Origin of the sequence: Microbispora sp. CSR-4 (assembly GCF_008033685.1) — a bacterium.
GTDB lineage: Bacteria > Actinomycetota > Actinomycetes > Streptosporangiales > Streptosporangiaceae > Microbispora.
Genome location: NZ_VJVX01000039.1, coordinates 1 through 55,601 on the forward strand (window position 1 = coordinate 1; position 55,601 = coordinate 55,601).

Annotated in this window: 54 protein-coding genes (1 of these 54 running past the window's edge); 28 read left to right on the forward strand and 26 right to left on the reverse strand. The window is 71.9% G+C overall.

The window, feature by feature from the left end; all coding sequences use genetic code 11:
- Positions 1 to 179: 179 nt before the first annotated feature.
- Positions 180 to 806 carry a Uma2 family endonuclease gene (locus FLV34_RS25625; RefSeq protein WP_142648653.1) on the forward strand — a complete coding sequence of 209 codons (627 nt, stop codon included), beginning with the start codon at positions 180 to 182 and terminating at the stop codon, positions 804 to 806.
- Positions 807 to 824: 18 nt separating this feature from the next.
- Here FLV34_RS25625 and FLV34_RS25630 read toward each other — a convergent pair whose 3' ends face one another.
- On the reverse strand, positions 825 to 1,163 hold the full coding sequence (locus FLV34_RS25630) for a hypothetical protein (protein WP_147944299.1): 339 nt from the start codon (positions 1,161 to 1,163) through the stop codon (positions 825 to 827).
- Between the two features lie 9 nt (positions 1,164 to 1,172).
- Positions 1,173 to 1,616: a VOC family protein gene (locus FLV34_RS25635; protein WP_142648651.1), complete on the reverse strand. Its 444-nt coding sequence runs from the start codon at positions 1,614 to 1,616 to the stop codon at positions 1,173 to 1,175.
- Positions 1,617 to 1,702: 86 nt separating this feature from the next.
- On the opposite strand from FLV34_RS25635, the gene FLV34_RS25640 reads away from it, so the two are divergent.
- A complete protein-coding gene (locus FLV34_RS25640) occupies positions 1,703 to 2,152 on the forward strand; it encodes a helix-turn-helix domain-containing protein (RefSeq protein WP_142648650.1) in 450 nt (149 codons plus the stop codon).
- Positions 2,153 to 2,188: 36 nt separating this feature from the next.
- Here the strand turns inward: FLV34_RS25640 and FLV34_RS25645 are convergent, their stop codons facing one another.
- Positions 2,189 to 2,614 (reverse strand): cellulose binding domain-containing protein, encoded by a 426-nt coding sequence (locus FLV34_RS25645; protein WP_147944300.1) that lies wholly within the window; start codon positions 2,612 to 2,614, stop codon positions 2,189 to 2,191.
- A 153-nt stretch (positions 2,615 to 2,767) separates the two neighbouring features.
- Entirely contained in the window at positions 2,768 to 3,538 is a 771-nt protein-coding gene (locus FLV34_RS25650; protein ID WP_222709624.1) for a helix-turn-helix domain-containing protein, read from the reverse strand.
- 202 nt (positions 3,539 to 3,740) lie between these two features.
- Here FLV34_RS25650 and FLV34_RS25655 point away from each other — a divergent pair, with 202 nt between their 5' ends.
- Positions 3,741 to 4,433 (forward strand): alpha/beta fold hydrolase, encoded by a 693-nt coding sequence (locus FLV34_RS25655; protein WP_142648647.1) that lies wholly within the window; start codon positions 3,741 to 3,743, stop codon positions 4,431 to 4,433.
- A 119-nt stretch (positions 4,434 to 4,552) separates the two neighbouring features.
- Positions 4,553 to 5,704, forward strand: a complete 1,152-nt coding sequence (locus tag FLV34_RS25660) for a hypothetical protein (RefSeq protein WP_147944302.1) — start codon at positions 4,553 to 4,555, stop codon at positions 5,702 to 5,704.
- Between the two features lie 33 nt (positions 5,705 to 5,737).
- Here the strand turns inward: FLV34_RS25660 and FLV34_RS25665 are convergent, their stop codons facing one another.
- The 3 genes from FLV34_RS25665 to FLV34_RS25675 all read right to left on the reverse strand — a co-directional run bounded on the left by FLV34_RS25665 (position 5,738) and on the right by FLV34_RS25675 (position 9,787).
- Positions 5,738 to 6,121, reverse strand: coding sequence for a cellulose binding domain-containing protein (locus tag FLV34_RS25665; protein WP_187280733.1), 384 nt, complete (start codon positions 6,119 to 6,121; stop codon positions 5,738 to 5,740).
- A 382-nt stretch (positions 6,122 to 6,503) separates the two neighbouring features.
- Positions 6,504 to 8,621: an acetate--CoA ligase family protein gene (locus tag FLV34_RS25670; RefSeq protein ID WP_261985900.1), complete on the reverse strand. Its 2,118-nt coding sequence runs from the start codon at positions 8,619 to 8,621 to the stop codon at positions 6,504 to 6,506.
- Positions 8,618 to 9,787, reverse strand: coding sequence for an acyl-CoA dehydrogenase family protein (locus FLV34_RS25675; RefSeq protein ID WP_142648644.1), 1,170 nt, complete (start codon positions 9,785 to 9,787; stop codon positions 8,618 to 8,620). The genes FLV34_RS25670 and FLV34_RS25675 overlap by 4 nt, the downstream gene beginning before the upstream one ends.
- A 175-nt stretch (positions 9,788 to 9,962) precedes the next feature.
- On the opposite strand from FLV34_RS25675, the gene FLV34_RS25680 reads away from it, so the two are divergent.
- On the forward strand, positions 9,963 to 10,661 hold the full coding sequence (locus FLV34_RS25680; RefSeq protein WP_147944304.1) for a TetR/AcrR family transcriptional regulator: 699 nt from the start codon (positions 9,963 to 9,965) through the stop codon (positions 10,659 to 10,661).
- 196 nt (positions 10,662 to 10,857) lie between these two features.
- Here the strand turns inward: FLV34_RS25680 and FLV34_RS25685 are convergent, their stop codons facing one another.
- Entirely contained in the window at positions 10,858 to 11,697 is an 840-nt protein-coding gene (locus FLV34_RS25685; RefSeq protein ID WP_147944305.1) for a MaoC/PaaZ C-terminal domain-containing protein, read from the reverse strand.
- A gap of 1 nt (position 11,698) precedes the next feature.
- Positions 11,699 to 12,622: an SDR family oxidoreductase gene (locus tag FLV34_RS25690; protein ID WP_142648641.1), complete on the reverse strand. Its 924-nt coding sequence runs from the start codon at positions 12,620 to 12,622 to the stop codon at positions 11,699 to 11,701.
- Positions 12,623 to 12,740: 118 nt separating this feature from the next.
- Here FLV34_RS25690 and FLV34_RS25695 point away from each other — a divergent pair, with 118 nt between their 5' ends.
- Complete coding sequence (locus tag FLV34_RS25695; protein WP_260617327.1) at positions 12,741 to 14,204, forward strand: MFS transporter; 1,464 nt, start codon at positions 12,741 to 12,743, stop codon at positions 14,202 to 14,204.
- On the opposite strand, the gene FLV34_RS25700 is transcribed toward FLV34_RS25695, so the two are convergent.
- The 3 genes from FLV34_RS25700 to FLV34_RS25710 all read right to left on the reverse strand — a co-directional run bounded on the left by FLV34_RS25700 (position 14,197) and on the right by FLV34_RS25710 (position 16,391).
- Complete coding sequence (locus FLV34_RS25700) at positions 14,197 to 15,162, reverse strand: pirin family protein (RefSeq protein ID WP_260617326.1); 966 nt, start codon at positions 15,160 to 15,162, stop codon at positions 14,197 to 14,199. The genes FLV34_RS25695 and FLV34_RS25700 overlap by 8 nt on opposite strands.
- Positions 15,159 to 15,494, reverse strand: coding sequence for a GNAT family N-acetyltransferase (locus FLV34_RS25705; RefSeq protein ID WP_147944331.1), 336 nt, complete (start codon positions 15,492 to 15,494; stop codon positions 15,159 to 15,161). The genes FLV34_RS25700 and FLV34_RS25705 overlap by 4 nt, the downstream gene beginning before the upstream one ends.
- A gap of 126 nt (positions 15,495 to 15,620) precedes the next feature.
- Positions 15,621 to 16,391 (reverse strand): pirin-like bicupin family protein, encoded by a 771-nt coding sequence (locus FLV34_RS25710; RefSeq protein ID WP_142648639.1) that lies wholly within the window; start codon positions 16,389 to 16,391, stop codon positions 15,621 to 15,623.
- A gap of 97 nt (positions 16,392 to 16,488) precedes the next feature.
- Between FLV34_RS25710 and FLV34_RS25715 the strand changes: the two genes are divergently transcribed.
- Positions 16,489 to 16,941 (forward strand): MarR family winged helix-turn-helix transcriptional regulator, encoded by a 453-nt coding sequence (locus FLV34_RS25715; protein ID WP_142648638.1) that lies wholly within the window; start codon positions 16,489 to 16,491, stop codon positions 16,939 to 16,941.
- A gap of 277 nt (positions 16,942 to 17,218) precedes the next feature.
- Here the strand turns inward: FLV34_RS25715 and FLV34_RS25720 are convergent, their stop codons facing one another.
- The 3 genes from FLV34_RS25720 to FLV34_RS25730 form a co-directional block, all read right to left on the reverse strand.
- Positions 17,219 to 17,824, reverse strand: a complete 606-nt coding sequence (locus FLV34_RS25720; protein WP_142648637.1) for a CBS domain-containing protein — start codon at positions 17,822 to 17,824, stop codon at positions 17,219 to 17,221.
- Between the two features lie 12 nt (positions 17,825 to 17,836).
- On the reverse strand, positions 17,837 to 18,961 hold the full coding sequence (locus FLV34_RS25725) for a CapA family protein (RefSeq protein WP_147944306.1): 1,125 nt from the start codon (positions 18,959 to 18,961) through the stop codon (positions 17,837 to 17,839).
- Between the two features lie 172 nt (positions 18,962 to 19,133).
- Entirely contained in the window at positions 19,134 to 19,946 is an 813-nt protein-coding gene (locus FLV34_RS25730; protein WP_147944307.1) for a methyltransferase domain-containing protein, read from the reverse strand.
- A gap of 234 nt (positions 19,947 to 20,180) precedes the next feature.
- Here FLV34_RS25730 and ligD point away from each other — a divergent pair, with 234 nt between their 5' ends.
- The 7 genes from ligD to FLV34_RS25765 all read left to right on the forward strand — a co-directional run bounded on the left by ligD (position 20,181) and on the right by FLV34_RS25765 (position 27,134).
- Positions 20,181 to 21,128, forward strand: a complete 948-nt coding sequence (gene ligD / locus FLV34_RS25735; protein ID WP_142648634.1) for a non-homologous end-joining DNA ligase — start codon at positions 20,181 to 20,183, stop codon at positions 21,126 to 21,128.
- Between the two features lie 36 nt (positions 21,129 to 21,164).
- A complete protein-coding gene (locus FLV34_RS25740) occupies positions 21,165 to 22,781 on the forward strand; it encodes an MFS transporter (protein WP_142648633.1) in 1,617 nt (538 codons plus the stop codon).
- A 17-nt stretch (positions 22,782 to 22,798) separates the two neighbouring features.
- A complete protein-coding gene (locus FLV34_RS42650; protein WP_261985901.1) occupies positions 22,799 to 23,500 on the forward strand; it encodes a TetR/AcrR family transcriptional regulator in 702 nt (233 codons plus the stop codon).
- 349 nt (positions 23,501 to 23,849) lie between these two features.
- Positions 23,850 to 24,395: a toxin-antitoxin system HicB family antitoxin gene (locus tag FLV34_RS25750; protein ID WP_147944308.1), complete on the forward strand. Its 546-nt coding sequence runs from the start codon at positions 23,850 to 23,852 to the stop codon at positions 24,393 to 24,395.
- 89 nt (positions 24,396 to 24,484) lie between these two features.
- Positions 24,485 to 25,330, forward strand: coding sequence for a DUF4097 family beta strand repeat-containing protein (locus FLV34_RS25755; RefSeq protein ID WP_142648631.1), 846 nt, complete (start codon positions 24,485 to 24,487; stop codon positions 25,328 to 25,330).
- Positions 25,331 to 25,359: 29 nt separating this feature from the next.
- Positions 25,360 to 26,334 carry an ATP-binding cassette domain-containing protein gene (locus tag FLV34_RS25760; RefSeq protein WP_147944309.1) on the forward strand — a complete coding sequence of 325 codons (975 nt, stop codon included), beginning with the start codon at positions 25,360 to 25,362 and terminating at the stop codon, positions 26,332 to 26,334.
- Positions 26,331 to 27,134 (forward strand): ABC transporter permease, encoded by an 804-nt coding sequence (locus FLV34_RS25765; RefSeq protein ID WP_142648629.1) that lies wholly within the window; start codon positions 26,331 to 26,333, stop codon positions 27,132 to 27,134. The genes FLV34_RS25760 and FLV34_RS25765 overlap by 4 nt, the downstream gene beginning before the upstream one ends.
- A 314-nt stretch (positions 27,135 to 27,448) precedes the next feature.
- On the opposite strand, the gene FLV34_RS25770 is transcribed toward FLV34_RS25765, so the two are convergent.
- On the reverse strand, positions 27,449 to 28,273 hold the full coding sequence (locus FLV34_RS25770; protein ID WP_142648628.1) for an SAM-dependent methyltransferase: 825 nt from the start codon (positions 28,271 to 28,273) through the stop codon (positions 27,449 to 27,451).
- Between the two features lie 218 nt (positions 28,274 to 28,491).
- On the opposite strand from FLV34_RS25770, the gene FLV34_RS40710 reads away from it, so the two are divergent.
- A complete protein-coding gene (locus FLV34_RS40710; RefSeq protein ID WP_187280734.1) occupies positions 28,492 to 29,334 on the forward strand; it encodes a hypothetical protein in 843 nt (280 codons plus the stop codon).
- A 181-nt stretch (positions 29,335 to 29,515) separates the two neighbouring features.
- Here the strand turns inward: FLV34_RS40710 and FLV34_RS25785 are convergent, their stop codons facing one another.
- Complete coding sequence (locus FLV34_RS25785) at positions 29,516 to 30,379, reverse strand: aldo/keto reductase (RefSeq protein WP_142648625.1); 864 nt, start codon at positions 30,377 to 30,379, stop codon at positions 29,516 to 29,518.
- A gap of 116 nt (positions 30,380 to 30,495) precedes the next feature.
- On the opposite strand from FLV34_RS25785, the gene FLV34_RS25790 reads away from it, so the two are divergent.
- Both FLV34_RS25790 and FLV34_RS40715 read left to right on the forward strand, forming a co-directional pair.
- Positions 30,496 to 31,368, forward strand: coding sequence for a LysR family transcriptional regulator (locus tag FLV34_RS25790; RefSeq protein WP_147944310.1), 873 nt, complete (start codon positions 30,496 to 30,498; stop codon positions 31,366 to 31,368).
- Between the two features lie 106 nt (positions 31,369 to 31,474).
- A complete protein-coding gene (locus FLV34_RS40715) occupies positions 31,475 to 31,618 on the forward strand; it encodes a hypothetical protein (protein ID WP_168066047.1) in 144 nt (47 codons plus the stop codon).
- 14 nt (positions 31,619 to 31,632) lie between these two features.
- Here FLV34_RS40715 and FLV34_RS42655 read toward each other — a convergent pair whose 3' ends face one another.
- Positions 31,633 to 32,598, reverse strand: a complete 966-nt coding sequence (locus FLV34_RS42655) for an inositol monophosphatase family protein (protein ID WP_261985902.1) — start codon at positions 32,596 to 32,598, stop codon at positions 31,633 to 31,635.
- 321 nt (positions 32,599 to 32,919) lie between these two features.
- Between FLV34_RS42655 and FLV34_RS25800 the strand changes: the two genes are divergently transcribed.
- Positions 32,920 to 34,521, forward strand: coding sequence for a fatty acyl-CoA synthetase (locus FLV34_RS25800; protein ID WP_142648714.1), 1,602 nt, complete (start codon positions 32,920 to 32,922; stop codon positions 34,519 to 34,521).
- On the opposite strand, the gene FLV34_RS25805 is transcribed toward FLV34_RS25800, so the two are convergent.
- Together FLV34_RS25805 and FLV34_RS25810 are read right to left on the reverse strand one after the other, a co-directional pair.
- Positions 34,509 to 35,156: a protein-L-isoaspartate(D-aspartate) O-methyltransferase gene (locus FLV34_RS25805; protein ID WP_261985903.1), complete on the reverse strand. Its 648-nt coding sequence runs from the start codon at positions 35,154 to 35,156 to the stop codon at positions 34,509 to 34,511. The genes FLV34_RS25800 and FLV34_RS25805 overlap by 13 nt on opposite strands.
- A 226-nt stretch (positions 35,157 to 35,382) precedes the next feature.
- Positions 35,383 to 35,943 carry a cysteine hydrolase family protein gene (locus tag FLV34_RS25810; RefSeq protein ID WP_147944311.1) on the reverse strand — a complete coding sequence of 187 codons (561 nt, stop codon included), beginning with the start codon at positions 35,941 to 35,943 and terminating at the stop codon, positions 35,383 to 35,385.
- 121 nt (positions 35,944 to 36,064) lie between these two features.
- On the opposite strand from FLV34_RS25810, the gene FLV34_RS25815 reads away from it, so the two are divergent.
- Both FLV34_RS25815 and FLV34_RS25820 read left to right on the forward strand, forming a co-directional pair.
- Complete coding sequence (locus tag FLV34_RS25815) at positions 36,065 to 36,493, forward strand: Rrf2 family transcriptional regulator (RefSeq protein WP_142648622.1); 429 nt, start codon at positions 36,065 to 36,067, stop codon at positions 36,491 to 36,493.
- A 73-nt stretch (positions 36,494 to 36,566) separates the two neighbouring features.
- Entirely contained in the window at positions 36,567 to 37,751 is a 1,185-nt protein-coding gene (locus FLV34_RS25820) for a globin domain-containing protein (RefSeq protein WP_142648621.1), read from the forward strand.
- 59 nt (positions 37,752 to 37,810) lie between these two features.
- On the opposite strand, the gene FLV34_RS25825 is transcribed toward FLV34_RS25820, so the two are convergent.
- Both FLV34_RS25825 and FLV34_RS25830 read right to left on the reverse strand, forming a co-directional pair.
- Entirely contained in the window at positions 37,811 to 38,626 is an 816-nt protein-coding gene (locus FLV34_RS25825) for an SAM-dependent methyltransferase (RefSeq protein WP_205830428.1), read from the reverse strand.
- Between the two features lie 125 nt (positions 38,627 to 38,751).
- Complete coding sequence (locus FLV34_RS25830; protein WP_222709625.1) at positions 38,752 to 40,209, reverse strand: GH1 family beta-glucosidase; 1,458 nt, start codon at positions 40,207 to 40,209, stop codon at positions 38,752 to 38,754.
- A gap of 398 nt (positions 40,210 to 40,607) precedes the next feature.
- Here FLV34_RS25830 and FLV34_RS25835 point away from each other — a divergent pair, with 398 nt between their 5' ends.
- Positions 40,608 to 41,633, forward strand: coding sequence for a LacI family DNA-binding transcriptional regulator (locus FLV34_RS25835; protein WP_205830426.1), 1,026 nt, complete (start codon positions 40,608 to 40,610; stop codon positions 41,631 to 41,633).
- A gap of 15 nt (positions 41,634 to 41,648) precedes the next feature.
- Here FLV34_RS25835 and FLV34_RS25840 read toward each other — a convergent pair whose 3' ends face one another.
- A complete protein-coding gene (locus tag FLV34_RS25840) occupies positions 41,649 to 42,662 on the reverse strand; it encodes an aldo/keto reductase (RefSeq protein WP_147944312.1) in 1,014 nt (337 codons plus the stop codon).
- A 143-nt stretch (positions 42,663 to 42,805) separates the two neighbouring features.
- Here FLV34_RS25840 and FLV34_RS25845 point away from each other — a divergent pair, with 143 nt between their 5' ends.
- The 3 genes from FLV34_RS25845 to FLV34_RS25855 all read left to right on the forward strand — a co-directional run bounded on the left by FLV34_RS25845 (position 42,806) and on the right by FLV34_RS25855 (position 45,700).
- Positions 42,806 to 43,723: an AraC family transcriptional regulator gene (locus tag FLV34_RS25845; protein WP_142648618.1), complete on the forward strand. Its 918-nt coding sequence runs from the start codon at positions 42,806 to 42,808 to the stop codon at positions 43,721 to 43,723.
- Between the two features lie 195 nt (positions 43,724 to 43,918).
- A complete protein-coding gene (locus FLV34_RS25850) occupies positions 43,919 to 44,383 on the forward strand; it encodes a MarR family winged helix-turn-helix transcriptional regulator (protein ID WP_205830425.1) in 465 nt (154 codons plus the stop codon).
- 39 nt (positions 44,384 to 44,422) lie between these two features.
- A complete protein-coding gene (locus tag FLV34_RS25855; RefSeq protein WP_147944313.1) occupies positions 44,423 to 45,700 on the forward strand; it encodes an MFS transporter in 1,278 nt (425 codons plus the stop codon).
- A 96-nt stretch (positions 45,701 to 45,796) separates the two neighbouring features.
- On the opposite strand, the gene FLV34_RS25860 is transcribed toward FLV34_RS25855, so the two are convergent.
- The 3 genes from FLV34_RS25860 to FLV34_RS25870 form a co-directional block, all read right to left on the reverse strand.
- A complete protein-coding gene (locus tag FLV34_RS25860) occupies positions 45,797 to 46,954 on the reverse strand; it encodes a lactate 2-monooxygenase (protein WP_147944314.1) in 1,158 nt (385 codons plus the stop codon).
- A gap of 194 nt (positions 46,955 to 47,148) precedes the next feature.
- Complete coding sequence (locus FLV34_RS25865; RefSeq protein ID WP_185948992.1) at positions 47,149 to 47,892, reverse strand: SDR family oxidoreductase; 744 nt, start codon at positions 47,890 to 47,892, stop codon at positions 47,149 to 47,151.
- Positions 47,889 to 49,127 carry an acyl-CoA dehydrogenase family protein gene (locus FLV34_RS25870; protein WP_147944315.1) on the reverse strand — a complete coding sequence of 413 codons (1,239 nt, stop codon included), beginning with the start codon at positions 49,125 to 49,127 and terminating at the stop codon, positions 47,889 to 47,891. The genes FLV34_RS25865 and FLV34_RS25870 overlap by 4 nt, the downstream gene beginning before the upstream one ends.
- Before the next feature lie 112 nt (positions 49,128 to 49,239).
- Between FLV34_RS25870 and FLV34_RS25875 the strand changes: the two genes are divergently transcribed.
- From FLV34_RS25875 to FLV34_RS25890, 4 genes are all read left to right on the forward strand, one after another.
- A complete protein-coding gene (locus tag FLV34_RS25875) occupies positions 49,240 to 49,881 on the forward strand; it encodes a helix-turn-helix domain-containing protein (protein WP_147944316.1) in 642 nt (213 codons plus the stop codon).
- Between the two features lie 235 nt (positions 49,882 to 50,116).
- On the forward strand, positions 50,117 to 54,139 hold the full coding sequence (locus tag FLV34_RS25880) for a Pls/PosA family non-ribosomal peptide synthetase (RefSeq protein ID WP_147944317.1): 4,023 nt from the start codon (positions 50,117 to 50,119) through the stop codon (positions 54,137 to 54,139).
- Between the two features lie 12 nt (positions 54,140 to 54,151).
- Positions 54,152 to 54,880: a BPL-N domain-containing protein gene (locus FLV34_RS25885; protein WP_147944318.1), complete on the forward strand. Its 729-nt coding sequence runs from the start codon at positions 54,152 to 54,154 to the stop codon at positions 54,878 to 54,880.
- Between the two features lie 96 nt (positions 54,881 to 54,976).
- Positions 54,977 to 55,601 carry the start of a M1 family metallopeptidase gene (locus tag FLV34_RS25890; protein WP_147944319.1) on the forward strand. 764 nt of this gene lie beyond the right edge of the window, so only the first 625 of its 1,389 coding nucleotides appear in the window; the start codon lies at positions 54,977 to 54,979; its stop codon lies beyond the right edge, outside the window.

Genomic DNA, 55,601 nt, shown 5'->3' on the forward strand with positions numbered 1-55,601 from the left:
CCCAGCCGACGCGCCAACGTCGGCCTACTCAGTGACCTTCGAATCGATCACTCGGGAGGGTACGCCCCCGAGCCGATCCACAGGTTCTGAGCATTGCTCGACCGCTCCGTCGGCGGCGCTTCGGCACGTCAGACCGTAGGCTTGGCTCCGTCGAGTGGACAGTGACGAGGAGAAGCTGGATGACAGCTCTGCCGGATGACAGTTGGCTTCTCAGCATTCGCCCTCAACCCGCCCGCGTCACGGCGGAGGAGTACGACGCGCTCCCCGAGGAGATCGCCAAGGCCATCGAGATCGTCGACGGCTACGTGGTCTACTGCGCGGCTCCCACACCTGATCACCAGACCGCCGGCAGGCGACTGGCGAACCTGCTGGAGCGACATGCCCGTGCCGCCATGAGCAAGGGGCATGAGTGCCTCACTGTCAACAACGACGTGGATCTGCGCCTGAGGGACGTGCCGTTGCTCAACCGCAGGCCCGATGTCGCGCTCTACCGGTGCCTCGACCGAGAGCGGGGCGAGCGTCTGCGCGCCGAGCACGCGCTGCTTGTCGTGGAGATCGTGTCTCCGGGATCGGAGACCCAGGACACGACGGACAAGCTCGGTGAGTATGCCAAGGCCGGCATCCCGCACTACTGGATCGTCCGTATCGACGGCACCGGCATATCGGCGATCGAACGCTATCGGCTGGACCGGGCGGCGATGCTCTACAAGCACATCGGCACCCTCATGAAGGACGAGCCTGGGGAGGCTCCCGTCGTGAGCAACCCGATCCCCATCACCCTCGACTGGGCCGAGCTTCAGTTCTGAACCCGTTCGGCGGCAGGCTCATATGGGGAGGGCGTCTCCGGGGAAGCCGTGGCAGGGGTGGACCTCGCAGCGCATCATTCCCGCTTGGACACAGGGGTCCCCGGCCATGATCTCCGCGGCTTCCCCGGCCGGCACGGTCATGATCGCGACGCCCGCCACCGTGTCGGAGGCGACCGGGCACAGGACCGCGATCACCCCCTCGGCGCGCAGCGACACCATGCGCCGCTGGTGTTCGAGTTCGATGGCGTCCGCGCCGTCCATGGTCCGTTCCGGCCCCCACTGGAGGAGTGCCAGGCTGTAGGGCTTCGCGGTCGCGGCCAGAGCCCGGATCTGTTCGTCGGTCACGGTCGTGCTCATGATGTCTCCCTACTTCTCGATGCGCTCGGCCAGCGAGACGATGATTCCTTCGGGCCCGCGGACGTAGGCCATCCGCCACACGCCTTCGTATTCGCCGACGCCTCCCACCAGGCCGTATCCCGCGGCGGCGGCGTGCTCGACCGCGGCGTGGAGGTCGTGCACCTCGAAGGCGACGTTGCGCAGGCCCAGCTCGTTGGCCGGCGCGGCGGGCGAACCCTGGAGGTGGTCCGGCCGCGTGAAGCTGGACAGCTCCAGCGTCGTGCCTCCGCCGGGGGCGCGCAGCATGACGATCTCGGTGCGGGCGCCGGTCATGCCGATCACCGTGTCGAGGAACTCGCCTTCGACGGCCACCTTCGGATCGGCCTCCAGGCCGAGGCCGACGAAGAACGCCGTCACGGCATCGAGGTCGGCGACGGTGATGCCGACGTGGTCGAAGCGCCTGACGAAGGTCATGGGATTCCCTTTCAGGGTTTCTTGAAGAGACCCCAAAGGTAACACCTCAAGTTCCTTGAGGGAACCCCGGTCGATAGACTGCCGCCATGCAGCGAACGCAGTTCGGGGACATGGCGTGTTCCATCGCGCGCACCTTGGACGTGATCGGCGAACCCTGGTCACCACTGATCCTGCGCGACGTGTGGGCCGGGATACGCCGCTTCGACCACATCCAGGCGGACCTGGGAATCTCTCGCAAGGTGCTCACCGAGCGGCTCAACCACCTGGTCGAACAGGGCGTGCTCGAACGGCAGCCCTACGACGCCCGCCCCCGCTACGAGTATCACCTCACCGCCAAGGGCGCCGAGCTCGTCGAGATGCTCATGGTGATGGCCCGGTGGGGTGACCGCTGGCTCGCCGGCGAGGCGGGGCCGCCCGTCCTCTACCGTCACCATGCCTGCGGGCAGATCGCCCACGTCGACCCCCGCTGCAGTCACTGCGGAGAGCCGATGCACGCCGGCGACGTCGACCTCCTCCCCGGCCCTGGTGCGGCCTGACGGCCGAAGGTCGCTTGGGTGGGGGACGGCGCCGCCTCAGTAGGGCTCGAAGGTCACCGCGCAGGGAACGCCGTTGAGCGTGAAGCCGCTGGGGTGTTCGTCGGCCCCGTAGGCGTTGAAACCGATATAGAAGCTCGTGCCGGGATCTATGCTCGGCTGCCAGCTCGAAGCGGCCTGAACGCTCGGTGGAGTCTGGGAGAAAGTCGCGTTCCACCCCTGAATGAGCGTCTGGCTTCCGGGGAAGACGAACTGCAGGATCCAGGGGCTGAACGCCCGGGTCCCGGTATTGGTGATCGTCACACTGGTCGTGAACCCGGTGATCCATCCAAGGCTGGCGTAGGTCACCGCACAGTCGTACCCGGCCGGCACGTCCGCGGGCGCCGCCTGGGCGGGCCCCGTCAACACCGTGGCCAGGAGAAGCCCGGCGATACCGATCCCCGACGAAGCCCGCAGAAAACGCATCGATCCCCCTCAGGGCGGTGTTCCGTGACAACCCATTTCGATGTGATCGTGAGCCGCTCGAAATGCGCTGTCAAACAATTCCCGGGGCATATTCGCAACACCTTGGCCCTGCCATACGTACGTTCGCCGCTTCGGCCGGCCGCGCTGAAAGTTTCACGGCCGGCCTCGTGACGAAGGACATTGCTCGACGTCGCTGATCACGCTTTTCACGCGCGCCGGAATAGTGATCTGGTGAGCGGTTCGATAACGCCCCGGAGTCGTTCCGACGATGTCGGTGAACGCCGCGATGAAGCCGCTGGGGTTGGCCCATCCGCAGGCGTACGCGATCCGGGTGACGTCGTGGCCGTCGGCGAGGAGCACGAGCGCGTGATGGACGCGTAGCTGCGTGCGCCACTCGTAGAAGGTCATGCCGAGTTCGTTGCGGAACAGCCGGCTGAGGGTGCGCGTGCTCGCTCCGATCGTCTTCCCGAGCCGGGCCAGCGAGGCGTTGTCCGCCGGATTGTCCCGCAGCATCCGGGCGATGGCCCGCAGCCGGTCGTCCCGCGGCTCCGGCAGGTGCAGTGGCTGTTCGGGCGCCTCGCGGAGTTCGTCGACCAGGACGCGTTGGAGGCGAAGGCGCGCGGAGCGGCTGTAGGCAGGCGCGGTGTCGCCGTAGTTGCGGGGGCCGGTCAGCGCGAGCAGGACCTCGCGGGCGAGGCCGGAGGCCAGGAACACGGCGGGACGCTCCGGGATGAGCCGGGCGAGGGACGGCGCGAGAAAGACGATCCGCATGTCGGTGTCGCCGTGGGCACGGTGGTAGTGCGTGAACCCGGCCGGGGTCCAGGCGACCCGGTCGGCGGGAACGATCGACGTGCCGCGCTCGGTGTGGACCGCCAGGACGCCGCTCGCCGCGTACACCAGGTGTCCGCGCGCGTGCGACCGCACTGCGCTCGCCTCACCGGACGGCCACAGGTGACGCCCACCGGACGGCCAGATATGCGAGGTCGCACCGGTGGTCCGGGGAGGTTGGCGGCGAACGGGCATCGGTTGGCAGCGTATCGGTGGTCGGCCATGCCGTGACCTCGTGACACTTCCTCAAGACGATGCGGCGCGCCTCGATGCCGCGAAGCGAGAGAAGGAGAGACACATGGCGACGTTCGTCCTCGTGCCCGGCGGCTGGCACGGCGCCTGGTCGTATGAGGCGGTGGTTCCGCTGCTGGAGCGCGCCGGTCATGCCGTGCATGCCCTGACCCTGACCGGTCTGCGGCCGGACGACGACGCCGCGACGGTCGCGACCGCCAACCTCGACACGCACGCCGGTGACGTGCTGCGGCTCCTCGACCGCGCCCACATCACCGGCGCGACGCTGGTCGGCCACAGCTATGGCGGGATGGTGATCGCCGCCGCCGCCGATCGCGCCGGCGGCCGGGTCTCACGGCTGGTGCATCTCGACGCCTACGTGCCGCGCGACGGCGAGTCGTGCTGGTCGTCGACGACCGAGCGCTACCGGGAGGCGTTCGCCGCCGGAGCCGCGAGCACGGGCTACGCCGTCCGGCCGCCGGACGGCGGCGATCCCCGCCGCCGTCCCCATCCCCTCGCGTCGTTCCTGCAGACGATCCGGCTCACGGGCGCGCTCGCCCGGGTGCCCCGCCGGGAGTTCGTCTACTGCTCGGGCTGGGAGGACCGGACGCCGTTCGCCGGACTCCGCACCCGGCTCGACGCCGATCCCGAGTGGCAGGTCCACGACCTCCCGACCGGTCACAACGCGATGCGCGAGGCTCCGGAGGCGGTCGCCGCGCTGCTGCTCGGCGAACGCACCGCGGACCCATCGCCCCGATAATCCCTGGTTGCGAGCGCGTCGCGCGCCTCCACGTGGGAGCACCCCGCACGGACAGGTTCGAGCATGGCCGCTTCCTCGATTTTGGAGACATCTGACCGCATTGCCCCGATCATTGGGCGATGCGACCGGATATCCGTGCGATCGTACGGCTCACCGTGATCGGTGCGTTGAGCGCCGCGGCGTTCGGATGCTCGGATGGCGGCTCGGATGCACGTGACTCCCCCGCCTCCACGCCGGGCACACCGGCGGCGGCCACCCGGCCCGGGGTGATCCCGTCTCTGTCCGGCGGAACCTGGACGGAGACCATAACGGCCGAATCCGGCGCGGTGATGGGGAGCGTCGCCGTGACCGGGCACGACGATGCCTGGGCCGTGGGCGACCCCGGCGAGAACGAGAGCGGCCCGGTTCTGCGCTGGGACGGCCGCACCTGGCGGTCCGTGGCACTGCCGCCGGGCCTGCGCTATCCCCGAGTGGTGTCGGGGACGTCCCCCGGCAACGTCTGGATCTTCGACGACGACGCGAACGCATGGCAGTGGGACGGCCGGCGGTGGTCGGCCCGGGGACGACCACCCTGGAAGCTCCCGGTCCTCCTGGAGGACGCCGTGGTCACCGGGCCCGGGGAGGTGTGGGTCGCCGGAGGTCAGGACGAGGACGTCGCCGGAGATCCGCGCCGGCGGCCACTGCTCGCCCGCTGGTCCCCTTCCGGCTGGTCCATCGTGTCGTCGCCGGGCACCCGTCGCTTCGGAGTCAGCGCCTCCGGGGGCCTGTGGGCCCTGACCGGTGACGGGGACACCGGGCCCGCCCTGGAGCGCTGGGATGGACGCCGCTGGACGGTCGTGTCCGCACCCGCGTGGCCGGCAGGCGCCAAGGTCGACCTCAGCGATCTGGCGGCGGTGTCGGACCGGGAGGTCTGGGTCGCGGGGTCGATCCTGCCGCCCGGCGGCAGCCAGGCCGCGCTGTTGATGCGCTGGGACGGCGACCGGTGGAACCCGGCCCCCGCCCTGCCGGCCGGCGCGATCGCGTTCACCGCCGTCGCATCCGACGGCCACGGCGGCGTATGGCTGGGCGCCTCCAACTACTCCTACGACAACCATCGCATTCTGCTGCACTTCGACGGCCGGTCCTGGACGTACGAGAAAGCCCCGCGGGTCCACAACGATCCGGTGGTGTTCGGCCTGGCCACGAGTCCCGGGCAGGACCAGGTGTTCGCGGTCGGCGGCAACCCCTCGTACGACGAGGACAGCCAGGCGTGGATCTGGACGAGATCCTGAATCGCGGGCACAAGGATGCGCTCGCGCCGCTCGTCACTTCGCCGACGCGAAGGTCACGGTGCAGGGGACGCCGTTCAGTGTGAAGCCGGAGGGGTGCTCGTCGGCCCCGTTGGCGTTGAAACCGAGCTCGTAGCTCGTGCCGGGATCGATACTCGCGCGCCAAACCGGATTGGTGACCTGGACGCTCGGCGGAGTCGTGGACCACGTCCCGCTCCAGCCGGCGGAGAGGATCTGGTCGCCGGGGAAGATGAACTGCAGCATCCAGGGGCTGAACGTCCGGGTGCCGGTGTTGGCGATGTTCAGGATCGCGTAGAAGCCGGTGGCCCATGCCACGGTGCTGTAGGTCACCGTGCAGGCGTAACCGGCCGGCACGTCCGCGCGGGCCGCCTGGGTGGGAGCCGTCAACAGCGCCGTCAAGAGAATCCCCGTGATACCGATCCGCGATGAAGCCCGTGAAAGACGCATGGATCCCCCTTCGGAGCGGCGTTCCGTGAAACCGATTTCACAGTGATCGTGAGCCGCCAGGCATGCGCTGTCAAACAATCTCCTGGGCATATTTCCCGGTTTCTCGGTAGCGCCGTACAATTCGAGCGATGGGAGCTGGGGATTTCACCGTCGGCCACGGGCCGGTTACTTCGCCGAGGCCCGATAAACGCGCTGTCCGGCACCGCAAATAACACTTTTCAGACGCGCCGGAATCTCGCCGGATGCTTTTGCCGTCCGTCCGTCCGTCCGCGCCGTCCGTCCGCGCCGGGCGTCCGCGCCGGGCGGCGGTGCGCCGGGCGCGGACGGACGGATCTCACCCTCGCCAGGTGATGAGCGCGTCGAGCGCCTCCACGTGGGAGCCGCGCACGAGCAGGGGGTTGATCTCCAGCGACTCCAGGTCGTCGCCGAGGCTCTCGGCGAGGGCGGCGACGCGGGCCACGACGTCGGCGACGGCGTCGAGGTCGGCGGGCTCGGCGCCACGGGCGCCCCGCAGCAGCGCGGCGCCGCGCAGCTCGCCGAGCGCATGCCGCACCTCGGCCGCGTCCACCGGCAGGACGCGCAGCGCCGTGTCACGCAGCGCCTCGACCCAGATCCCACCCAGGCCGACGGCCAGGGTGAGCCCCCACGCCGGGTCCCGTACGACGCCGACCAGCAGTTCCACGCCGCCGCCGCGCTGCGGCTGGACGAGCGCGCCCACCCGGCCTGCGCCGGGGACCGCCGAGGCCGCGGCCACGACCTCGCGGTAGGCCCGCTCGACGTCCCGCGCGCCGGACAGGCCCAGCCGGACACCGCCGATGTCGCTCTTGTGCCCCAGCCCTTCGGCGGCGGCCTTGAGGACGACCGGGTAGCCGAACCCGACCGCCGCCGCCACCGCCGACTCCTCGTCGTGCACCAGCTCGCCGGGCACGACCGGGATCCCGGCGGACGCCAGCAGGGCGGCGGCCCGGTGCTCGGCCCACACCCCTGTCCCGCGCTCGACCGCCGGGGCTTCTACTACCGCCCGCGCCGGGGCGGCGTCGCCGGCCGCCACGGCGGCGTGGTAGGCCCGACCCCACCGGACGGCCGCGCCGATGGCGTGCATGCCGTGCTCGATGCCGCCCGCGACGTACGGGAACCCGGCCTGCCGCTGGACGTCGCGGCCGAACTCGGTGACGTCGGTCAGCACGTTGCTCACGACGACGACCGGCATCGGCGCCTCGGCGATGCGCTTGGCGCTGGCCGAGTAGGTGGCGTACACGGGCGCGGCGTCGGGCGGCGCGACGCGCGGGAGATCCGACAGCAGCATGACCGCGTCCACGCCGGGATCGGCGGTGACGGCCTCCAGGGCGCGGCCGAGCAGCGTGCGGTCGATGAGCACGTAGCCGGTGACGTCGAGGGGGTTCTGCACGGTGCCGAAGACGGGCACGATCTCCCGCAGCCGGGCGACGGTCTCCGGGGCGAACGCCGGCAGCTCCAGCCCCTCGTCCTCGGCCCGGTCGGCGATGATCTCCGACGCGCCGCCCGAGGGCGTGACGACGCCGATGCGCGGGCCCGGCAGCGGGCCCACCTCGGCGAGCAGGCCGGCGGTGATGATGAGGTCCTCAAGCGACCGCACGCGCACCACCCCGAGCTGCCGGAACGCCGCGTCGATGACGTTGTCGTCGCCCACGAGCGCGCCGGTGTGGGCCTGGGCGGTGCGGGAGGCGAGCCGGCTGCGGCCGATCTTCAGCGCGACGATCGGCTTGCCCGCGAGCAGCGCCCGGCGCGCCGCGCGGGAGAACGCCGCCGGGTCGCGGACCGATTCGAGGAACAGCGCGACGGCCTTGGTCGCCGGGTCGTCGACCAGATAGTCGATCACGTCGGTGACGGTGACGAGCGACTCGTTGCCCATCGAGGTGAGCAGGCTGATCCCGACGTTGCGGGCCTGGGCGAAGCCGAGCACCGAGCTGGCCAGCGCGCCACTCTGCAGCACCACCCCCACCGACCCGCGCAGCAGCGGCGACGGGATCGGCAGCCCGTACGGCGTGACGTCGGCGGCGGCGTTGATGAAGCCGTTGCCGTTGGGCCCGAGCACGGTGAGGTCGTTCTCCCGGGCGAAGTCGACGATCTCCGCCTCCAGGGCGGCGCCCTCCGGGCCGGTCTCGCCGAAGCCCGCCGTGAGGATCACGTAGTGGCGGATGCCGAGCTTGGCCCCCTCGCGCAGCACGGGCAGCACGGCCGTGGTCGGCACCATCACGTACGCGAGGTCGACCTGGCCTGGGATGCCGGACAGGCTGCGGTGGGCCTGCTCGCCGTGCACGACGCCGCCGCGCGGGTTGACCAGGTGGACGGGCCCGCGGAAGCCGTGCGTACGGAGGTTGGTCAGCGTGCTGATCGACCAGCCGGACTTGTCCGTCGCCCCGACCAGGGCGATCGACCGGGGGTTGAACAGCTCTCCTACCGGCATCCTCATTCCCCGATCGTGCCGAGGCGGGCGTGGCCCCTGAGCAGGTTGCGGGCGATCGTCCGGCGCTGGATCTCGTCGGTGCCCTCGAAGATCCGCAACAGGCGCAGCTCGCGATACCACCGCTCGATGGGCAGCTCCTTGGTGTAACCCATGCCCCCGTGGATCTGCAGCACGCGGTCGACGACCTGGTTGGCCATGACGGCGCCGTTGAGCTTGGCGATCGAGGAGGCGTGCCGGGCGTCCATGCCCTGCTGCACGCGCCAGGCGGCGTACAGCGTGAGCCACTTGGCCGCCTCGATCTCCACCTGCGAGTCGGCGATCATCCACTGGATCGCCTGGTATTCGGCGATCGGCTTGCCCATCGACACCCGGACCTTGGCGTAGTCGATCGCCATCTGGAGCATGCGCTCGGCCGAGCCGATCGCCCGTGCGGGGATCATGTAGCGGCCCTGGCCGATCCACTGCATCGCCAGCTCGAAGCCCCTGCCCAGCTCGCCGAGGATGTTCTCCTCCGGCACCCTGACGTCCTCGAACACCAGGGAGGCCGGGCCCCACTGCCCCATCGTCGGGATCGGCTCGGACTTCCAGCCCATGTCGCGGTCGGCCAGGAAGCAGGTGACGCCGCCGTTCGCGCCCTTGTCGGGGTCGGTCACCGCGAACACCATCACGAAATCGGCCTCGTTGCCGCCGGTGATGAAGGTCTTCTCGCCGTTGATGACCCAGTCGCCGCCGTCCTTGACGGCACGCGTACGGATGTTGCGGGCGTCCGAGCCCGCGCCCGGCTCGGTGATGGCGAAGCAGGAACGACGCTCGCCCTCGATGGTCGGGATGAGGTAGCGGCGCTTCTGCTCCTCGGTGCCGGCGTAGAGGATGTTGTCGGCCGACCCGCCGAAGCTGAACGGCACGAACGTGCGTCCCATCTCCATGGTGATGATCGCGGACATGACCGGGCCCAGGGCGGCTCCGCCGTACTCCTCGGGGGTGTTGATGCCCCAGAAGCCCATCCTCTTCGCCTTGAGCCGCAGGTCGCGCAGGACCGAGGGATCGAGCCCGGGGCCGCCGGCGCGCTCGTTGCGCAGCACCTCGGGTTCGAGCGGCATGATCTCCCGCTCCACGAACGTGCGGATGGTGTCACGGATCTGCAGTTCCTCTGGGCTCAGGGAGAAGTCCATCGACGCGACTCTTTTCTAGAATTGCTCTCTAGGAATCGGTTCCAGACTGGTTCTCCGCCGGAGGGGTGTCAAGAGGTCTGGAATCAGTTTCTAGAATTAGACCGGTTACGATGTCCTCGTCCCTGGAAAACGCGCCGACCGTGGACACGCCGTCCCCGGAAACAAGGAGCCCCAGATGGCACGCAAGCCCGGCGGCAAGAGCGGCTCATGGGAGTGGAGCCGCACCGCCCAGACGCGAAAGAGCATGCTTCAGGCCGCCCGTGAGGTCTTCTCCGAGCACGGCTTCGCCGACGCCAACGTCGCGGACGTCGTCGCGCGCGCGGGCTCCAGCGTCGGCAGCCTCTATCACCACTTCGGGGGCAAGACCGAGCTGTTCCTCGCGCTGTACGAGGAGCACCAGGCCGCCCACGAGGAGGCCGCCGCCGCCAGCGTCGCCGCGGCCAAGCAGGCGGGCGTGAAGGACCCCGTCGAGCTGTTCATCGCCGGGGCCAGGGCGTTCCTCGAAGGGTCGTGGCAGCGGCGCGACCTGGCCCGGCTGTTCATGGACGGCGACGGCCCGCCGGGGTTCGAGCTGATGCGGCGCACCCGCGGCCGGGAGTGGGTCAGGCAGAACGCCGTCCTGCTCGGCGCGGCGAACACCCCGACCGACCGCCTCACGGTCTCGGTGCTCACCAGCGTGATCGGCGAGGCCGGCCGCGAGGTGGCCATGAGCGAGACCGAGGAGGAGGCCCAGGAGGTCGTCGAGGCGGCGATCGCGCTCATCCGCCGCTTCGGCGACCCCCTGGCCACCCACGACGCCGCCACCGACGCGGCCACCGACGCGGCCACCGGTGTCATGGGCGCGGCGGACGACGCCGAGGCCGCGCTGAGCTGACCCCTGCCGACCCAGCAGGCTTCGGCAGACCGCAGCGGCTGCCGCGGCGCGCTGACCTCCGCTGACCTTGGTGCACTAACCTCGGCGGGCTGACCCCGGCCGACTCGATGACGCCCTGACGCGCCGGCCCTCACCAACCTCGGCCGGCCCGTCCGCCACCCCGGCGGGCCTCTGCGGCGCCCAGCGCGTCAGCGCGTCAGGCGGGACGGAAGGCGGCCCTGCCATGGTCGATGACGACCGTGCCGTCCTCCTTCGCCGTACGGAACGACGCGGTCAGGCCGTCCACCCAGATCGACACGGTCAGCGTCTCGCCCGGGAAGACGGGCCTGCTGAACCGTCCCGACATGGCCGCGAAGCGCGCCGGGTCCGACCCCGCCACCGTGTGGAGCAGCGCCCGCCCGGTGATCCCGTACGTGCACAGCCCGTGCAGGATCGGCCGGGGGAAACCGGCGCGGGCGGCGAAGACGGGATCGGAGTGCAGCGGGTTGCGGTCTCCGGACAGGCGGTAGAGCAATGCCTGGTCCCGGCGGGTCTCGTAGGTCACGGTGTGGTCCGGCGGCCTGCCGGGCTCGGCCCACTCGTCGTGGGGCCCCCGGTCGCCGCCGAAACCGCCCTCGCCCCGGATGAACACCGAGCTGCGGCTCGTGATCAGCGCCTCGCCGCTCTCGGCGTCGGCCGCCCTGGATTCGATCACCACCAGCGCCCCCGAGCCCTTGTCGTAGATGCCGGTCACCGTCGAGGTGGTCCGTACGCGACCGGCGGGCGGCAGCTCGCGGTGCAGCTCGAACGCCTGCTCGGCGTGCACGAGCATGGCCGGGTCGAAGTCGCCGAGCCGCCGGCCCGTGGGGGCCTGGGCGGCCAGGACCGCGAACGTCGGCAAAACACGCTGCCGGATGCCCGCCGAGTTCTCCGTGGTGAAGGCGAGCTCGTCGGTGCCCGCCCCGACGCCCAGCGCGTACAGCAGGGTGTCGGCGGACGTCCACGACCGCTCGTGCGGCGCGCTCTCCACCCCGATCAGGCTGTGGTCGAGCGGCATGTCAGTCCTCCCCGTTGGGGATGCGGCCGCTGGTCAGGGCGTTCGGCGCGGCCTTCTCGACCAGGGCGGGGATCACCTCGCCCAGCTCGGCCGGATCCCAGCGGGCGTCCTTGTCGACCCCCGGCCCGGCGTGCCAGCCCTCGGCCACGCTGATGTGCCCGCCGCGCACGTTGAAGACCCGGCCCGTGATCCCCCGCGACTGCGCGCTCGCCAGCCACACCACCAGCGGCGCGATGTTGTCCGGGGCCGCCGGGTCGAATCCGCCCTCGGCGGGCCGCCTGCCGCCCGGGATGAGGTTCTCGGTCATCCGGGTGAGCGCGGCGGGCGCGACCGCGTTGACCGTCACGCCATAACGCGCCAGCTCCTTGGCCGCGATGATCGTCAGCGACGCGATGCCCGCCTTGGCCGCGCCGTAGTTGCCCTGGCCCGGGTTGCCGTAGATGCCGGACGACGAGGTGGTGTTGATCACCCGGGCGTCCACCCGCTCCCCTGCCTTGGCCCTGGACCGCCAGTAGGCGGCGGCGTGCCGCAGTGGGGCGAAGGTGCCGCGCAGGTGCACCCGGATGACCGCGTCCCACTCGTCGGCGGTCATGTTGACGAGCATCCGGTCGCGCAGGATGCCCGCGTTGTTGACCAGGACATGCAGGTCGCCGAAGGTCTCCACTGCCCTTCTGACCAGGCGCTGCGCGCCGTCGAAGTCGGAGACGTCCTCGCCGTCGACCACGGCCTCGCCGCCCATGGCCCTGATCTCCTCGACCACCTCGCCCGCGGCGCCGGTGGACGAGCCGGTGCCGTCGACCTCCGCGCCGAGGTCGTTGACGACGACCTTGGCGCCCTGGCGCGCGAACTCCAGCGCGTGTCCCCGCCCGATGCCCCGCGCGGCGCCGGTGACGATCACGACCCGGCCTTCCACGATTCCGCCCATGCGCAGCTCCCTTGACTCGACCTTGACCCGTCCCCGAATGAACGTGATTCTAGTAATGGAATCTAGAATTTGGTAGGGAGGAGCCGGTCATGATCCAGCTCGCCGTACGATGACGGCCGTGCCGCGGACCATCGCGGCGGACCCCGGCGAGCGGGAGCGGCTGCGCCGCGCCTGGCGGACGCTGTCGGTCGTGAGCATGGCCAGCGTCCTGACCGCGCTCGGCGGCAGCGCGCTCAACGTGGCGCTCCCCCAGGTCGTACGGCAGACGCACGCGAGTGCGGACGCCGCGAGCTGGATCCTGCTCGCCTTCCAGCTCACGACGACCGTGCTCATGGTCGTGTTCGGCCGGCTCGCCGACCTTTTCGGGCGGCGGGCGATGTATCTCGGCGGCCTGGCCACCTACACCGTCGCCAGCCTGCTGGCCGGGCTCGCGCCGAGCGCCTGGGTCATCGTCGGGCTGCGGGTGGCGCAGGCGGCGGGCGGGGCCATGCTGCTGACCAACAGCGCCGCCCTGGTGACCGACGCCTTCCCCAAGTCGCGGCTCGGCGAGGGGATGGGCGTCTACACCGCGTCGTTCTCCATCGCCCAGCTCGCGGGCCCGTCGCTCGGCGGCCTGTTCACCGAACATCTCGGCTGGCGCTGGGTGTTCTGGTACAACGTGCCCCTCGGCGTCGCGTGCCTGGTCTGGGGCGCGGTAGCGCTGCGTCCAGGACCGCCGCAGGGCCGCGACCGGGGGCTCGACCTGCCGGGCAACGCGCTCGTGCTCGCCTGTCTCGGCGGCCTGCTGCTCGCGCTGTCGGAGGTGACCCGGCTCGGCTGGGGACATCCGATGGTCGTGTCCGGGCTCGCCGTGTTCGCCGTGACGCTGCCGCTGTTCGTCGTTCGGGAGCTGCGGGCCCGGCATCCCGTGGTGGACATCCGGATGTTCCGCGACGTCACCTTCGCCCTCGGGACGCTGGCGTCGTTCCTCAACTCGGCCGCCCGGGTCGGGGTGGTGCTCCTGGTGTCGCTGTTCTACCAGGCCGTACGCGGGGAGGACCCGGTGCGCGCGGCGCTGAAGGTGCTGCCGCTCTCGATCGCGGCGATGGCGGCGTCGGTCGGGGCGGGCTTCGTGCTGCGCCGCCTCGGCCCGCGTACGGTGGCCGTCGCGGCGACCTCGCTGACGACGGCGGGCCTGGCCGTCCTGCTGTGCCTGATCTCCCCCGGCGTCTCGTCCGGGGCGCTCATGGCCGCGCTCGTGCTGATCGGCGCCGGCTCGGGCATGTTCCTGCCGTCCAACACCACCGCGATCCTCGACGGAGTGCCGTCACACCGGCTGGGGATCGTCAACGCCATGCGCCTGATGCTGCAGAACACCGGGGTGGTGGTCGGCACCGCGCTGGTCCTGTCGATCATCACGGTGCCGCTGCCGGCCGGGCTGCACGACGCCGTCTTCGCGGGAACGCTGTCCCACGTCTCGTCCACGGCGGTCGGGCAGCTCGTGACCGGCTATCGCTGGGCGCTGGCCTGCATGACCGCCGTCTCCGCGCTGGCCGTGCTGACCTGTTTCACCAGAAGGCGGGCGGGCTCGCCGGTCAGCTGAGGACGCGGCCGTGGCGGTCGCGGGCCTTCAGCCGCACGGTGGGCATCTCGGGGGCGGGCAGCGGCTCCTGCCCTCCCGGGACGACGCCGAAGCGGGCGCCCCGCATCCAGTCGTCGCGCGCCCGCGCGATCTCCTCGTGTGAACGGCCGACGAAGTTCCACCACATCACCAGCGGTTCCTCGAACGGCGTGCCGCCCAGCACGAACAGCCGGGCCGGACCGGCCGCCTCGATCGGGATCTCCGTACGGCCCTGGCCGAGATAGAGCAGCGAGCCGGGGCTGAGCGCGACCCCGGTCACGTCGGCCGTGCCCGACATGGCCAGCACCGCCGTCTCGAAGGCCGGGTCCACCGGCAGCCGGTGCTCTCCCGGCCCCGCGAACAGCACTTCGGCCCCGAGCAGCGGGGTGTGCACGAGGGCGGGCGAGCGCAGCGGCCCGGCCTCGCCCACCACGACGGTCACCGTGACGTCGCCGTCGCGCAGCACGGGCAGGGCGGCGTGGTGCTCGAACCGCGCCTCGCCGTGCCGGGCCTCCTCCGGCAGCGCGACCCACAGCTGCAGGCCGTGCATGCCCGGCGGGTGCTCCGGCGGCGACTGCTCCGAGTGGGCGATGCCGTGGGCGGCGGTCATCAGGTTGAGCTGACCGGGCACGATCGACTGGACGTTGCCGAGGCTGTCGCGGTGCAGGATCTCGCCCTCCGCGAGCCACGTGACCGTCTGCAGGCCGGTGTGCGGATGCGGCGGCACCTGCATGCCCGGCCGGCCGCTCACGTCGTCGGGCCCGAAGTGGTCGACGAAGCACCACGCGCCGACCATCCGGCGCGGGCGCTGCGGGAGCAGCCTGCGCACGGTCGTGTAGCGGCCGAGCGGCACGTCGTGGCCGGGCAGGAGCACGCTCTCGGCGTTCGCGGCGCCGTCGGCGACCGTGCAGCCGTACACCGCCGGCTCCGCCGGGCTCACTTCGATCCCTCCCCTCCGTCGAGGGAGAACCTGGCCCGCTGGTCGGCGGGCACCAGGTCGAGGTAGTCCGGGTGGCGCTCGATGTAGCGCTGCACGAACGGGCAGAACGGCAGGACCGACAGCCCGGCGTCCCTGGCGGCATCGAGCGCCGCCTTGACCAGCGTCGAGCCGAGGCCCCGGCCCCCGAAGGCCGGGTCGATCTCGGTGTGGGTGAAGGAGATCCTCGGCCCGTTGAGCCGATACTCGGCGAAACCGGCGAGGGCGCCGTCCACGGTGATCTCGAAGCGGCTCGCCTCCGGGTTGTCGGCGACCTTCGGTTCTGACTGCTGCATCGGTTCTCCTTCTTCCGGGCGTCTGTTCCCGACTCGTCTGTTCCGAGATCGTCTTTCCGGGCTCGTCTGTTCCGGGCTCGTGTGTTCCGGAATCGTCTTTCCGGGCTCGTCTGTTCCGGCTCGTCGTCAGGCGGCGATCGTCGCGTGCATCTCCCACACGAGGATCTCGGCGGGCTCCGTCGCGGTGACCTTCTGGCCGCCGGTGGCGGTGAACCGTACGGCGTCGCCGGTCTCCAGAGTGCCCGCACCCTCCAGGGTGACGGTCCCCCGGGGTACGAACAGGTGCAGGAACGGCGCCTCGGGCAGCTCCACGCTCTGGCCCGGCTGGAGACGGGCCGCGTACAGCGCGGCGTACCGGTTCTTGATCCGGATGGCCGCCTCACCTGCGTGCTTGTCCATGCCGCTCGCGACCGGCACCAGGCCGCCGGCCAGCAGCTCGTTCTCGATCTCCAGCTGCTCGTAGCCGGGCGTGATGCCGGGCTCGTCGGGGACCACCCACATCTGGACGAAGTGCACCGGCTTGTCGTGCGTGTCGCCGCCGGTCAGCCTCCAGGAGTCGTTCTTCTCCGAGTGGAGGATGCCGGTGCCGGCGCTCATGCGCTGGGCCAGGCCCGGGTAGATGACGCCGGAGTGGCCCTCGGAGTCCTGGTGGACCAGGGAGCCCTGGAGCACCCAGGTGACGATCTCCATGTCGCGGTGCGGGTGGGTCTCGAAGCCGGTGCCCGGGTGGACGACGTCGTCGTTGTTGACCAGCAGCAGCCCGTGGTGGGTGTTGTCGGGGTCGTAGTGGCCGCCGAACGAGAACGAGTGCTTGGAATCCAGCCAGGAGATGCGGGTCGCGAAACGCTCGGCCGCCCGGCGGACGTCCACACGAGGGGTCAGCCTGGTCGTGGTCATGGGGTGCCCTTTCCTCGTCGCCATGTAGATGATGTGTCATCTACTGGTGCCTGACAACATACATGACGTGTCATTGATTCCGGATAGCCTGGAGAGCATGAACAGCCCCCGGTGGCTCGACGCGGACGAGCAGCGCGCCTGGCGGGCGTACCTGCGCATGCAGGGCCGCCTGACCGCCCGGCTCAACCGGCAGCTGCAGGCCGACTCGGGCCTGTCCCTGGCGGACTACGACGTCCTCGTGCATCTCACCGACCACGAGGAGGGACGGCTGCGGCCGTACGAGCTGCAGCGCGACCTGCAATGGGAGCAGAGCCGGCTGTCGCACCAGCTCACCCGGATGCAGCGCCGCGGGCTCGTCCGGCGGGAGGAGTGCGCCGACGACGGCCGCGGCGCGTACGTCGTGATCACCGAAGAGGGCCGCCGGGCCATCACCGCCGCGGCCCCCGGGCACGTGGAGACCGTGCGCAGCGTGTTCTTCGACGGCCTCACCCGCGAGCAGGTCACCGCGCTCGAACGCCTCGCCACCGACGTGCTCGACCGGCTCGGCTGACGGACGATCTCCTCGGGGACGTCACGATCGGGACATTCCAGCGGCCGTGCCGCCTGGTAGCGGTGGTCGCTCACCACATCGCCGTGATCAACGTGCTGGTCGGGGCGGGCCGCACGACGATGGCGAGCGATCAGGCGGCTGCGCCTCACCACGCCGGAGAGGACGCCGGACGTTGATCACAGTGCTGCTCGTGGATGACCAGGTGCTGGTCGGTCACCGCGCTCGCCGCCCCGTCGTGCTCAACGGCGTGACGCCTGACACCGGCACCGCATCCGGTCTAGCTGACGGTGCCTTCGGGGAAGACGACGTCGACCACTCCGGGGACGGTCCTGGCCACCAGCTCGGCGATGCGGGCCGACCGCTCGTCACCCGGGCCGTACAGCTCGACGACGCCGTCCCGTACGGCCGCGCCGAAGGACGCCGTCTCGGCGCAGTCGCGCAGCGCCGCGAGCACGTCCTCGCGGATCCGCTCGTCTCCGTGGGCCAGCAGGCCCATCAGGTCGCGGCGGCTGACGATCCCCACGAGCTCGCCGTCGTGCACGACGGGGACGCTCTTCACCCCTGTCGTGATCATCAGTTCGACCACCTCCATGGTGTCGGCGTCCTCCGCCACGGTGCGGACGTGCGGCGTCATGACCTCCTCGACGAGCGCGGGCGGCCTGCTGGTGGGCGGCGCCTCGGGACGCAGGAAGGCCCGCGGGTTGGCCCCGTACTCGCCGCGCAGCAGGTCCATCTCGCTGACGATCCCGACCATCCGCCCGTTCTCGTCCACGACCGGCGCGGCCGTGATGTCCTTCTCGTACAGCAGGCGGACGGCCTGCTTGATCGTCCACGTGCGCGGGACCGTCACCACCGGCGTCGTCATGATCTCGTGGACCAGCATCGTGACCCCCTCCTACCCGGGCGGCGCGAGGGCGAGCGTGCCGCCGGGCGCCGGGACGACCCGGGTGCCGAAATCCCGGCAGGCGTGGTCGAGTGTCGCCCGCAGCCACTCGCGGTCGTCGCCGCGCGCGTGCCGCAGCCGCAGCCGCACGGCCCGCATCGGCGCCATCCGCAGCTCCAGCAGCCGCCCCGAGGCCGCTTCGGCCGTCGCGAAGTACATCAGCCGCAGGTCGTCGCGGTATGCCTCATATCCGGAGATGCCCTCGTAGTCGTTGATGAAGTCCCCGCAGCCGTAGATGATCAGCCGGTCCCGATGCACCTCGATCGGGCGGGGATGGTGCGAGGAGTGGCCGTGGACGAGATCGACGCCGCCGTCGACCAGCGCGTGCGCGAACTCGACCTGGTCGTCCTCGACCTCGTAGCCCCAGTTGGAACCCCAATGGATGGAGACGACCGCGATGTCCCCCGGCCGCTTGACCTCCCGGACCCGAGCGACCATATCCGCCGCGGCTTCGCGGGTCGCCCCGGGCAGGAAGGCCACCCCGGGCCGGTCGGGGGCGGCCGCCCATCCGGCGGGGACGCCGCTGGACGGCATCGCGACCGCGAACACCAGGACCCGCCCGCCGCCCGGGAGCGGCACGATCGCGGGCCGCCGGGCCTCGTCATCGTCCCGTCCCGCGCCCGCCTGGTCGAGCCCCGCCTCCTCCAGCACGTCCAGCGTCTCGACGAGCCCGCGTACGCCGAAGTCGAGCACGTGGTTGTTGGCCAGCACGCACACGTCGGGCCGGGCCACGGCCAGGGCGGGGATGTTGGCCGGGTTCATCCGATAGTGGATCTGCTTGCCCGGGGCGAAGTCGCCGCTGCGGGTGATGCTCGTCTCCAGGTTGAGCACGCGTACGTCGGGGGCGACCTCGTCGAGCACCTCCAGGGCGTCGCCCCAGGGCCAGGAGTAGCCGCCCTCCCGCGGGACCGGGCCGTTGACCGCCTCCGCCAGCCCGACGTACACCCGGGCGTCCCGGACGTACGGCTCTTGGAGCACGGGATCGCCGGGGTGCGGAAGGATCTGGTCGATGCCGCGGCCCAGCATGACGTCACCGCACAGGAACAGCGTCACCGGGTCCCCCGCCGCCGACCGCATGGCACCCCTCCTCCGGCACGGGCTCAACGGGGCGGAGCAGCCCAGTGGCCGTGCGCGTCGATGGACGTCGCACTTCCATCCTTCCCCCTGACCGCCAGGAGGCACCGGGCGACACCGGGCGACACCGGGAGGCACCGGGCGGCACCGGGCGGCATGGCCGCGAGCGGGGCGCTCAGGTCACGCGGCAGAGGATCTCGCCGTGCAGGACGCTGAACCAGGCGTCCTCGCTCGCGGCCCACTCCCGCCAGCCGTCGGCGATCCGCCGCAGGTCGTCCCGCGTCGCGTGGCCGCTCTCGACCGCACGGTCGGCGTACGACGACTGGACCGTGCGCTCGGCCCACAGCCCGCCCCACCACTCCCGTTCCTGCGGGGTGGCGTAGCACCAGGTGGACGACGACGAGGTGATGTCGGTGAATCCGGCCTCCCTGGCCCAGACGTGCAGGCGGCGGCCGGCGTCGGGCTCGCCGCCGTTGGCGCGGGCCACCCGGCGGTAGAGGTCCAGCCAGTCGTCCATGGCCGGGATCTGCGGATACCAGACGAAGCCGGCGAAGTCGGAGTCGCGCACCGCGACGATCCCGCCCGGCTTGGTCACCCGCCGCATCTCGCGCAGCGCGCCCACCGGGTCGCCGACATGCTGGAGCACCTGGTGGGCGTGCACCACGCAGAAGGAGGCGTCGGGGTAGTCGAGCGCGTGCACGTCGCCGGTCGTGAAGCTCACGTTGCCCAGGCCGCGGCCCTCCGCCTCGCGGCGGGCCTGCTCCAGGATCTCGGGCCCGGTGTCGAGGCCGATCACCTCGCCCTCCGGCACCAGCCCGGCCAGGTCCGCGGTGATCGTGCCCGGGCCGCAGCCGACGTCCAGGATCCGCATGTGGGGCTTCAGCGCACCCAGCAGGTACGCCGCCGAGTTGGCGGCCGTACGCCAGCGGTGGGAGCGCAGGACGGACTCGTGAAAGCCGTGGGTGTAAACGGCCGTTTCGTGTGCCATGTGGACACCCTTCCATATGTCTCGTTATTTGAGCAATTACATCTCATATTCAGAGACAGACAGCCGCCTGTGCAGGCGGCGCAGTGGCGCCGAGGACGGCGGCACCCGATCGCCGGGCAGGCCGAAGCGGACACCGCGGAAGGCCGAGGCGCGCGAGCCGAAGAAGGTGCTGCGCGGCTATCCGGCCCCGCTCGACGGTTGATTCCCCGGCCCGAGCGCGGGCATGGTGATCGGATGACCAGCGATGAGGTGCGCGACGGAGTCACGCTGACCAACCTCGACCAGCCGCTCTTCGACGACGCGGGCGCGACCAAACGCGACCTTGTCGACTACCTGGACGCCGTCCGCGACCGCATCATCCCGGTGCTGCGCGACCGGCCGCTGTCGGTGGTGCGGGTGCGGCAGGGCCAGGCGCCGTTCATGCAGAAGAACGTGCCCTCCTACGCCCCGGACTTCGTGCGTACGGTCACCGTCTGGGCCGAGTCGTCGCAGCGGCGGGTGTCGTACGCGCTGTGCGACGACCGGCGCACCCTGCTGTGGCTCGCCAACCAGAGAGCGGTGGAGTATCACCCGGCCCTCGTCCGGGCCGGCGAGTGGGACCGTCCCACCCATCTCGTGCTCGACATCGACCCGCCGTCGGCCGAGGCGTTCCCGCAGGCCGTCGCCGCCGCCCGCCTGGTCGGCCGGGCGCTGGCCGACGCCGGCCTGTCGGGCGCGGTCAAGACCAGCGGCGCCAAGGGCCTGCACGTGTTCGTGCCGCTGGAGGCGCACGCGACCGTGGACGTCGCCGCGGCCACCCGCGCGCTCGGCGTACGCGCCGAGCGTCTCGACCCGGCCCTCGCCACGACGGCGTTCATCCGCGAGGACCGTGGAGACAAGGTGTTCATCGACTCGACCCGATCCGGCGGGGCGACCGTGGTGGCGGCCTACAGCCCGCGCGTACGGCCCGGCGTCCCCGTGTCGTTCCCGGTGGCATGGGACGACCTGGACCGGATCGCCCCCGGCGACTTCACCGTCCACACGGCGGCCGGGCTGCTGCGGGACGACGACCCCTGGGCCGCGCTCATGCCGGAGCCCCAGCGGCTGCCCCGCGATCTGATCGAGGAGGGCCACACGATCCCGGTCGCCCGCGTGCAGGCCATGCACGAGGGCAAGCGCCGCGCCCGCGCCCGGCGCTCGTGAGCGAGTTGGCGACAGCGTGTTGCTATAGTTCGCGACATGTCGTCGCAAACATCGCGCCAGAGCTGGATACCCCTCATCGTGCTCGCCACGGGCGTGTCGATGGTCGTCATCGACGCCACGATCGTGAACGTCGCGGTGCCCGCGATCATCTCCGACCTGGGCCTCGGCGCCACCGACGTGGAGTGGGTCAACTCGATCTACTCGCTGATGTTCGCGGCGCTGCTCATCCCCTTCGGCCGGGCGGGCGACCGCTATGGCAGGCGCCGCCTGTTCGCCCTGGGGGTCGCGGTCTTCCTGCTGGCGAGCGTGCTGGCGGCGATGTCGGTGAACGGGCCCATGCTCATCGGCGTACGGGCCGTGCAGGGCGTGGGGGCGGCGATGGCCGTGCCGATGACCCTCGCGATCATCAACCGCGTCTACGTCGGCCGTCAGCGGGTGATCGCCTTCGCGGTCTGGGGCTCCATCATCGGCGGCATGGCCGCCGTCGGCCCGCTGGCGGGAGGCTGGCTCGTCACCGAATACGGCTGGCGGGCCGCGTTCTGGATCAACCTGCCCATCGCCGCGCTGCTCCTGCTCGGCTCGCTGCGGGTGCCCGAGTCGCGGGACGGCCACGCGACGGGCGGTGACCTGCTCGGGCTCGTCCTCGCCGTGCTCGGCACGACCGGCGTCGTCTTCGCCCTGATCGAGGGCCAGAAGTACGGCTGGTGGGAGCCGCGCCGGATCGCGGACGTGTTCGGCCTGCGGTTCGAGAGCGTCTCCCCCGTGCCGTTCGCCTTCGGCGTCGGCATCGTCGCGCTGGTCGCTCTGGTGGTGCGCGAACGGCGGCGCGGGCGCGCCGGCCTGGCGGTGCTCGTCGACCTGACCCTGTTCGAGCTGCCGAGTTTCCGCTACGGCGCGATGGCGGCGGTGATCGTGGCGCTCGGCGAGTTCGGCATGATCCTCGTGCTGCCGCTCTTCCTGCAGTCCGCGCTCGGCTACACCGCCTTCCGGGCAGGCCTCGTCATCGCCGCGCTGGCCCTCGGCACCTTCCTGGCGGGCGGGATGGTCCCCCCGCTGTCGAAGAGGTGGTCGCCGCGGACCATCGTGCGGATCGGCCTCGCCCTGGAGGCCGTCGGCGCGGCCGGGATCGGCCTGTCCCTCTCGGCGGACATGGGCGCCTGGCGGCCCGTGCCGTGGCTGCTCGTCTACGGCGCGGGCATCGGCTTCGCGACCGCGCAGCTCACCGGCGTCCTCATGGCCGACGTGCCCGCGCGGCTGTCCGGCGGCGCGTCCGCGCTGCAGAGCACGGTCCGCCAGCTCGGCGCGGCGCTGGGCGTCGCGATCCTCGGCGGGGTGCTGGTGTCCGGGCTCGGCTCGGCCGTCGAACGCGGGCTCGCCGACCGGCCCGAACAGGTGCGCACGAGCGCGGCGCGCGCGGTCGAGGAAAGCGCCGGCGCCGCCATTCCCGCGCTCCGCGACCCGGTGATCCACGCGGTGGCGGTCGACGCCGCCGCCGAGTCGACCCGCAGGGTCACGTTCATCACGGCGCTGGCGCTGCTCGCCGGGGTCGGCGTCACCCTCCTGCTCCCCCGCACGCCGGTCGCGAAGGACGAGTCGCCGGAGCCGGTCGCCGCGGGCGGGCCGGATACTGGAGGTCGCGACCTGGACATGTAGCGACCCTGGAGGGGGTAATGCCGAGGATCAGCGCGGCGACCGTCGCGGATCACCGGGCCAACCAGCACGCCGCCCTGCTGGAGGCGGCGCGGGAGATCCTGGTCTCCGAGGGCGTGCACGCGCTCACCCCGGCGGCCGTCGGCGCCCGCATCGGCCTCGCCCGCTCCAGCGTCTACCGCTACTTCTCCTCCACCGCCGACATCCTGGCCCAGCTCGTGGAGGACGCCTTTCCCCGCTGGTCGGCCCGCCTGCGCGCCGCCATCGCCCCCACCGGTCCGGACGCGTCCCTGCCCGCCAGGATCCGCGCGTACGGCAGGGCCGCGCTCGACTTCGTCGGCAGCCCCGACTACGCGCTGATCCCCGCGTTGCAGGCGATCGGGCTGCCGGGCGAGTGCCGGGTGCGGGTGGACGAGCTGCACGGCGAGCTGATCGCGCCGCTCGCCGACGCGCTGCGCGAGGCCGGGACCGACCACCCGGCGCTGCGGGCCGAGCTGGCGTGGGGCGTGCTGCGGGCGGGCGCCCGCCGCCTCATGCCCGACGCGGCACACCACCGGGAGCCGGCGGCCCGCGACCCGCAGCTCGCTGCGGCGCACGACCCGGATCCGGCGGCTCACAACCTGGAGTCCGCGGCTCACGAGCAGGAGCCCACGGCGGCGGACGCGGGCCCGGACGACATCATCGAGATCACCCTCGACGTGCTCACCCGCGCCCTGCGCTGACCCCCGCCGACCGGCGGACACGACACCGGCCGGCTCACGAGCCGGCCGGAGCGCGGGCCGGTTGACCCACGAGATGGTCGATGCGCGCGGGCGGCGTCTAATCGAGCAGTGCGTGAGCCGGCCGACGCGCGAAGGCGGCGTCAGGCCGCTCGTGGCGTCACCCTGCGCCGTTTCCCTGCTGCCGCACCCACCCGCCGTTCCCCGCAGCCGTGTGGCGCATTCATGACATCACCTAGCATCCACTCTGTACTGCCGTTTTCTGGACGGCCATCCTTATATGACATCAATATGATGCCGCCTGACGTCATTACCGATTGACATGACGTCATAATGGCGTCATAGTTGGGTCATGGATCTGATGCCGTACGTCGAGAACCTCCGCCGTCAGCTCACCGTGGCCGCCGAAGCGGGCGGTCCCGATGCTCGCGAGCTCGCCGAACGCCTCACGAGCGCTCTCGAATCCGCGACCAGGCTCACCCTGCTGGAGGCGTTGTCGGCGGCGGCGGACGAGATCACCCGAGATCTCGCCCCGGGTTCGGTCGACGTGCGGCTCCGCGGTGGCGACCCGGCGTTCGTGGTGACGCCACCGCACTCAGAACCGTCGCCGGAGGACGCTGACGCCGTGACGGAGACCGCGCCGCCGACGGCGGCAGAGGCCACCCCGCCCGCCGCGCAGCCGTACGGCGAGGAGGGCGGCACCGCGCGGGTGACCCTGCGCCTGCCCGAGCACCTCAAGGTGCGGGTCGAAGAGGCGGCCGCCCGGCAGGGCGTCTCGGTCAACGCCTGGCTGGTCCGCGCCGTCTCCGCCGCGTTCGAGCCGGGCGCCGGGAGTGCTCCCGCCGGCCGCCCGCAGCAGCCCCGGAGCGGGCGCAGCTACACCGGCTGGGTGCGCTAGCGGCGCCCCCGGTCTCGTCACCCCGCCACCACTCTTCGCCCGGCCCCGAGGCCGGGATGTTCCACCGGACCCATGAGGAGGGCTCCGCCATGCCCGCTTTCGACACCCCCGAGCCGATCACCGCCGACATCCAGATCTACCTCGGCCAGGTCCGCGTCCACGCGAGCGACCGCGCCGACACCGTGGTGGAGGTGCGCCCCAGCGACCCCTCCAGCGAGGCGAGCGTGCAGGTCGCCGAGCGGATCATCGTCGAGTTCTCCGGCGGACGGCTGCTGGTCAAGGACCCCAAGCCGAAGGCCCTGCGATATCTGCTGCCGTGGCGCGGCTCCATCGATGTGACCATCGAGCTGCCGGCCGGCTCCCGCGTCGAGACCCAGGGCGCCATGGGGCTCGTCGCCACCGGCCCGCTCGGCCAGGCCGTCCTGCACAGCTCGTACGGCGACCTGCGCCTGGACGAGACCGGCCCGCTGGAGATCAGGGCGTCGTACGGCGACGTCTCGGTCGACCGGGTGATCGGCCCCGCCGAGGTGACCACGTCCACCGGGGCGATCCGGATCGAGACCATCGACGGCCCCGGCACGCTGCGAACCTCCACCGGCGGCATCGCCATCGGCGAGGCGACCGGTGCGCTGCAGCTGAAGACCGCCCACGGCGACATCGCCGTCGACCGCGCGGTGGCCGACCTCACCGCCAAGACCGCACACGGCGGCATCCGGGTGCACGCGGTGGCGAGCGGCACCATCCACCTGGAGACCGGCTACGGCAAGATCGGCGTCGGCATCGCCGAGGGCACGTCCGCGTGGCTCGACGTGCACTCCAAGAACGGCGTGGTGCGCAACACCCTCGACCCCGCCGAAGGCCCCGGGACCACCGACAGGGTCGCCGAGGTGCACGCGAACACCAACTGGGGCGACATCGACATCCACCGGTCCTGACCTCCGCACACCCAGCAAGGAGACCCCCTATGAGCGACGCGATCACGGCCGAAGGACTGGTCAAGAGATACGGCGAGGTGACCGCTCTCGACGGGCTGAGCTTCGCCGTCCCGCAGGGGACGGTCCTCGCCCTGCTCGGCCCGAACGGCGCCGGCAAGACCACGACGGTGCGGGTCCTGACCACGCTGCTGCGGCCCGACGGCGGCCGCGCCACCGTCGCCGGATGCGATGTCGTCGGCGACGCCCGGCGGCTGCGCTCGTCCATCGGGCTGTCCGGCCAGTACGCCGCCGTCGACGAACACCTCACCGGCGCCGAGAACCTGGAGATGATCGGACGGCTCTACCACCTGGGCGCACGGCACAGCAAGGCCCGCGCCCGTGAGCTGCTCGAACGCTTCGACCTCACCGAGGCGGCGGACCGTCCGGTGAAGGGCTACTCGGGCGGCATGCGCCGCCGCATCGACCTCGCGGGCGCCCTGGTCGCCGACCCGCCGGTGCTGTTCTTCGACGAGCCCACCACGGGCCTGGACCCCCGCGCCCGGGCCGCGCTGTGGGACACCATCTCCGAACTCGTCGCGGGCGGCAGCACGCTGCTGCTCACCACGCAGTACATGGAGGAGGCCGACCGCCTGGCCGACCAGATCATGGTGGTCGACCACGGCCGCGCCATCGCCCGCGGCACCGCCGACGAGCTCAAGGACCAGGTCGGCGGCAGCCGCATCGAGCTGACCGTGACCGACGCCGCCGAGCTGGAGACCGCCCGGCAGACCCTCGCCCGGTTCGCCGCGGGCGACGTGCGGACCGTGCCGGAATCGCTCCAGGTCACCGTATCGGTCACCGACGGAGTCGAGTCGCTGCGCCGGGTCCTCGACCTGCTCGCCGACGCCGGGGTCCGGGTGCGCGACGCCGGACTGCGGCGGCCCACCCTCGACGACGTCTACCTCACGCTGACCGGGCACCAGGCGTCCGGCACCGACTCCGAGGCCCGGGAGGCCGCTCGATGAACGCGCTCACCATGCCCATCGCCGACGGCTGGACCATCGCCAGGCGCAACACCCTCAAGATCAGGCGATCGCCCGACCTGCTCGGCTCCGCGATCATGTTCCCGATCGTGTTCGTGCTGATGTTCGCCTACGTCTTCGGCAGCGTCATCCACGTCCCGGGGATGTCCTATCGAGAGTTCCTGATCCCCGGCATCTTCGTCCAGGCCGTGCTCGTGAGCGCGCAGGTCACGGGCTACACGCTGACCCTGGACCTGCAGAAGGGGATCTTCGACCGGTTCCGATCGCTGCCCATGGCCCCGTCCGGGGTGCTGATCGGCCAGACCGTCAGCGACCTGCTGATGAACCTCGCCAGCCTGGTCGTCATGGCGGTGATGGGACTGATCGTCGGCTGGCGGGTGCACTCCTCGCCGCACGAGGTCGTTCTCGGCTTCGGGCTGCTGCTGCTGTTCGCCTACGCGTTCTCCTGGTTCACCGCGACCGTCGCGCTGGCCCTGCGCACCCCGGAGAGCTTCAACAACGTCGCCACCACGCTCTCCTTTCCGCTGATGTTCATCTCCAACGCCTTCCTCGACAGCTCCGCGCTGCCCACTCCGCTCCGCGTCGTCGCCGAGTGGAACCCTGTCTCGACCATCACGCAGGGCGCGCGCGAGCTCTTCGGCAACACCAGCGCCGCGATGAAGACCGCGGACGCCTGGCCCCTGCAGCACGCCGTCCCGGCGTCGCTGCTGTGGATCGCCGTCATGCTGGTCGTGTTCGTCCCGCTGGCGACCCGGCTCTACAAGAAGGCGGTCAGCGCCTGACCACGCACGCCGCCGCGACAGCCCGCCACCGGAACCAGTGGCGGGCTTCCGCGAGCCGCCCCGTCGTACGGCCCGCTCGTCCGGCCGCCCCGCAGCGCGATGCGGGATGCCCGCTGCCGGCTATGCGACGCGCGGTGCGTGGGTGCCCGGCGCAGGATGCGGTGCGCGCGGTGCGCGATGCTGGTGCGGGATGCCCGCTGCGCGGCGCGCGGTGCCCAGAACCGGGCACCGGGTCAGAGCACAGGGCGCCGGGGCAGGACACAGGGCGCCGGGGCAGAGCACAAGGCGCCGGGGCAGGACACAGGGCGCCGGGGTCAGGGCTTGCGGCCGACGGCTCCGAGAATGCCGGAGTTGCCCGGGTCCGTCGGCACCTCCCAGGGGACGTCGGGACGCCACGCCTGCACGGGGACCACGCCGGGCTCCAGGATCTTGAGCCCGTCGAAGAACGACGTGATCTGCCCGAGCGACCGGCCCGCCAGCCCGCCGGAGGACGTGGCCGAGTAGACCTGCTTGCTCGCCTCCACGACCTCCTCCTCGATGTCGCCCTTGTAGATGTGCGACAGCACGAGGTGGCCGCCCGGGATCAGCCGTTCGCGCACCTCCGCCACGATGCGGGCGGCGGTCTCGTCCTCGGTCACGAAGTGCAACACCGAGACCAGGAGGACGGCGAACGGGCGGGTGAAGTCGATGTGGGCCCGCACCGCCGGGTCGTCGAAGATGGCGCCGGGATCATGCAGGTCGCCGTTCATGACCATCGTGTCCGGGTTGTCGGCCAGCAGCGCCCGCGCGTGGACGAGGACGACGGGGTCGTTGTCCACGTAGACGACGCGCGATCCCGGGGCGTGCCGCTGCGCGACCTGGTGGACGTTCTCCTGCGTGGGCAGCCCGGCGCCGATGTCGATGAACTGGGTGATCCCCGACTCGGCCAGGTGCCGTACGGCACGGCCGAGGAAGCCGCGGTTCTCCCGGGCGATCTCCCGCCCGTCGTTGCCCATCTGGCGGCCGATGGCGAGCATCTTCTCGGCGGCCTCCCGGTCGGCCGGGAAGTTGTCCTTTCCGCCCAGGTAGTAGTCGTACATCCGGGCGACGCTGGGCACGTTGGGATCGATGCCCGCGAGCGCCTGTCCGAAGTCGTCCATACGTCGCTCCTCGCTGGTGGGACCGCTCCCACGGATTCCGTACGATGATGATCATCTCCCGAGATTGGCTCACGGGCAACGGGGGCGGTGGTCAGAACGAGGCTGACCGGCGCCCTGATGATCTGGCGGCGAGAACGACGGGCGTGTGAAAACGGATTAATGCGGGCGACATTCCACGGACGGTGACCATGTAACAACGCCCGGTCAGACTTCGGAGTATGAGCGAACCGAGAAATGCCGCCGACGGGGGCGGTCACGCGTCTCCCGGCCCGCATCACCGGCACCCGCAGCACCGGCGGTCCTGGCGGCGGGAGATCGCGGAACTGGCCGCGCTCTTCCTCGCCGTCGGCCTCGCCCACGTGCTGACCACCCTGCTCGGCCACCGCGACCCCGGCCCGGTGATCCTCGTCGGCCTCGGCCTGGCGCTGATCCTCGGCTCGGCCGTGCACCGGCGGCTGTCGGCCCCGGGAGGCGTACGGCTACGCGCACGGGCCGGAGCGGAGCAGTCCACGAGCCTGTGGCGGGTGCGCGCCAGGGTCGCCGAACGGCCCGGCCGCCTCGCCGCGCTCGCCGGGGCGTTCGCCCGGCTGCACTGCAACATCCTCGCCCTGCAGATCGCGCCCGCCGGAAGCGCGTCGATGCTGCCGGGAGGCTGCGACGCCCTGGACGAGTTCATCGTCGAGGCCCCCGCCTCGCTGACGCCCCACGACTTGTGGCAGGCGGTCGACCGGGCCGGCGGGGCGGACGCCGTGATCGTCCCCGCCCAGGTCAGGGACCTCATCGACCCCGGCATCCAGGCGCTGCTGCTGGGCCGCCGCGTACGCGACGACCCGGGCGAGCTGGTCGCGGCCATGACCGAACTGCTGCGGACGGCCGACATCGGCATGCACGGCCCCGGCGAGCCGGTCCCCGCGGAGGAACCGACCGTGATGACCATTCCCGTGCCCACCGGGGGCGTATTGGTGGCGCGGCGGCCGGACCTGCCGTTCACGCCGACCGAGGCGGCGCGGGCCGCCGCGCTGGCCGCGGCCGCCCGGCACCGTCAGTGGGCGGACGAGTGAGTCCCCGTACGAGTCGGCTCGCACGGAGTCGGCCCGGCCCCGGAGTCGCCCCTGGACGGGTCGGCTCCCCCGGAGAAGTGAGCTCGGCCCGGACGACTCGGTCCGGCCCTGGACGAGACGACTCCGGAGAAGTGAGCCCGGCCCGGACACGTCCGCTCGGTCCGGACGGGTGTGCCGGTCCTCAGCCCGCCACGTCGAGGCGGCTGAGCTCCTCCGACGACAGCTCCAGGTCCACGGCCTTGACCGAGTCGAGGATCGTCTCCGGCCGCGAGGAGCCGGGGATCGGGATGACCACCGGCGCCTTGGCCAGCATCCAGGCCAGGCACACCTGGTAGGGGCTCACGTTGCGTTCCCGCGCCACCTCCGCGAACGGCGCGAAGCGCGAGCCCAGCTCGCCCGCCTTGGTGATGCCGCCGAACGGGCTCCACGGCAGGAACGCGATGTCGAGCTCCGCGCACAGCTCCAGCTCCGGCTCGCTGGAGCGGAAGGCCGGGGAGAACTGGTTCTGCACGCTGACCAGACGGCCACCGAGGATGTCGTTGGCCTGGCGGATCTGGTCGGGGTCGGCGTTCGAGATGCCGGCGTAGCGGATCTTGCCCGCGTCCAGCAGGTCGCGGATCGCCCCGACCGAGTCCTCGTACGGCACCTGCGGGTCGGGCCGGTGGAACTGGTAGAGGCCGATCGCGTCGACGCCCAGCCGCTTGAGCGAGGCGTCGCACGCCTGCTTGAGGTAGTCGGGCGAGCCGTTCTGCGTCCAGGTGCCGTCGCCGGGGCGCAGATGCCCGCCCTTGGTGGCGACCAGCACGTCCGAGGTGTCGCCGCCGTAGCTCGCCAGAGCCTTGGCGATCAACGTCTCGTTGTGGCCCACCTCGTTCGCGTGCAGGTGATAGGCGTCGGCCGTGTCGATGAGCGTCACCCCGGCGTCCAGTGCCGCGTGGATGGTCGCGATGGAGCGCTGCTCGTCGGGCCGCCCCTCGATGGACATCGGCATGCCCCCGAGACCGATCGCGCCGACCTGCACGTCGCCGATGCGGCGAGTCCGCATAAGAAGATCCCCCTTCGAATGGCACAGATCAGAGTTCTGTGTCCTATCCTGCGGATTCGGCATTAAGCCGTCCAACAGAAGATTCCGATCGCATTGAGCAGCGTGGGTGATAAGCGGTGGAGTTACGGCAGCTCAGATACTTCGTGGCGGTCGCCGAGGAGAGCCACTTCACACGGGCGGCCGATCGTCTGCGCATCGCGCAGTCCGGTCTGTCGGCCTCCATCCGCGCGCTCGAACGGGAGCTGGGCGCCGACCTGTTCCGCCGCAGCACCCGGCAGGTGCGGCTCACGCCCGAGGGCAGGGCGCTGCTGGTGGAGGCCAGGCGGGCGCTCGCCGCGAGCGACGCGGCACGTGAGGCCGTCGCCGCCGTCCAGGGGCTGCTGCGCGGATCGCTGTCCATCGGCTCGCTGCAGTGCCTGCACGCGGTGGACCTGCCGGCCGTGCTCGCCGGGTTCGTGCAGTCGCATCCCGGTCTCGACATCCGGCTGCGCCACGGCGGCTCGGGCGAGCTGGTCGAGCAGGTGCGCGAGGGCCGCCTCGACCTCGCCCTGGTGTCCCGCCCGGCGCACGAGCCCGACGACCTCGTGGTGGCCCCTCTCTCGTCCGAGCCGCTCGTGCTGGCCTGCGCGCCGGGGCACCCGCTGGCCGCGTCCGGGAAGGTGCGGCTGCAGGCGCTGCGGGGCGAGCGGTTCGTGGACTTCCCGCCCGACTGGGGCACCCGTACGCGGGCCGACGAGGCGCTCGCCTCCGCCGGCGTCGAGCGCCACGTGGCCCTGGAGGTCACCGACGTCCACTCCCTGCTGGATCTCGTGGGCAACGGCCTCGGCGTCGCCCTGGTCCCCCGGTCGTTCTCCCTCAAGACCACCCGCGTGCGCTTCCTGGAACTCGCCGATCCCGTTCCGATGTGGGAGACCGTGGCGGTGAGCGGAGCGCCCGGCGGCGCCGCGGGGGCGGCATTGCTCGAGGAGATCTACCACGCCTCACGTTGACTTTTGCGTCAAAAATCACCCAAATTGGTATATAACACCTCTTAAGCCTTCGGGGTTCGGCCCCAAGGCTCCTCCCGAACGGCCGACGACCACGAAGGCGACTCCCATGAGCGTGCACGTCCACGTCCGCCTCAACGACGGTTACGCAGTCACCGAGGACGGTCAGCTACTGGAGCGGACAAGCTGCCACTGCGGCGCCTCCTGGGAGACCTTCTTCCAGGTCGACGAGGGCGAGCCCGAGAACATCTGACCCCCTGACCATGCTCACCGCCCGGCGCGGGCGATGATCTCCAGCAACGCGCGGTGCGTCTCCCGGTCGGCCGCCACGACGAGCCCGCCCGCACCGGTGTGCAGCGGCTCGCCGTGGATGCCGGTCACCACGCAACCGGCGGCCTGGCACAGCGCGATCCCGCCCGCGAAGTGCACGCTGTCGCGCAGGTGGCCGTCGGTGACGTACGCGGCGCGCCGGCCGGCGGCGACCCACGCCACCGCCAGAGTGGTGGAGACGACCCGCGGGCGGAAGCGCTCGGCGAACCCCGGGTCGGCGAGGAGCGCGGCGGCCCGGAAGGCCGGCGCGTTCGGGAACGGCGGGTCGAGGTTGACGTCCACCAGCCGCGACTCGGCCGACGGCACGAGCCGCTCATCCCCGGTGCCCTGAGCCTCCCTGACCTCCCCAGCGCCTCCGGTATCCGCGCCGTCGCCACCGTCCCGGGCGCCCCTCGCGACCTCGCCATCTCCGCCATCCCAAGCGCCGTCGGCGTCCTTGACGCCCCGGGCGCCCCTCGGGTCCTGGCCGTCCTGGGCGTCGCGGGTGTCTCCGGCGTCGCGGCGGACGTACGCGTGCGCGCCGTCCGTCCAGAACACCTCGCCGGCGAAGGGGTCGGCGCAGGCCGCCGCCGTGACGGCGGAGCCCGTCCGCAGGGCGACGTTCACCGCGACGAGCATGGTGCGCGCGGCGTAGTTCAACGTGCCGCACAGGGGATCGACCAGCCACTCGCGCTCCGCGCCGTCCCGCCCGGTGCGGCCGCTCTCCTCGCCCGTCACGGCGTCGTCCGGGCGAGCCTCGCGGATGACGCCGAGGATGGCCTTCTCCGCTTCGATGTCGGCGACCGTGGCGAAGTCGTCCGCCGATTTCGCGAAGCGCGTCAGCGACGTCCCCCACATGGCGCGCACGACGGCGGCTCCGGCTCGCGCCGCCGCCAGGGCCAGCTCCTCGTCTGTGATCGGCACGAGGACAGGACTACCACTCCCGGCACCGGCCTGCGGCACGGGCGGCGTCTCACCGACCACGCCTCTGGGACTCGGCGCCGCCGACCAGCGCCGTCACACGGCAGGGCCGCCTCTCACCAGTCACGACCGTAGGCTGGGCGTCATCGTCCATGGCTCCGCCTATGGGCTCCTTCTCGGCCTTGGGACGCGTCTACCCGAATCTCGGCTCGCGACGGGCGGCATTCGTCAGACGCGCCCTCACTGGGCGGGGATCTCCCCAAGGCGAATGGTTCTCACTAGGCTGATCCAGAAGTTTCCTCTGTTCTGGTGCTGGAGCCGCTCATGTCCCCCGCCTCGCCGGATGTCGCCCTCGCCCGCCGTCAGTCGCTCGCGGACCTGCTCCGGCGCTCCGCCCGGCGGCATCCCGCCCGGCTGGCCGTGGCGGACGCCGCCCAGGCGCGCACGTACGCGGAGCTCGACGAGGACGTGACGCGGGTGGCGGGCGCGTTGACCGCCCGGGGCGTACGTCCCGGGGACCGCGTGGCGGTGCTGTCGCGCAACAGCGTGGACTACGTGCGGACCATCTTCGGCGTGGCCCGCGCCGGGGCCGTTCTCGTGCCGGTCAACTTCATGCTGGGAGCCGACGAGATCGCCTACGTCCTGTCCCACTCCGGCGCGGTCGCGCTGATCGCGCAGGACGCGCTGCTGCCGGTGGCGCGAGACGCGGCCAAGCAGGCCGACGGGCTGCGCCTGCGCATGGTCTACGGCACGCCGGACGAGGGCTGGGAGCCGTTCGACGCGCTGCTCGCCGAAGACGTGGCCGAGCCGGTCGTGCCGATCGGGCCCGACGACCCCGCGCAGATCCTCTACACCTCGGGCACGGAGTCGCGCCCGAAGGGCGCCGTGCTGTCCCACGCCGCGCTGATCGCCCAGTATGCGAGCTGCGTCATCGACGGCGGCATGACCCGCGACGACGTCGAACTGCACGCGATGCCGCTGTTCCACTGCGCCCAGCAGCACTGCTTCCTGGTGCCGGACATCCAGCTCGGCGCGTCCAGCCACATCCTTCCCGGGGCCGATCCGGCCGCCGTGCTGGAGGCGATCGAGCGCCACGGCGTGACCAAGTTCTTCGCGCCGCCCACGGTGTGGATCTCGCTGCTGCGCCACCCGGACTTCGACCGGCGCGACCTGTCCTCCCTGCGCAAGGGCTACTACGGCGCGGCGATCATGCCGGTCGAGGTGCTGCGGGAGATCGGCGAGCGGCTGCCGGACGTGCGCCTGTGGAACTTCTACGGCCAGACCGAGATGGCACCGGTCGCGGTGATGCTCCAGCCGGAGGACCAGATCCGCAAGGCGGGCTCGGCCGGCCAGGCCGCGCTGAACGTCGAGACGCGGGTCGTGGACGCCGACGGCAACGACGTCCCTCCCGGGGAGATCGGGGAGATCGTGCACCGCAGCCCGCACGCGATCCTCGGCTACCTGGACGACCCCGAGAAGACCGCCGAGGCGTTCCGCGGCGGCTGGTTCCACTCGGGCGACCTCGGGGTGATGGACGAGGAGGGCTACCTCACGGTCGTCGACCGGATCAAGGACATGATCAAGACCGGCGGGGAGAACGTCGCCAGCCGCGAGGTCGAGGAGGTCGTCTACGAGCACCCGGCGGTCGCCGAGGTGGCCGTCGTCGGGGTCCGCCACCCGAGCTGGATCGAGGCGGTCGTCGCGATCGTGGTGACCAAGCCGGGCGTGACCGTCACCGAGGAGGAGCTGCGGGCCCACGTCCGGGCGCGGCTGGCCGCGTTCAAGGTGCCCAAGGCCGTCGCGTTCGTGGACGCGCTGCCGAAGAACCCGAGCGGCAAGATCCTCAAGCGTGAGCTCAGGGAGCGCCACGCCGCCCTCGCCGACCGCATCCCCGGCCTGCGGCTTCCGGGCGGTCAGGAAGGGTAGCCGTGACGGCCGTGGAGGCGGACGAAGCGGGCCAGCGTGAGCACCCGCAGCGGTTCGAGGCCGATGACCGTGCGCTCGAACAGCACGACCTCCTCCCGGCCGCCCGAACCGATGGGCTGCACCAGGCGTCCGCCGAGCCGCAACTGCTCGACCAGCGGCGTGGGGACCGTGGGAAAGGCGGCCGAGACGATGACGGCGTCGTACGGGGCGTGCTCGGGCACCCCCCTGCTGCCGTCGCCGACGAGCACCTGCGCGTTGCGTATGCCCTGCCGGGCGAGGTTTCGGCGCGCCGCGCGCACGAGGTCGGGCCACAACTCGACGCTGACCACGTCGGCGGCCATGCGGGCCAGCAGCGCGGTCTGGTAGCCGAGACCGGTGCCGACCTCCAGCACGTGCTCCCGGCCGGTGAGCGCGAGCCCCTCGATCATCGTGGCCGACAGCGATGGCTGGGTGGTCACCTGCCCGTGCGCGATGGGGATCGGCACGTCCTCGTACGCGTGGGCGGCGTATGCCGGGGGGACGAAACCGGCTCTCGGGGTCGAGCGCACGGCCTGGAGCAGGCGCTCGTCGCGCACGCCCACCGCCCGGACGGCCCGGACGAGGTCTTCGGGACAGGCGGTTGCGGGCACGTCCACCACGCTCACGTTCGGCGATGAGCCGCACCCTCCTCCGCGGCCCGCTCATCCCCGGTGATGCCCCCTCAGCCGCGCCGGAATCCGAGGGCACCAAGCACGCCCGGACGCCGACGACCGCGAACCGGACGCGACCGGCAACGCCATGCCCTCCCGGGCCGCGTCAGGCCGGCACGGCCCGCGCCTCGACGGCATCGGGGCCGTGTGCGGCCGATCCGGTCTCCCGGGCTCAGCCGGCGGTGAAGGTCACCTCCGCCGTGGGGACCGTCCCGGCGCGGCGGCCGGGGGCGCTCTGCCACTGCCAGTAGAGGTTCGTGTGCGCGATCACCTGCTCGGTGGACGGCGCGCCGTAGGCGGTGAGGTCCTCGGTGGTGTGCGCGTCGCCGACCAGCGTCACGTCGTATCCCCGGACGAACGCCCCGTGGAGGGTCGAGCGGATGCACGCGTCGGTCTGGGCGCCCGTGACGACGACACGGCCCACCCCGCGCTCGGCGAGCAGCGCCTCAAGGCCGGTGTCCTCGAACGAGTCGCCGTACCTCTTGTGGACGAGCGGCTCCTCGTCGCGGCGGACCAGCTCGGGCACATACTGCCAGTTGTCGCTGCCCTGCTGGAGATCGTGGTCGTTGGAGTGCTGCACCCAGATCACCGGCACGTCCTCGGCGCGTGCCTTGCCCACGAGGGTGTCGATGTTGGCGATCACCGTGTCGCGGTTGGGGGCGCCCGCCACCACGCCGTTCTGCACGTCGATGACCAGCAGCGCGGTGTTCGGGCGATCGGCAAGAGTCGTCATGGGGTTCCCGTCTCGTCTCGGACCTCGTGCCTCCCACCCTAGAACCGGCCACCGACATTCCGCCCGCGTACAAAGCACCCCAAATTGGAGTGCTACATACCGATTTGCTAGCGTCGAAGGCGTGAGGTTGACGAAGTTCACGGACCTGGCCCTGCGCGTGACCATGCGCCTGGCCGTCCTGGAACCGGGGGCATCGCTCACCACCCGCCAGGTGGCAGACGCGATGCGCATCCCCTACAACCACACCGCCAAGGCCATCGCCCGCCTGCAGCACCTCGGCGTCGTGGAGGCCCGCCGGGGACGCGGGGGCGGCCTGGAGCTGACCGAGTTCGGCCACACGGCCTCGATCGGCTGGCTGGTCCGCGAACTGGAGGGAGAGGAGGAGGTCGTCACCTGCGAGGGGGAGACCCCCTGTCCGCTGCGGGCCGCCTGTAGCCTGCGCGGGGCGCTGCGTGCGGCGCAGCAGGCCTTCTACGCCTCCCTCGATCCCATCACGGTGGATCAGCTGGCCTCCTCCACGTCGAGGCCGGTGCTGCTCAGTCTCTCCTGACCTGCGTCAACGCAAAGAGCGTGCAGATTCATGGCGTTAAATTTGCATCTGTCATACCAATTTGGAGGATGTCATGCTCTCCCCGGAGTCGGCCGCGACCGTCCGCGCCACCCTGCCCGTGATCGCGGGCGCGATCCAGGACATCACCGCCCGTTTCTACGACACGATGTTCGCCGACAACCCCGAGCTGCTGCGCGACCTGTTCAACCGCGGCAACCAGGCCAACGGCGAGCAGCGCGTCGCGCTGGCGGGCTCGATCGCCGCGTTCGCGTCCGCGCTGGTGGAGCATCCCGGAGAGCCGCCCCGCACGATGCTGTCGAGGATCGCCAACAAGCACGCCTCCCTCGGCGTCACCGAGGAGCAGTACGCCGTGGTGCACAAGTACCTGTTCGGCGCGATCGTCGAGGTGCTGGGCGACACCGTGACGCCCGAGGTCGCGCAGGCCTGGGACGAGGTCTACTGGCTCATGGCCGAGACGCTGATCGGTCTGGAGCGCGGTCTCTACCGCGAGGCGGGCCGGGGCTGGACCCGCGCCACGGTGGTCGAGCGGCGCGACGAGACGGCCGACGCGGCCTCCTTCGTCCTGCGCCCCGACCTGCCCATGTCCTTCCGGCCGGGCCAGTACGTCAGCGTCCGGGTGACGCTGCCCGACGGCGCGCGGCAGATCCGGCAGTACAGCCTGTCGAGCGCCCCGGAGCGCGGCGACTGGCGGATCACGGTCAAGCGGGTGCGCGGCGAGGGCACGCCCGAGGGCGAGGTCTCCTCCTGGCTGCACGAACACATCCGGGCCGGTGACGTGCTCTCGGTCTCCGCGCCCTTCGGCGACCTGACCCTGCCCGAGGGCGACGGCCCGCTGCTGCTCGCCTCGGCCGGGATCGGGGTCACGCCCATCCTGGCGATGCTCGACCACCTGGCCGCCACCGGGTCGGAGCGGCGGGTGCTGGTCGTGCACGCCGACCGCTCGCCGGACGCGCACGTCCACCGCGAGGAGCTCGCGGAGCTGGTCGCGGCCCTGCCCGGCGCCACCCTCCACCGGTGGTACGAGGAGCTGCCGGACGGCCACGTGGGCGACCCGGCGGTCGCGGCGGGACTGGCCGACCTTTCGGCGGTCGAGCTGCCCGGCGACGTCGTCGCCTGCCTGTGCGGGCCGCTGCCGTTCATGCGGGCCGTACGCGCGCAGCTGGTCGAGCGGGGCGTGCCCGCCTCCCGCATCCACTACGAGGTGTTCGGCCCCGACCTGTGGATCGCGGCCGCGTGACCCCGGCGGCCCGCCGCCCGGCCGCGGCGGGCCCTCGCACCGGGCCCTCGCACCGGGCCCTATCGGGAGCGCAGCAGGCCGACGCCGGCGTAGCCGTCCACGCCCGGGATCCTCGGCAGCTTCGGCTCGTCGGGCTCGGGCCGCCACTCCTCGGTCAGGACCAGGCCCGGCTCCGCCAGGTCGAACCCGTCGAAGAACCGCAGCAGTTCGGCGTGGGTGCGCGGGGTGACCGCACCGGCGGAGGTGTTCTTGTACAGCTCGCGTCCCTCGCGGATCTTCTCCTCGTCGAGGTCCCCGTACGACAGGTGGCTGATGGCCATCGCACTGCCGGGGGCGAGCCGGTCGCGGAGCGTGGCGACGATGCGCTCGGCGTCGTCGTTGTCCGGGACGAAGTGCAGCACGGCCACCATGAGCAGGCCCACCGGCCGGCCGAAGTCGATGTGCTCGTTGATCCGGGGGTCGCCGAGGATGGCCTCGGGCTCGCGCAGGTCGCCGTCCACGACGATCGTCTGGTCGTTGTCGGCCAGCAGGGCCCGGCCGTGGGCGAGCACGATCGGGTCGTTGTCGACGTAGACCACCCGCGCGTCGGGGGCCTCGCGGAGCGCGACCTGGTGGACGTTCTCCTGCGTCGGCAGCCCGGCGCCGATGTCGAGGAACTGGCGGATGCCCTCCCGCGCCATGAGGGTCACGGCCCGGCGGATGAAGCGCCTGTTGGTCCGCACCCCTTCGCGCGCGTTCGGGGTCAGCTCGATGAGCTTCTCGGCCGCCGCCCGGTCGACGGCGAAGTTGTCCTTGCCGCCGAGGAGGTAGTCGTAGATCCGGGCGACACTGGGGACGGTCACGTCGATGCCCGGCGGGCCCTGCTCCATGTTCATCCCTGCCCCTGATGCGCGTACGTTGATCAAAGGTATCCGATACGTCGGAATTAGGCGCGCCAAAAGAGGAGTTGGCCGGCACGCCCGGACGCGGCCGGTCAACCCCCACAGCACGGCGGGCCCCCTCAGTCCCCCGCCGGGCGCTCACCCCCAGGGGTTCCGGCGACCAGGATGTCGACCGGACTGGTCATGACGGGACCGGTGACGACCGGGTCGGCGATGAAGTCGCGCATCCAGTGGAAGCTGGCCTTGGGCGTGCGCACCTGGGTGTCGTAGTCCACGTGCACCAGGCCGAACCTGGCGGAGTAGCCCCGGGCCCACTCGAAGTTGTCCATCAGCGACCAGCAGAAGTAGCCCCGCACGTCGGCGCCGGCCTCCATCGCGTCGCGGGTCGCGGTCAGGTGGTCGCGCAGGTAGTCGATGCGCCCGCTGTCGTCGATCACGCCGTCGTCGCCGTACCCGTTCTCGGTGATGTAGACGGGCGGCAGGTCCGGATAACGGGAGGTCAGCCCCACGAGGGTCTCGTACAGCCCCTCGGGCTCGACCACCCAGCCGAGCCCGCTGGTGCGCGCGTCCTCCGGCGTGACGGTGCGCACGCCCAGGTCGAACACCGAGCGCTTGGCGGGGTCGGCCTCCGCGTACGGCGCGGCCTCCACGTGCAGCCGGTAGTAATAGTTCACGCCGAGGAAGTCCACCGGCGTGCCGATGACGTCCAGGTCGCCGTCCCGGCGGAAGGAGAAGTCGGTGATCCGGCCGAACGTCTCCGCCATGTCGGCGGCGTAGGCCCCGCCGAACAGCGGCTCGGTGAACTGCCGGTTGACCAGCAGGTCCATCCGCCGCGCGGCCTGCACGTCCTGCGGCGAGGAGGTCGCCGGGACGGTCGGCGACATGTTGAGCGTCACCCCGATCTGCTGACCGGGCCTGGCCATCTCCCGCAGGCGCGCGACCGCCAGGCCGTGGCCGAGCAGCAGGTGGTGGGCCGCGGCCAGCGCGCCGTGCCCCTCCTTGGCGCCCGGCGCGTGCCGGCCCTCGCCGTAGCCGACGATGGACGAGCAGTAGGGCTCGTTGAGCGTGATCCAGTTCGAGACCGAGTCGCCGAGCGCGTCGTACATCACCTCGGCGTAGTCGGCGAAGCGTTCGGCGGTGTCGCGGACCCGCCAGCCCCCGCGGTCTTCCAGCGCCTGCGGCAGGTCCCAGTGGTAGAGGGTCACATACGGCTCGATCTCGCCCTCGCGAAGGGCGTCGACGAGCCGCCGGTAGAAGTCGAGCCCTCGCCGGTTCACCGGTCCCCGGCCGTCGGGCAGGACGCGCGGCCAGGCGACGGAGAATCGGTAGGCCCCCGCCCCCAGATCTTTCATGAGATCGACATCCTCTTGCCAGCGGTGATAGTGGTCGCAGGCGAACTCACCCGACTCGCCCCGTGCCACCGCGCCGGGCACCCGGCAGAAGGTGTCCCAGATCGAAGGCCCCCGGCCGTCGGTGTCGACGGCCCCCTCTATCTGGTACGCCGCGGTGGCCGTGCCCCACACGAAGCCGGCGGGAAAGGTCCGCGGCATGGCGAGGCGTGCGTCGGTCGCCGTCATTCCCTGTTCGCTCCAGGTTCCGTGCCCGCTTCGGTGAACAGCCCGGGCACGGCGGTCTGCCGTGCGGGCGAATGGACCGTTCCCCCGAAGGCCGCGGGACCCGCCAAGCCGTACGGCGGGCACATACGCGGGCAGACGGAGTTCCGCAGCGGACACCTGAACTCCCTCACAGGAGATAGGGAAGCGGCTGCGAGACGCGAAAGCGGCCGGACCCGTGGCAACGAAAAAGCCGGCCGATGTCCGCCATCAGAACATAAGAAGGCGGGAGGTTGTCAAGTCACGAAATCGTGACGAGCGGAAATTCCGCTTACTGGTTGACGCGCTCACCTCGGTTGCCTATTTTTGGGGAAACCGGTTGCATGAAACCGGTTACAGCGAGATGCGATAGCGTTTGGTCCGTGGCAACGATCAGAGAGCTTGCGCGCCTGTGCGGCGTGTCTCCCGCGACCGTCTCCCGCGTGTTCAACAACCCCGAGGTGGTGAACGCGAAGACCAGGGAGCAGGTGCTGCGGACGGCCCGCCAAATCGGCTATCTACCCAACGAGTCCGCCCGCACCCTGGCCACCAAGAAATCCTTCATGGTGGGCCTGGTGTGGGACACCGACCACCGCCGGCCCGGCTGGCGGCATCCGTTCTTCCAGGAAATCCTCATCGGCCTGAAGACGGCGCTCAGCGGGCGCGGATATCACCTTCTCATGCTCGCCACCAGCGGCGACATGGGCGGGGAGCGGACGGAGGACGCCTACGTGCGCGCCGTGCGCAGGCACAACCTCGACGGCGTCGTGATGATCGACAGCGGCACCTGGGATCCCTCCCTGCGGCGGCTGTCCGAATCGGGCGTCCCCTGCGTCAGCCTCGACCGTCCCGTCGAGGGGTCCCGCGCCACCTATGTGACCTCGGACAACGCGGGCGGCGCCCGCCTGGCCGTACGGCACCTGCACGAGCAGGGACGGCGGGCCATCGCCACGATCACCGGCCCGGCGCACACGCGGCCGGGCGCCGAGCGGCTGCGGGGCTACCAGGAGGAGCTGTCCCGGCTGGGGTTGCCGCAGCGGCCCGATTTCGTCGTGGAGGGTGACTTCTACCTGTCGGGCGGCCACGTCGCGATGCGCCGCCTGCTTGAGGCGGACGAGCGGCCCGACGCCGTGTTCGTCGCGGGCGACGAGATGGCCGTCGGCGCGCTGCGCGCGATCGGCGAGGCCGGTCTGAAGGTGCCCGAGGACATCGCCCTGGTCGGGTTCGACGATATCGAGGTGGCCGCGCTCGTGCCGCCGGGCCTGACGACGATCGCCCAGGACAAGGCCGGGTTCGGCACGGCCGCCGCGGAGGCGGTGGTCTCCATGATCAACGGCGCGGAGACCCCGCCGCCCCGGATCCTGCCGACGACGCTCGTCGTCCGCGGCTCCAGCACGCCCCCGCTCTGACGGAGGCCCAAGAGCTCACCGGCGGCGAAGCCGGGCGTCCTGCAGCGCGGGCGGCGTGGCGGCGTAGTTGTCCTCGGGATTGAGATCCACTCCCGGCGGCACGATGGCGTCGATGCGGTCGAGGATGTCGTCGGTCAGGTCCACGTCGGCGCCGGGCAGGAGCCCGTCGAGCTGGTCGGCGGTGCGCGGCCCGATCAGCACGGACGTGACGGCCGGGTGCGAGCGGGCGAAGGCGATCGCGAGCTGCGGCAGCGTCAGCCCGGCCTCGTCGGCCAGAGCGGCGAGCGCGGCGAGCGCGGCGGTCTTGAGCTTGCCGGTCGGCGTCGTCGGGTCGTAGTGCGAGGGCCGCGACGAGGCCCGGTGGCCGGTCGTGAGGTCGGCCCGGCCGGAGAGCCAGCCGCCGTTGAGAGGGCTGAAGGCGAGGACGCCGAGCCCGTGGCGCTGGGCGGTCGGGAACACCGCGCCCTCCGGCCTGCGGGTGAACACCGAGTACATGGACTGCTCGGTCAGGAACCGGTGGCTCCCCGTGCGCTGCGCCGCCCACTGCGCCTCCACGACCAGCTCCGCCGGGAACATGGAGGAGCCGAACGCCCGGATCTTCCCGGCGCGGACGAGGTCGGTCAGGGCCGACAGCGTCTCGGCGACGTCCGTCTCGTGGTCGGGGCGGTGCATCTGGTAGAGGTCGATGTGATCGACGTCCAGGCGGCGCAGGCTGTCCTCGACCGCACGGAAGATCCACCGCCGGGAACCGCCCCGCCGGTTGGGGTCCTCCCCCATCGGCAGCCCGAACTTCGTGGCGATGACGAGGTCGTCGCGGCGGCCCTTGATCGCCTTGGCGACGATCTCCTCGCACTCGCCCTGGGAGTAGACGTCGGCGGTGTCGATGACGTTGACGCCGGCGTCGAGCGCGCGGTGGATGACGCGGACCGCGTCGTCGTGGTCGCGGTTGCCCATGGCCCCGAACATCATCGCGCCGAGGGAGAGGTCGCTGACGGACATCCCGGTGGCGCCGAGAGTTCTGCGCTTCATGTCGTGTGTGCCTTCCGGATTCGCAGGGCTGCTGACCTGCTCATCCCACCAAGCCGGCCCGCCGTGGCGTGAGCCCGATCCTGGCGCCGCCTTGCACGATCCTGTCAATCTCGCGGCTCGGCCCGGGTGGTTGACTGGCGCGCATGGACCTCCTTGACGAGATGCGCCGGCTGATCACGCGCCTCACCCCCGGTGGCCTGCAGCGGGGGATCGCGGACGGCGTGACCATCGCGTCCCTCGACCGGCCCACGTCGCCGATCGCCACGTTCTCCTCGCCGTCCCTCGCGATCGTCGCGCAGGGCGTCAAACGCACGGTGCTCAACGGGGTCCCGTACGACTATCGCGCCGGGCAGTACCTCGTCGTGTCGGTGGACCTCCCGGTTATCGGCCAGGCCCTGGAGGCCGCCCCGGACAGGCCGTTCGTCGTCTTCAGCATGTCCTTGCGCCCCTCGGACATCGCGCCGCTCCTGCTGGAGACGGGCGCGGCCGGCAGGCCCCCGGCGTTCACCGGCATGGCGGTGAGCGAGGCCACTCCGGAGCTGCTGGACCCTGTCGTACGTCTGCTGCGCATCACGGACCGGCCCGGCGACCTGCGCGTGCTCGCGCCCGGATATCGCCGCGAGATCCTCTGGTGGCTGATCAACGGCGACCAGGGCGCGCTCGTGCGGCAGATCGGCCTCGTCGACGGCAATCTCGCGCACATCTCCCGGGGAATCCGCTGGATCCGCGAGCACTACCGGGAGCAGTTCTCCGTCACGGACCTGGCGGCGCTGTGCGGCATGAGCCCGTCGTCCTTTCACCGGCACTTCCGCGCGGCGACGTCGATGACACCGGTCCAGTTCCAGAAGCAGATCCGTCTCCAGGCGGCCCGCACCCTGCTCATGACCCGCTCGGGAAACGTGGCGGAGATCGGCTATTTCGTCGGTTACGAGAGCGCGTCGCAGTTCAGCAGGGACTATCGCAAGGTGTTCGGGGCCTCCCCCGGCCGGGACGCCGCGCGGCTGAGCGCCATGGCGCCGGACGCCCCGAGGCTGCCGGAGCTGATGGACGAGCCCGCCTGATCCGGCCACCGGTACGTCGTACGACACAAAGGGCGTATCTCGCGTACGAGCCGAGCGGCGAGGAACCGAAGAGCGTCGGGGACTGGTTCCCCCCGCCGCTGCTCGACCGAAGCCCGGACAAGGGGGCGATGCGCCGCGCTCCCGATGGTTGTATAAGCTTCCTATGTAATTTTGCTTCCGTCCGGAGGAACTCCTGTGTCCGACACCCCGAGCGCCGACACCCCTGAGGACCATCAGGCGGTCGCGGCCGTCCTGGACGACCTCGCGGTGCTCGCCATACGGCGGCTGTCCACGCAGAGCGATCTCAGCCTCACGGCGACCATGACCCTGTCGCACCTGGACCGCTACGGCCCGGAGCGGCTGAGCGTCCTGGCCGCCCGCCAGTCCGTCACCCAGCCGTCGATGACCCAGCTCGTGCAGCGCCTTGAGCGTGAGGGCCTGGTGCGCAGGACGGCTGACGACCTCGACGGCCGCGCGGTGCGGGTCAGCGTGACCGACGCCGGCCGGGCGCTGCTGGCCGAGCGGCGCCGCCGGCGCAGAGAGCGGCTCGCCGAGATGCTCGGCACGCTGTCCCCCGGCGAGCTGCGCGAGCTGACGCGGGTCGCCGGCGAGTTCCTCCCCCTGCTCCGGCGCCTGCTTGAGAGCACCGCCGACGAGTAGGGATCAGGGCGCTCCCCTCGCTATCTCCCAGGAGGTCCGGTGAGCTCTGCTCATGCCCCCGTCTCCAACCCCTTCAAGCAGCCGAAGGCGGTCTGGGCCGTCGCCTTCGCCTGCGTGATCTCCTTCATGGGGATCGGGCTGGTGGACCCGATCCTGCCCGCACTCAGCGTGAAGCTGCACGCCACGCCCGCCCAGGTGTCGCTGCTGTTCACGAGCTACCTGGTCGTCACCGCCGTGGCGATGCTGGTCACCGGATGGGTCTCCAGCCGCATCGGCGCCAAGCGCACCCTCATCGTGGGCCTCGCCCTGATCGTGGTGTTCGCCGCCCTCGCCGGGACGTCCGGCAGCATCGGCGGCATCGTCGGTTTCCGCGCCGGCTGGGGCCTCGGCAACGCCCTGTTCATCGCCACCTCGCTCGCCGTCATCGTCGCGTCGAGCAGCGGCGGCTTCGCCGGGGCGATCATCCTGTACGAGACCGCGCTCGGCGTCGGCATCGCGGTCGGGCCCCTGCTGGGCGGCGTGCTCGGCGGCATCAGCTGGCGCGGCCCGTTCTACGGCGTCGCGGTCCTGATGGGGATCGCGCTGATCGCCACCGTCACCCTGGTGCGGCCCACGCCCACGCCGGCGAAGAAGACGAGCGTCGCGGCCCCGATCAAGGCGCTGCGCCACCGCGGCCTGCTCGTCCTGGGCCTGACCGCGCTCCTCTACAACTGGGGCTTCTTCACCCTGCTGGGCTACGCCCCCTATCCGATGGAGCTGAACGAGCACCAGCTCGGCCTCGTCTTCACCGGCTGGGGCATCCTCGTCGCGGTCTTCTCGGTCTTCGCCGCCCCGCGGCTGCAGGCCCGCTTCGGCATCGCCCGCACGCTGTACGCCAACCTCATCCTGTTCAGCCTCGACATCCTGGTGATGGCGGTGTTCACCGGCAACCGGGTCGTCGTGATCTGCGGCGTGATCGTCGCCGGGATCTTCATCGGCGTCAACAACACGGTCACCACCCAGGCGGTCATGACCATCTCGCCCGTGGAGCGGCCCGTCGCCTCCGCGGCCTACGGGTTCATCCGCTTCATCGGCGGCGGCCTCGCACCCTTCGTCGCGGGCAAGCTCGCCGAGTATTTCGACAGCCAGCACGCGCCGTTCTACATGGGGGCGACGGCCGTGCTCCTCAGCGTGGTCGTCCTCGCCACCGCGCACCGGCAGCTCGGCGAGGCCGAGCGCGCCCAGGCGGCCGAGGCGGCCGCCGCCGCACCGGCCGCCGCGCGGCGGGAGGAACTGGAGGAGGCGGCCCTGGCCGAGGACCTCGGCTCGGCCACCTGATCGAGACGCCGGGGGCCGGGCGCGGCGGCCCCCGGCCCTGCCCTGCGGCTCGCCGCCCCGGAATCGGCGGCACGTTCCGGGGTTCTGGGGGCCGGGTCAGATCCGCGTGACCAGGTCGGGAGTGAGCGCGGCGGCCCCAGGGCGGCCGGAAAGCGCCAGCGTGAGGTCGGTCTCCGCCAGCACGCAACGGATCACGTGCTCCACTCCCGCCTGCCCGTCCAGGCCCAGCCCGTACGCGTACGGGCGGCCGAGCAGCACGGTCCGCGCGCCGAGGGCGAGCGCCTTGACGACGTCGTCGCCGGTGCGGATGCCGCCGTCGAACAGCACGGTGAGCCGGTCGGCCACGGCGTCGGCGACGGCAGGCAGGGCGTCGGCCGCCCCGATCGAGCCGTTGACCTGGCGTCCCCCGTGGTTGGAGACGACGACGCCGTCCATGCCCGCGTCGGCCGCCAGACGGGCGTCGTCGGGGTGCAGCACACCCTTCAGCACGATCGGGCCGTCCCAGTGCTCGCGCAGCAGCGCGAGGTCCGGCCAGGTCTTGCCCGGGTCGCCGAACATCCCCACGAAGTGCAGGACGGCGGCGTTCGGGTCCTCGTGCACCGGCCGGGCGAGCCCGGCCTGGAACGCCGGGTCGGTGAAGTAGTTGGCGGTGCCGACGCCGCGCAGGAACGGCAGGTAGGCCTGGTCGAGGTCGCGGGGCCGCCAGGCCAGCAGCGGCGTGTCGAGGGTGACGACCAGCACGGTGAACCCCGCCGCCTTGGCCCGGGCGAGGAAGCTGAGGGTGACCTCGCGGTCCTTGCCCCAATAGAGCTGGAACCACCGCTCGCCGTCGCCCATGGCCGCCGCGACGTCCTCCATCGGCGTGCTGGAGGCCGACGACAGGACGAAGGGCACGCCCGTCGCGGCGGCCGCGCGGGCGGCGGCCCGCTCGGCCTCCGGATGCATGATCGACAGCACGCCGATCGGCGCGAGCGCCAGCGGCGCGGGCAGCCTCCTGCCCAGCACTGTCACCGACAGGTCGCGTTCACGCACGTCGCGGAGCATCCGCGGCACGATCCGCCAGCGGTCGAGCGCCTCGCGGTTGGCGCGCTCGGTGCGCCCGCTGCCCGCGCTGCCGGCGACGTAGCTGAACGGGCCGGGCCCGAGCCGCCGCTCGGCCATCTCCTCCAGCCGGGTCAGGTCGGTCGGCAGCCGGGGCACGGCGCCGGTCATGCCGTTGAGGTAGATCTCGTACTGGAAGTCCGCCCAGCTCATCGCGTTCGCCCTCGCTCCGCTTCCGTCCGGCCGTCGCCCCGGCGGCTTCCGGCGAACACATTATCGGGAACCGGTCAGCGGGCCCCGTGCACCAGGTGGGGGTCAGAGCGCACCAGCGCTGATCGCCGATAAGCGTGTCCGCTGAGTGGGAGCAGCGCCGCCGGGCGGGTTCGGCTCCTGGCCGGGGACGGCGGTCAGCGGGGGCCGGGGGCGCGGCGGAAGAGGAAGGGCCGGCTCTCCCGGCCCGGCACGACGAACCAGCACTCGCCGGTGCCCTCGCTCGCCAGCAGCGAGAAGAACGCGTCGACGACCGTCTCGACGTCGAGGATGGGGAACTTCAGCTCGTCGAGCAGCTCCTTGATGTCGCCGCTCAGGATCCCGGTGTCCGCGAACGACGGGCACAGCCCCTGCACCCGGATGCCGAGGGGTTCGAGCTGCGGGCCGAGCGAGCGGACGAGCCCGACGACCGCGTGCTTGTTGGCCGCGTAGACGGGGTCCTGCGGAATGCCCACGATCCCCGCCATGCTGGCGGTCGCCACGATCACGCCCCCGGCCCGCATCGCCGGCAGCGCGGCGTGCACGCCGAAGACGACGCCGTCGAGGTTGATCCCCATCACGCGCCGGTAGCGGTCGAGATCGAAGTCCTCGCCGAGCCCGCAGCCCGAGGCGACGCCCGCGTTGAGGAAGGCGAGGTCGAGCCCGCCGTGCCGCTCGACCGCGAGCGCCACCGCGGCCTGGTTGTCCTCAAGCCGCGACACGTCGGTCCGCACGAACGCGGCGCCGATCTCCTCGGCGGTGCGCGCCCCGGCCTCGGCGTCGACGTCCGCCAGCACCACGTGCGCGCCGTACGCCGCGAGGCGGCGGGCCACACCCGCGCCGATGCCGCTCGCGCCCCCGGTGACGAGCGCGACCTTGCCGGAGATGTCGTCGGTGTTCACAGCGGAAGTCCTCCCGTGGCGGCCCTGGTCGTGCCGGTGGCCCGATAGGCGTCGATGGTGCGTTCGGCGATGCGCATCTGGTGGATCTCGTCGGCGCCGTCCGCGAACCGCGCCCATCGGGCGTGCTGGAACATGTGCGCCAGCGGGGTGTCGGTCGAGTAGCCGAGCGCGCCGTGGACCTGGACGGCCCGGTCGACGATCCGGTTGAGGCTGTTCGCCACGAAGTGCTTGGCCATCGAGACCTCCGTACGGAAGTCCTCGCCCTTGTCGATCTTCGAGGCGGCGTGCAGGACCATGAGCTTGCACTGGTAGAGCTCCATGGCCGAGTCGGCGATCATCCACTGCACGCCCTGCTTGTCGGCGAGCAGCGACCCGTGGCTGAACCTGTCGAGCGCCCTGCCCACCATCATGTCAAGGGCCGTCTCCGCCTGTGATATCCAGCGCATGCAGTGCGCCAGCCGGGCCGGGCCGAGACGATACTGGCCCAGCCGGTGGCCGTTGCCCCGCCCGCCGAGCACGGCGGAGCCGGGCACGCGCAGGTCGGTGATGACGATCTCGCTGTGGCCGGTCGAGCCGTGCATGGTCTCGATCTCGCGTACGTCGTTCCAGCCGTCGGCCGGCAGGTCCACGAGGAAGGCGGTGTTGGCGCCCCGCGCGCCCTCCGGCAGGTCGAACTCGGTCTTGGCGATCAGGATGGCGAAGCTCGCCCTCCGTGCGTTGGAGATGAACCACTTGTGCCCGCTGATCACCCATTCGTCGCCGTCCTGCACGGCGCTCGTACGGATGAGCGTGGGATCGGAGCCGGCCACCTCGGGCTCGGTCATCGCGAAGCACGACATCTTCACGCCGTCGAGCAGCGGCCGCAGGTAGCGCTCCTTCTGCTCGTCGGTGCCCCAGTGGAGCAGCGTGTGCATGTTGCCCTCGTCGGGGGCCGCGCAGTTGAGCACCCATGGTCCGAGCCTGGTCTTGGCCGCCTCGGCCTGCACCATGGCCAGCTCGACGTGGCCGAGGCCCATGCCGCCCCACTCCTTGGGCATGTGCGGCAGCCAGAGCCCCTCCTCCTTGGCCCGGCGGCGCAGGCCGAAGATCGTGCGCAGGTATTCGTCCCGGGTGAGCGCCTTCTCCTCGGAGTCCTCGAACGGTTTGACCGCCGGGATCACCGTCTCCTGGATGAACGCCCGCACCCGCGCGCGTATCTCCTCGTGCTCGGGGGCGAGCGTGAAGTCGATGGCCATGGCCCTCCCTCGGGCACGATAATGCGGCTGGATCACGAAATAATGCGATCGCCTGAAATACCGTATCCTTCAGCCGTAGGAGCGACAAGGCACGAGCGACAAGGGAGGCGTGATGCCGGCGGAGACCACGGTCCGGAGGCTCGTGGACGCCGCCGAGCGCCTGTTCGCCGAGCGCGGCATCGACGCGGTCTCGCTGCGCGAGATCAACGCCGCCGCCGGGCAGCGCAACTCCACCGCGCTGCAGTATCACTTCGGCGACCGCGCCGGGCTGCTGAAGGCGGTGCTCGCCAAGCACCGGCCCGAGATCGAGGCGCGGCGCCACCAGCTCCTGGACGAGTACGAGGCACGCGGCCCGCTGCCGCCGGGCGAGGCGCTGCGCACGCTCGCCGCCGCGCTCGTCCGCCCGGCCGCCGCCAAGCTGGCCGACCCCGACGGCGGGCGCGACTACCTGCGCGTGATGGAGCAGCTCGTGCACCGCGTGCCGCCCAGCCTCCCCGAGGACGGCGGCGGCAGCATCGGCCGCTGGCGGGAGCTCGTCGCCCCCCTGCTGCCCGAGGCCGCCGTACGCCTGCACCAGCGCTTCATGGCGATCCGCATGACGTACGTCGAGCTGGCCCGGCGCGCGGGCGGTCCCCCTGCCCGGGACGACCGGCTGTTCACCAGCCATCTGATCGACGTGGTCGCGGCGGTCCTCGCCAGCGAAGTCTCCGGCGAGACCGCCCGGCTCCTCGCCGAACGCGAGCAGCGCTCCTGAGACCGGCCCGGGTGTCGTCGCCGTACTTTTGCCCTGTCCGGGGAATTCGCTGCCGAAGCGCGGCGGCATCGGGGGCACACACTCGGTAGGACGACCGCCGCGCGGCGGTGTCATCGGGCATCAGGGAATCCCGCGGCGGACCTGATTCCGCGTCCCTTCCGCGGGTCGCACGGACGCTCTCCGTGCGCATCGACCGCACCCGCTCACGCCATACGCGATCGGCCAAAGGGTGATCATGCCGAGTCACGCATCGCGAACAGCACGGACCGAGAACGGCTCGCGGATCTCGTTAAGGCGGTCGCACGGACGGCTGCACCACGTCTTCGAGGCGCGGTGCGACCTGACGCCGGGGGCGACTGCGCTGGAGTGCGGGCCGGTGCGGCTGACCTACGCCGCGCTGGACGCCCGGGCGAACCGGCTGGCGCACCTGCTGCGGGGCATGGGGATCGGCTGCGGATCCCGCGTCGCGATCCTGCTGCCGAGGTCGGTGCACACCTACGTGGCGCTGCTCGCGGTCGGCAAGGCGGGCGCGGCGTTCGTGCCGATCGACCCGCAGTCGCCGCCGGACCGGGTCGGCTACATCCTCGACGACGCCGGCGTCGACCTCGTGCTCACCACGGCCGGCCGGTCGCCCGCCGCCGTCGCGCCGGGGCGCCGCGTGCTCGACCTCGACGCATCCGCCGCTCTCGCCGCCGCCGCGCCGGCCACCCGCCCGCTCGACGGCGCGCCCGGCGACGACCCGGTCGCGTACGTCATGTACACCTCCGGGTCGAGCGGCCGGCCGAAGGGCGTCGAGGTGGCGCAGTCGAGCATCACCAACTTCCTCGACGTCGTGCCCGGCCTGTACGGCGTGCGCCCGGACGACCGGGTCTACCAGGGCATGACGATCTCCTTCGACTTCTCCATCGAGGAGATCTGGCCGACGTGGTCGGCCGGGGCCACCCTCGTCGCGGGCCCGGCGGGCTTACCCCAGTTCGGCGCGGAGCTCGCGGACTTCCTGGACCACAGCGAGATCACGATGCTCTACTGCGTGCCGACGCTGCTCGCGACGATCCCCCGCGACCTGCCGCGCCTGCGCACGGTGTTCGTCGGGGGCGAGCCCTGCCCGCCCCGCCTGGTGGAGCGGTGGAGCCGGCCGGGCCGCCGGATCCTCAACACGTACGGGCCCACCGAGGCGACCGTCACCGCGACCTGCGCCGAGCTGCTGCCGGGACGGCCGGTCACCATCGGCAGGCCGCTGCCGACCTACTCCGTGGTGCTGCTGGACGAGCGGCGCGAGCCGGTGCCGGACGGCGAGATCGGCGAGATCTGCATCGGCGGGCCCGGCGTCGCCCGCGGCTACGTCGGCCGCCCCGACCTGACCGCCGACCGCTTCATCGAGCATCCGCTGGCCTCCCCCGGCGGCAGGCTGTACCGCACCGGCGACCTCGGCCGGGTGACCGCGACCGGGGACATCGAATATCTGGGCCGCGCCGACGCCGAGGTGAAGATCCGGGGACATCGGGTGGACCTCGGCGAGATCGAGAACGTGCTGCTGGAGGACCCCGGTGTCGCCGAGGCCGTGGCCGCCCTCATGCCCGTGCCCGGCGCCTCCGCCGAGGAGCTCGCCGCCTACGTCGTGCCCGCGGCGAGCGACGGCGACCCGGCCCTCGCCGGGCGGCTCCACGACCGGCTGCGCCGCAGGCTTCCGGCCTACATGGTGCCCTCGTTCCTCGACGTCGTGACCGCGCTGCCGGCCATGCCGAGCGGCAAGGTGGACCGCCGGAGGCTGCCCCCGCCGACCGGCCGCCGCCTCGTGGGCTCCGGGCCGGTGACGCCCGCCGAGGGCGAGCTGGAGACGCGCCTGCGCGCGGTGTGGGCCGAGGCGTTCGGCGTCGCCCCCGAGACGCTGTCGGTCGAGGCGGACTTCTTCACCGACCTCGGCGGTCACTCCCTGCTGGCGGCACGTGTGGTGTCGCTGCTGCGCGCCGGCGAGATCGGCGCGGGCCTCGCCGTACGCGACCTCTACGCCAACCCCCCCGTGCGCCGCCTCGCCGCGCATCTGGGCTCCCGTACCGGCGGGCCGGAGCCGGCCGCCCCGCCCCGCCCGGCTCCCCTGCGGCACACCGGACGCCGGATCGCGCTGGCCGGGGCCGCGCAGGGCGCGGCCGTCTACGCGCTGCTGCTCGTGATCACACTGCCGCTGTCCGTCACGTTGTACGGGTGGGCCAACCCCCGCCCGGCCCCCGGCGTCCCGATGACGGACGAGGGGTGGCTGCTGCTGCCCGGTCAGGGCGCCGAGCTGCTCTCCTCGCTGGCGATGGCCGCGCTGACCGCGTACGTCTGCGTGCACTGGCTGCTGCCGGTGCTGCTCGCCCGGCCGCTCACGGCCGGCGTGCGGCCCGGCCGATATCCGCTGTGGGGCGTCACCTACGTGCGGTTGTGGGCGCTGCACCTGCTGCTGTCGGTCTCCCCGCTGCCGCTGCTGAGCGGCTCCCCGATGATGGGGCCCTACCTGCGGCTGCTCGGCGCGCGGGTCGGGCCCGGCGCCGCCGTCGCGACGGCCGACGTCAACCTCCCGGCGCTGCTGCGGATCGGCGCGGGCGCCTCGGTCGGATATCGCTCCTCCCTGCACGCGTGGGTGGTGGTGGACGGATGGGTGGTCGTCGCCCCCGTGGAGATCGGCCCGCACGCGTTCGTCGGGAACGGCGCAGTGCTCGGGCCGGGCACGCGGGTCGGCGCCCACGCCGGGCTCGGCGACCAGTCCGCGCTGACGCAGGGCGAGACGGTGCCGGACGGAGCGCGGTGGGCCGGGTCGCCGCCGAGCCCCGTGGAGTCGCTCGGGCCCGTGGTGGAGACGATGCTGGGCGCCCCCGCCCCGCCGGGTTGGAAGGCGCGTCACGTGGCCGCGGCGGTGGCCGGCCTCTGCTGCCTTGAGGCGGTCGCGGTGGCCTCGATCGTGCCGAGCGTCCTGCTCGTCTGGGCGGCCGTGGCCACCTGGGGCATCGCGGCCGGCCCGGCCGCCGTCCTGGTGGCGGGCCCGCTGTACGTCGCCGTCGTCTGCGCGGCGGTGGCCGCGGGCAAGCGCCTGGTCCTGCGGAAGGCGCCGGCCGGCGTCCACCCGGCGCGCTCCTGGCTCGGCGTACGCAAGTGGGTGGCGGACAAGCTCCTGGAGTTCAGCCTGCGGTCGACCAACTCGCTCTACGGCACGCTCTACACCGCCCCGTGGCTGCGGCTGCTCGGCGCGCGGGTCGGCCGCCGCGCGGAGGTGTCCACGGCCGCGCAGCTCGACCCCGATCTCCTCACGCTGCGGGAGGAGAGCTTCGTCGCCGACATGGCGAGCGTGGGGGCCGCGGGCTTCGCCCGGGGCCGGGTCGCCTTCCTGCCGACCGAGGTGGGCAGGCGGGCGTTCGTCGGCAACGCCGCGGTCATCCCGGCGGGCACCCGGATGGGGCCGGGGTCGCTGGTGGGCGTGAGCACGATCCCGCCGCGCGACGGCGTGCCCGAGGGCACCTCGTGGCTCGGCTCTCCCCCGATGCACCTGCCCGTACGGCAGGACAGCGGCTCGTTCTCCGAGGAGCAAACGTTCCGGCCGCCCCGCCGGCTGGTGCTGCACCGCCTGGGCGTCGAGTTCTTCCGCGCCACGCTCCCGGCGACGCTGTTCGGCACCGCCTTCTACCTTTACCTGCTGGGCGTGCACGCGCTCGCCCGCGTCCTGCCCCTGCCCGCGGTCGTGGCCGCCTCGCCGCTCGCCGCCTGCGCGGCGGGGCTGACGGTGATCGGCTGCTGCGCCGGGCTCAAGCGGCTGCTCATCGGCGTCTACCGGCCGAGGGTGGAGCCGCTGTGGAGCACGTTCGTCCGGCGTACGGAGTTCGTCACCGGGCTGTACGAGGCCGCCGCGGTCCCGGCCGGGGTCGCGCTGCTGTCCGGCACCCCGTTCCTGCCGCCCGTGCTGCGCTGGTTCGGGGCCCGCATCGGCAGGCGCACCTGCATCGCGACGACCTACATGACCGAGTTCGACCTGGTGGAGATCGGCGACGACGTCGCGATCGGATCGGGGGTGTCCCTGCAGACCCACCTCTTCGAAGACCGGGTCATGAAGATGTCCGCCGTGACCGTGCGGTCCGGCGCGAGCATCGGCCCGCGTGCCGTCGTGCTCTACGACTCCGTGGTGGGCGAGGACGTCTCGCTCGGCGCGCTGTCGCTGCTGATGAAGGGCGAGCGGCTCACGCCGGGCACGAGCTGGCGGGGCATCCCGGCGCAGGCCGCCACCGCCTGAGAGAGGAACACCATGGGATCCACCGGCGTACGCGGGGCCCTGCGCCGCCTCTTCCGCAAGGAGAAGCCCCTTCCTCCGCGCTCCGGACGGCCGCTCGCGCTCGTCTATCGGGGCCCGGCCTCGCTTCCCGGCTGCTCGGAGGCGGTCGCCGGGCTGCTGGAGGGGAGCCGCTGGGGCTTCGACGTCCGTTACACGGGCCCGCGCGAGGAGATCCCGCTCTCGGCGGAGGCGCTGGCCGGGGCCGCCGTGTACGCCCAGCCCGGCGGGGGCGACCTCGACCTCGGCTATCGGCATCTCAAGCGGCATCGCGACCTGCTCCGCGACTTCGTCGCCCGGGGCGGCCGCTATCTCGGCTTCTGCCTCGGCGGCTATCTCGCCGGAGCCACCCCGGGGTTCGCCCTGCTGCCGGGCGACACCGACCAGTACATCGCCACGCCGGGCGCGACCGTGGATGACGAGGAGGACACGCTCGTCGACGTGCGGTGGCGCGGCCGGGACAGGACCGTGTTCTTCCAGGACGGCCCCTGCTTCCTGCTCGAACCGGGCAGCCGGGCCAGCGTCCTCGCCACCTATCCCAACGGCGCCGTCGCCGCTCTCGTCACACCGTACGGCGCGGGCCGGGTCGCCGTGGTCGGCCCGCATCCGGAGGCCACCGACGACTGGTTCACCGACGCCGGTCTGCCGGTGCGGCACGCGCAGGATCTCGGCCTCGACCTCGTGGACGCGGTCATGGCCGGGTGACTGCCGTGACGCATGTACCCAATGAGAATATTCGCCATTTAAGTGACAAATATGGACGAATTACCGCTTTTACCTAAAAATCCCCATGATGGGGGAATGGTGCGTAGCTTGGCCGCCCTCGCCGTGGGCCTCACCCTGATCGCCGCTTCGGCCGCTCCCAACGCTCCCGCCGCCGCGGGGCCGGTCACCTTCCTCCCCGGATCGGAGGGAATGGGCGACCCCTACTACCCCCTCCAGGGCAACGGCGGCTACGACGTCGGACACTACGACCTGCGCCTGCGGTTCGACCCTGACGACCACTCGGTGGACGCCACCACGACCATCACCGCGACCGCCGTACAGAACCTGTCGCGGTTCAATCTCGACTTCTCCGGGCCGCAGATCAGCGGCGTGCTGGTGAACGGCGCCCAGGCGTCCTACCACCGCGACGGCCAGGAGCTGGTCATCACCCCGCCGAACGGCCTGCTGTCGGGGAGCACCTTCACGGTCGCGGTCTCCTACGCCGGCGCCCCGAAGGCGGTCTCGGACGCGACCGGCGAGCAGGGATGGCTCAGGACCGAGGACGGCGTGTACGTGGCGTCCCAGCCGGACGGCGCGCGCAGCTGGTTCCCGGCCAACGACAGCCCGGCGGACAAGGCCACCTTCTCCTTCCGGATCTCCGCGCCCGAGGATCTCGCCGTACTGGCCAACGGCGAGCACACGGGCACGGACAGCGCGGACG

Coding starts and splice junctions, on each gene's coding strand:
- FLV34_RS25625 (WP_142648653.1), top strand. CDS start 180: ATGACAGCTCTGCCGGATGACAGTTGGCTTCTCAGCATTCGCCCTCAA.
- FLV34_RS25630 (WP_147944299.1), bottom strand. CDS start 1,163: ATGAGCACGACCGTGACCGACGAACAGATCCGGGCTCTGGCCGCGACC.
- FLV34_RS25635 (WP_142648651.1), bottom strand. CDS start 1,616: ATGACCTTCGTCAGGCGCTTCGACCACGTCGGCATCACCGTCGCCGAC.
- FLV34_RS25640 (WP_142648650.1), top strand. CDS start 1,703: ATGCAGCGAACGCAGTTCGGGGACATGGCGTGTTCCATCGCGCGCACC.
- FLV34_RS25645 (WP_147944300.1), bottom strand. CDS start 2,614: ATGCGTTTTCTGCGGGCTTCGTCGGGGATCGGTATCGCCGGGCTTCTC.
- FLV34_RS25655 (WP_142648647.1), top strand. CDS start 3,741: ATGGCGACGTTCGTCCTCGTGCCCGGCGGCTGGCACGGCGCCTGGTCG.
- FLV34_RS25660 (WP_147944302.1), top strand. CDS start 4,553: ATGCGACCGGATATCCGTGCGATCGTACGGCTCACCGTGATCGGTGCG.
- FLV34_RS25670 (WP_261985900.1), bottom strand. CDS start 8,621: ATGAGGATGCCGGTAGGAGAGCTGTTCAACCCCCGGTCGATCGCCCTG.
- FLV34_RS25675 (WP_142648644.1), bottom strand. CDS start 9,787: ATGGACTTCTCCCTGAGCCCAGAGGAACTGCAGATCCGTGACACCATC.
- FLV34_RS25680 (WP_147944304.1), top strand. CDS start 9,963: ATGGCACGCAAGCCCGGCGGCAAGAGCGGCTCATGGGAGTGGAGCCGC.
- FLV34_RS25685 (WP_147944305.1), bottom strand. CDS start 11,697: ATGCCGCTCGACCACAGCCTGATCGGGGTGGAGAGCGCGCCGCACGAG.
- FLV34_RS25690 (WP_142648641.1), bottom strand. CDS start 12,622: ATGGGCGGAATCGTGGAAGGCCGGGTCGTGATCGTCACCGGCGCCGCG.
- FLV34_RS25705 (WP_147944331.1), bottom strand. CDS start 15,494: ATGCAGCAGTCAGAACCGAAGGTCGCCGACAACCCGGAGGCGAGCCGC.
- FLV34_RS25710 (WP_142648639.1), bottom strand. CDS start 16,391: ATGACCACGACCAGGCTGACCCCTCGTGTGGACGTCCGCCGGGCGGCC.
- FLV34_RS25715 (WP_142648638.1), top strand. CDS start 16,489: ATGAACAGCCCCCGGTGGCTCGACGCGGACGAGCAGCGCGCCTGGCGG.
- FLV34_RS25720 (WP_142648637.1), bottom strand. CDS start 17,824: ATGCTGGTCCACGAGATCATGACGACGCCGGTGGTGACGGTCCCGCGC.
- FLV34_RS25725 (WP_147944306.1), bottom strand. CDS start 18,961: ATGCGGTCGGCGGCGGGGGACCCGGTGACGCTGTTCCTGTGCGGTGAC.
- FLV34_RS25730 (WP_147944307.1), bottom strand. CDS start 19,946: ATGGCACACGAAACGGCCGTTTACACCCACGGCTTTCACGAGTCCGTC.
- ligD (WP_142648634.1), top strand. CDS start 20,181: ATGACCAGCGATGAGGTGCGCGACGGAGTCACGCTGACCAACCTCGAC.
- FLV34_RS25740 (WP_142648633.1), top strand. CDS start 21,165: ATGTCGTCGCAAACATCGCGCCAGAGCTGGATACCCCTCATCGTGCTC.
- FLV34_RS42650 (WP_261985901.1), top strand. CDS start 22,799: ATGCCGAGGATCAGCGCGGCGACCGTCGCGGATCACCGGGCCAACCAG.
- FLV34_RS25750 (WP_147944308.1), top strand. CDS start 23,850: ATGGATCTGATGCCGTACGTCGAGAACCTCCGCCGTCAGCTCACCGTG.
- FLV34_RS25755 (WP_142648631.1), top strand. CDS start 24,485: ATGCCCGCTTTCGACACCCCCGAGCCGATCACCGCCGACATCCAGATC.
- FLV34_RS25760 (WP_147944309.1), top strand. CDS start 25,360: ATGAGCGACGCGATCACGGCCGAAGGACTGGTCAAGAGATACGGCGAG.
- FLV34_RS25765 (WP_142648629.1), top strand. CDS start 26,331: ATGAACGCGCTCACCATGCCCATCGCCGACGGCTGGACCATCGCCAGG.
- FLV34_RS25770 (WP_142648628.1), bottom strand. CDS start 28,273: ATGGACGACTTCGGACAGGCGCTCGCGGGCATCGATCCCAACGTGCCC.
- FLV34_RS40710 (WP_187280734.1), top strand. CDS start 28,492: ATGAGCGAACCGAGAAATGCCGCCGACGGGGGCGGTCACGCGTCTCCC.
- FLV34_RS25785 (WP_142648625.1), bottom strand. CDS start 30,379: ATGCGGACTCGCCGCATCGGCGACGTGCAGGTCGGCGCGATCGGTCTC.
- FLV34_RS40715 (WP_168066047.1), top strand. CDS start 31,475: ATGAGCGTGCACGTCCACGTCCGCCTCAACGACGGTTACGCAGTCACC.
- FLV34_RS25800 (WP_142648714.1), top strand. CDS start 32,920: ATGTCCCCCGCCTCGCCGGATGTCGCCCTCGCCCGCCGTCAGTCGCTC.
- FLV34_RS25810 (WP_147944311.1), bottom strand. CDS start 35,943: ATGACGACTCTTGCCGATCGCCCGAACACCGCGCTGCTGGTCATCGAC.
- FLV34_RS25820 (WP_142648621.1), top strand. CDS start 36,567: ATGCTCTCCCCGGAGTCGGCCGCGACCGTCCGCGCCACCCTGCCCGTG.
- FLV34_RS25825 (WP_205830428.1), bottom strand. CDS start 38,626: ATGAACATGGAGCAGGGCCCGCCGGGCATCGACGTGACCGTCCCCAGT.
- FLV34_RS25830 (WP_222709625.1), bottom strand. CDS start 40,209: ATGACGGCGACCGACGCACGCCTCGCCATGCCGCGGACCTTTCCCGCC.
- FLV34_RS25840 (WP_147944312.1), bottom strand. CDS start 42,662: ATGAAGCGCAGAACTCTCGGCGCCACCGGGATGTCCGTCAGCGACCTC.
- FLV34_RS25845 (WP_142648618.1), top strand. CDS start 42,806: ATGGACCTCCTTGACGAGATGCGCCGGCTGATCACGCGCCTCACCCCC.
- FLV34_RS25860 (WP_147944314.1), bottom strand. CDS start 46,954: ATGAGCTGGGCGGACTTCCAGTACGAGATCTACCTCAACGGCATGACC.
- FLV34_RS25870 (WP_147944315.1), bottom strand. CDS start 49,127: ATGGCCATCGACTTCACGCTCGCCCCCGAGCACGAGGAGATACGCGCG.
- FLV34_RS25875 (WP_147944316.1), top strand. CDS start 49,240: ATGCCGGCGGAGACCACGGTCCGGAGGCTCGTGGACGCCGCCGAGCGC.
- FLV34_RS25880 (WP_147944317.1), top strand. CDS start 50,117: ATGCCGAGTCACGCATCGCGAACAGCACGGACCGAGAACGGCTCGCGG.
- FLV34_RS25885 (WP_147944318.1), top strand. CDS start 54,152: ATGGGATCCACCGGCGTACGCGGGGCCCTGCGCCGCCTCTTCCGCAAG.